The organism is Bdellovibrio sp. MYbb2 (genome assembly GCF_056175685.1).
In genome coordinates, this window is sequence record NZ_JBJKJI010000001.1 from 1,222,881 (window position 1) to 1,280,551 (window position 57,671).

A 57,671-nucleotide genomic window follows, 5' to 3' on the forward strand; every position below is an offset into this window, starting at 1 on the left:
GGAAGTGCATCTGGCGGATATTTCCAAGACCGCTTTGGCGTTCGCGAAAAAGAATGCCGAACGTGAAGGGGCGGAAGTCGTCGTTCATGAAATGGATGTGTCTGAAGGCCTGGCGGCATTGCCAAGCACACACTATGACATCGTGATTGCGGATCCACCGGCGTTTATCAAATCCAAAAAAGACATCCCTATCGGGAAGCATGCTTACCTTAAGATGAACACGCACGCATTCCGTCTGGTGAAAAAGAACGGCTTTGTGGCGTCCTGCTCTTGTTCTGGTTTGCTGGAAGAAGAAGAATTCCGCGATGCCATTCGTAAGGCGTCACTCAGAAACTACGCCGAACTTCGCAGCGTTCTGCGCGGGGGGCATGCGGCGGACCACCCAACGCTGATGCAGTTCCCGGAAGGGTTTTACCTAAAGATGTACGTCCACTACGTGCATTAATAAAAAAGGCCCGTTTCCGGGCCTTTTTTGTTTTTCCTAAACAGTCTCTTTCTTATCGAGATATTTACGTTCGAACCAGAAGGTGCCGGCTGGTAGCACGGCCGCTGCGAAGGAAAGTAATCTTTGTTTCATGGACCAGTTCAGTTCGCTGGCAATGAAGTTTGCCATCAGGATGTAACCGATGAATAGGAAACCGTGGATAGGACCCATGGCTTTTACCATCGCAGGATTACCTGCCATGTATTTCACAGGCATAGCGATCAAAAGAAGAATCAGGAAGGAAGCCCCTTCGAGCCAACCCAAAATACGGAATGCTTGAATCATAAGTTCACCTCTTAGCCATTGAGATAATCAACTTTAGCATAATGTGCAGCAAAAATGTGCCCCCGGGAGCGCAGCAAAACATTGCAGTCGGGCTCAGATGCGTTTTACAAGCCACTGGTGCAGGTCCTGAAGCATCTGCGGCGTGATGTGATGGTCTGCTTCATAACTTTCAAATTGAAAGTCAAATGAGGCGGCCTTCAATACGGCCTCGGTATTCAGGCCGTGAGTATAGGGAAGCTTACTGTCGTGACGTCCGTGCATCAGCAGCACTTTCGGTGAACGGGAATAGGTGCGCTCTTTGGTTTGTGCGGAAATTTCCTGCAGTGTGCGCCCGGAAATGGCAACAAGGCCCTTGAACAGCTCAGGCTCTGTCAAAGCCAAAGAAAGTCCCATGATTGTGCCCTGGCTGAATCCCAGAACAAAAACATTTTCAGCGTCAATCTCCGGATTTTCTTTTGGCAAAGCACGAATGAAATCAATCAGGATCTTTCGTGACTGTTCGGCCTCTTGCTGATTGTGCAAAGGACCCTGGGCGGTGAAGTTCACGTGAAACCACGCAAAGCTTGCTGCACCCAAAACCAAAGGCGCCCGCAAACTGTAAACTGCAAAGCGGGGATCCAATCCTTCCGTCAGTGAAAGCAATGACTGCTCATTTGCGCCAACCCCGTGAAGCAATAACAGCACGGGGGACTTGCCTTGGGATTTAACTTTTGCCGGACGATAGATGTATTGAAGGCTCATGACTTAGACCTTTCTGCCAAAGCTGAGGGCTCGCATGGAAAGACTTCCCATATCCATGCCTTCCAGTTCCCATTTTACCTCTTCTTTGTCGCCAGCAGCGCCCAGTACATACATCAGCGGCAGATAGTGATCCGGAGTTGGCACACTCAGTTGTCCAGCCAGGGTTTTGCCAAAGTCCTCGGTGACGGATTTAAAATCACGTGCTTCCAGACGGGCCTTTACCCATTCGTCAAATTCCACAGCCCAGTCCGAACCCTTGTTTGGAGAGTTCCAGTCGATGCGTCGCAGGTTGTGAACGATGTTACCGCTTCCCAGAATCAGAACGCCTTGTTTGCGCAAATGATGCAGGGTTTGACCCAGTTCAAAATGGAAAGATGCAGGTTCCGACATGTCGATGGAAAGCTGAATCACCGGAATGTTGGCTTCCGGATACATTTTTGCCAGCACCGACCACGTGCCGTGATCCAAGCCCCAGGACTTTTCATCGGCCTGGATTTTTGGATTCTTGGAAAGACGGCGAAGCTCTGCCGCCAGTTCCGGATTTCCCGGAGCCGGATACTGCATATCGTGCAGTGCTTGGGGAAAGCCGCGGAAATCATGAATGGTGCGAGGCTGTTCCATTTGTGTGACCCAAGTCCCGGCGCTCAGCCAGTGAGCCGACACACACAGAATCGCTTTGGGTCTGCCGATTTCTTTTCCAAGCTCAAACCAGCGCTGACCGTATTGATTGTCTTCGATGGCGTTCATGGGACTGCCGTGCCCGATGAACAGGGCTGGCATTTCTGCTGAATCGCTTTTACGGGAGGGATCGAAGATCATAAGAAGCTCCTTGGCCGAAGTCAGTTGACTGATCCCGGCGACGGCAGCAAGGCTGCCAGCTCCCAATAGCAATGATCTGCGACTGATGTTCCGGGATGGTTTCTTCATGATCTAATTATCGGATGGTTTTGACTGTTTCGCCAGACCACAGAAATGCAAAGAACTGTTGCGCAGATGAAACAATGGGCCTGTATCACATTGCATTGTGACAGCCTAAGGAAGCGAAGCTAGGCTTCTTTCTATGAGAAGCTTTTTTGCCGCATTACTATTGTGTCTGGTGTTTTGTATCAATGGGGGACGTGCTCAGGCCCAAACCATCGATGGCGCCTGGTTGGCGGAAAATTATATTTCTGGCGGCCAGGGATATCCCGATCTTTTTCGCTCTTGGTATGTCTTCGCCGCGGACCATGTGGATCGTGTGATCTCGCTGGGTGGGCACTACTATAAAGTTAAATATCAAATCCAAAACAGCGATGGCCGTCAGTGGCAACTGGTGAATCTTGAAACCGGCCTTGCCGAAACTCTTACCATCACTGAGCAAAATCCGGATTTGCATATCTGTCTGGGGAATGGGGACTGCGCTCTGCACACCCGTGTCGCAGCGTTGCCGGATTTCTATTTCCCACAAACGCGGTTGCCGACAGTGAGTCTGTCGGCAGAATGGTGTGTGAATGGCGATTGTGCGATGATTGAATACAGCGACTATCAGGCCGAGCAGTTGTTCAATCGCAGATCTGATTTTTATGGAATTTCTTACCGCTACGATGCTCCTGACGAATTGGAAGAACGTCACGGAATTCGCATGTTCGTGGGTTCCACCTCTTACCGCCTTGAAAACCGTCCTGATCGCCTGGATTCTTTTTCGACCATGCTAAACTTTACCGCAAACCCTGTGGGAAGCGGTCAGGTCGCCGAAGGTCAAACACCTGTGCTGCGCCTGCAAGAGGGGTCTTTCGCCAGCCTGAAGGTGTCTGGTTTTGCCAAGGATATGTCGGTCCGTTTTATTCTTAAACAAAAGAAGCAAGGGCAGGATTAGCTTCTGCCTAAAGAATCTGCGTCCCTTGTGCCACAAAGCCCGCGGCCTCTGTCAGGCCCGAAAGCACCGAGTGGAAGTGGGACTGCGTTTGCAGACGCTGCAAACCGAAACGCTTTTCAAATTCCTTCTGAATGAAGGGCACTTTCGCAGTTCCGCCGGTCAGGCACACCAGATCGACTTGGTCAGCCGTGACGTTTCCGTCCTTCAGGCATTGATCCAGCGATGCAAAGATGTTTTCGCGGGTGTCTTTGGCCCATTCGACAAATTGCGGGCTGGTGAAGTGCTCGCTGATTTCCAGCCCCGGATAATCAAAGTCGAAATCCGTTTCATTGCTGTTGGAAAGGGCGCGTTTGGTTTTTTCAATGTTTTCAAAGAACGGGAAGATCTGCTGGTCTTCAATCAACACGAACAATCTTTCCACGGCTTCGGCATCCTTGGCAGTCAAAGAGCACTTCTTCACTTCACGAATAAATTCGTAAGTGTCTTTTTCTTTCAAGTGCACGATGTGTGCGGGATGATTCAGGCGCAGGGTCACACCTTTGGGCATGGTCATCACGTTGCTTCCCATCGGCAGGCGATAGCGGGACTTGGCGCCAAAGTATTCGTTCAGCTTGTGACTCATGAACACGCTATCCAGGGCATCGCCTGCCAGCGGGCAGCCATCAATGGCCAGCACGTCGTCTTTCGAAAACCCGGAAGGGCGCAGTTTGATCAGCGTGAAATCCGAGGTCCCTCCGCCGAAGTCACCGATCAGAACGATCTTTTCAGAAGTCAGCTGGCGGCGATAGTCAAAGGCGGCTGCCAAAGGTTCCGGAACAAACTGCACTTCTTTAAAGCCGGCGAAGGCCGCGGCTTTTTGCATTCGGTGCAGGGCAAAGCCGTCCGCCACCGAGTCCATGGAATATCTGGCCGGTCTTCCGATCACGGCCTTGGTGACCTCAGTGTCTAAAGTTTTTTCAGCTCGTTTTTTCAACTCCAGCAGAAAGACCCCGATCAGGGTTTCCAAAGTCAGGATGCGGTTGTCGAGAACCGTTCCCAGATAGTTCTGATTGGGCAGGTGAGACTTGAAAGAACGGAATAAGCGACCTTCCATATCCTGCTGAATATACTGCTCAATCGCTTCAGAACCGTAATAACAAAGATCCGGGTTGGGGAAATAGAGCAGGGTCCGCATCATGGTCGGATCCGAGGCTTTTTCATCCAAAGGCAGGGCCTCATAACGCTTGCCTTGATGGTAAGCTCCTACCAGAGAATTACTTGTGCCGAAGTCGATGGATAGAAAAGTGTCTGTGCTCATTACAGCAGGATAACATGGCACCAGTTTTTATCGGTACCTATTTTCGTCACCTCGATTTTCATCTTTTCAAGGGGAACACAAAAATCCCGGGTTTATTGGGGACCTTGGTATTCTGCGCCAGTCTCAAGGTCAGGAGTTTGAATATGAGTAAGAAACATATTGCAATACCTAGTCTATTAGCTGCTTTGCTGGCGTTGTCGGCCTGTGGGCAGATGAAGGCTGGCGTTCATACATTCCACGCCAATCAAGGTACCAATCAGTTGCCGTCCGAAGTGAATAAGGACAGCTACGGCTATTATGGCTATGAAGAAGCCATGGGCACTGATGAAGAGGAAGTGATCGAAGTGATCGCTCCGAAGAAATCTCAAGCGCAAAAAAATGCGAATACCACCAAGACTGAAACGGTAAAGGAAGAAGCGACGCCTGCGGAAACGCCGAAGACGCCAGCTCCAAAACCGCAGCAACCAAAAGAGGAAACTCCAAAGGTTGTAACTCCGAAGCCGGAGACCAAACCCGAAACCAAGCCGGAACCAAAACCAGTAGCCAAGCCTGTGGTGCCGGAAAAAATTGCTGAAGAAGCACCAGATAACAGTGAAGAAGAACCCGAAGTTCCGTCCATTCCAAAAAGTGAAATGGTAGGCCCTGGTGTTTTGAAGCCGACTGTTTACTACTTTGTGATTATTGATGAAGACAAAAAGACTCTGTGCCCGGCCAACACCAAAAGACCGCTTTATGGTGAAGGCGGCAAAACATTGTTGAAGGTCTGCCCAAAAACTGCGGAAGCCTGCTCACTGCAGGGCACTTGCGGTGTTGTGCAAAAGGGTGTGACTCACACGTTTAATATTATCGGTAACTTCCAGGGTCAGGATCGTTTCTTTGAAATTCCTCATGACGGCTGCCGATTCGGTTACGGTGTGCGCAGTTCATGCCTTGATCCGTTCTATACATTGGCAGCGGATCTGACGATCTATAAGCCGGGTGAGGTTATTTACATTCCTGCGGTGGTGGGTTTGGAACTGCCTGATGGATCCAAGCACAGTGGTTACTTTGTGATCCGTGACCGTGGTCATGGCATCAAGGGTCTGGGCCGCTTTGACTTCTTCACGGGACACTACAGCTGGAACAACTCCAAAAACCCGTTCAAGAAACTGGGTCTGGGAGATGTTAAAACCAATATTCCTTATTTCCGAATTAAAGGTGAGGCTGCGAAGCAGGTTCAGGAATACAGATCGTATCCGGATCTTCCTCGCCATGCGGTCACTAAATAGTCACGCGGTGACTATTTAGTGTCCCGCGTGATCGAGGTCTGAAAAGAAAGAACTAAGTTGATACCTGTTGTTGCTGCTGTTGAGGAACCGGAGCTCCCTGAACCTGAGCGGCGGCAACCTGAGCCATCTGCGCGTGTTGCGCCTGCTGATGGTAGTAGTTCAGCTTCTGGACGTACTCTTTAAGCGCGCCGTTTTCCTGTTTCAGCACACCCAGTTGAGTCAATGCCTGCTGCAGGTGACTGTAGTAGTCCTGAGCTTCCAGGGACTTTTTGTCCAAAGCCAGCTTCATTTCCACAATCTTGGTTTCAGCCACGGACATCAGGTTTTTCAGAACGTCATTTTGCTGAGCCGCTGAAGACTCGACTTCGCTGAAGGAAGCAGAGATCTTTTCGATCTCTTCATTCAGGGAAGTGATTGTTTCATCACGCTGGGTGATGGTGTTTTGCAGCTCTTCCACGTTGTTCTGAAGGTTTTGGCGTTCGCCTTTCAGAGTGTGGATTTCATTTTCAAAGTGTTCACGCTGTTCTTCCCACAAGGATTCTTCTTTGGCGAAAGCACTTTTGGCTTTCATCAGCTCCATGGAGGTTTCGTCTTTCAGCGCCTGATTCAGATCCAGGTCTCTTTGCAGTTGTTTGTTCTTTTCAAACAGTGCCTGGCTGTATTTCTTTTCTTCGCTTTGCATTTGCAAGGCGCGCGCTTTCAGACCTTGGATCTCAAGCTGCAGTTGCAGGCTGAGCTCCAAAGACTTCGCCAGATCGCCACTCAACTTGGTGTTGTTCGAGCGCTCAGCAATCAGTTGATTGGCAAGGCCCTGCAGTTGTGCGTCCAACGTTTCAGCACCGTAAGACACGTTCTCCAGGGACTTGATCTTCTCGCGAAGTTCTTCCTGGCTGCCTACCAGCTCTGAGTGGAATTTTTTCATCTGAACTTGCATCTGCTCATACTTTGGTGGGGCTGGCACTGGACCGTCTTCCGGTTGGGTGCTTAGCTCATTGAGTTTGCCGCAGATCTCATCAAAAAGTTTTTCGTGATCAGGAACAGAGTTCGTCATAGACTTCATTGTGAAGCACAGACGGAAGTCAAGTCATCGAAATTTATTGACAAGAGTCGAGGCTCTCGATTTAGGTCCAGTGTTGAATATGCATGAGTGTAGAAGGAGAGAGTAATGAATATCCAAAAGTCCCTGCGCCTGTTTGTGGCTTTCATCTTTGGGTTGGCTTGCACCCCGGCTGTTCATGCCCAAGAGTTGGGTTTGTTAAGCGACATCAAGCCGCCGGCACAAGCCTCTGAATACATCTTCCGTTCTTCCCCTAAAGAATCCCTGATCAGTGTTCAATTGCTGGGGGCGGTTTATAAACCGGGCATCTATTACGTTCCTGCAAATACCGAACTTTTGAAGCTTCTGACTTTGGCGGGTGGAACCACGAATGGTGGGGACCTGTCTGAGGTTCTGGTTCGTAAAACGGAACCGAAATCATGGTCCGATCTGAATATGAAAGCGCTGAGTGAATATCAAGGCGCCTATGAAGTGGATGCCGAAAAGATCATCAAATACGGCGGCGGCAAGAACCTGAAGCTGGGCCAGGATGACTTTGTCTATGTTCCACCGCGCACTCCTTGGATCAGCAGTGAAGCTTCCCGCGGCATCACGATTGTGTCCATCGTTTTGGGGATCGTGCTGACGGCAGTTCTGATCGATAAAAATACTGGGGATAAATAATGATCCGGGCCCGCGATGGTCGAATTCTATTTCTGATCAAAGCCCTGGTGGCCCTGTTGTTCCTTTCCAAGATCTCTTTGGGAAGCTTTTTGCTTCCCGTACCTTACAGTTTTTCATTTTTGATTTTTCAGCAGGGCATGCATCCCTTCGTGAATGTGTTCCTGTGCTTCCTGTTGGGCCTGCCACTGGGCCTGATGTGGTTGAAGGTGCGCGATCGGCATCATTTAAGTGGTTTCTATAAGCTCTTTGTCTTTGCCCTGATCCTGACCATGACGGTGCAGACCCTTTTACAAATCAGCTTTGTGAACACCGAGGAATCTCCGGTCATGCAAGTCGGAGCTTTGGCCGTGTCGCTGTTTATGGTGGTGATATACGGCATGATCATTCCCAGTCTGTGGGACGTAAAAGATTTCATGTACTTTGTGCAGCGCTGGTCGGGCGTGCTGGTGCTGATTTCACTGGTGCTGTGGTTAGTTGCCGGTGGAGCCGTCTTTAAGGGCGGTCGCTTTGTCGGCGTCTTTAAACACATTCCGCATATGGTGACCTGTGCGACTGTGGCCTTTGTGTTTTCATTGGGAACTTTGCTTGAAGACCGGAAAATGAAACATAAGGTTTTCAGCGCGCTGGTGTTGGCGGGAAGCTTCTTTGCCATCATTTTAACGGGAACCCGTTCGTCCGCCGGGGCGGCCGTGCTGGCTTTCATTGTCACGATGGTTTTGCATAAAACTGAAACCAATGAAGGGCGTATTTTCAAGTTCGCATCTTTGTCGATTCTGCTGACATTTGCGCTGTTCTTCGGAACCCAGGTGTATGATTTCGCCCGCGGGGTCGCCACGGGGCAAAGCTCTTTGGGCACGCGCGAGGCGCAGGACGGGATCGCGTCTCGCTGGGAAGAGGTCGAACGGGGCAGTCAGATCTTCCTGCAACAGCCTTGGTTGGGGCACGGACTTCTTTCGAAGTTTGCTTCCGGAAATGAAGTCGATGTTTCCAACTACAACGCCATGAAAGACCCGCACAATATCTTTGTCTCGGCCGGGGTGATCGGTGGCTGGCCGCTGATTGTGCTTGCTGGCATCTCGCTAATCCTGATGCTTGTCGGGTCTTTTAAAGCCCTTGTGAGCTTTGACATTTCCAAACGACAGGTCGCGATCTATTTACTGTCCCATATTCCTATTCTGGTTATTTATCACATACACTTGTCTCTAGGAGGCATGGCAGATCGTCTTTACTGGATGGTCTTTGGCTTTATTGCTGCGTCGGTCTCTCGAACAGGAAAATAATGAAAGGCTTCGGCTACGGCTTTGCAGAGTTGGGAATCAACTGTGTTGAGATTTTCCTGCGTCTGCATTTGCTCGTCTTTTATACTCAGGAAGTGGGTTTAAATTCATCCTTGGCCGGGTTGGCGCTGGGACTGGCCATCTTTTGGGATGCGCTGATTGATCCGATGATCGGTTACTATTCTGATCGTGTGCGCTTCAAGCGGGGCGAGCGCTATTCTTTCCTGCCCTGGGGGCTGGTATTTTTGTGTGTGAGCATCATGGGATTGTTGAATCCTCCGCCCATGGAATCCATGACGACAAAATTTTTGTATCTGCTGGGGTTCTCACTGCTGGTGAATACGGCCTACACCTGCTTGAGTGTGCCGTATTCGGCGCTGGTGGGGGATCTGGCTGAAGATTCCCGTGAGCGTTCCAAGTTGATTGGCTGGCGGCTGGCTTTCGGCAATCTGGGTGCGATCTTTGGAATTGCGGTACCGGGATATTTTCTGATCGCGCGTGAATCAAAGCCCTATGCGCAGACGGCGTGGATGATTGTGTTGCTATTGTGTGTGGGCACGCTGGTGTCGTGGTACACGGCTCTTCGCTATAACCGTCCGGCTAGGCAGGGACAAGGGCAGGCCAAGTTTTCGATGTTTCAGCCGCTGAAGAACCGCAACTTCATGCCGCTGCTGTCGGCATATTTTGTGGCAAATATCGGTCTGACTTTCAACTCGTCGGTGGCTTTGTATTTTTATCGCGAGGCCCTGGAATTTTCCGAAAAAGAAATCACCGCCGTTTTGCTGCTGTTTCTGCTGTCGTTCACCATTGCCATCCCGGGCTGGTTGCTGTTGGTCAAGTACGTGCCCAAGCGCCGGGCCCTGATGTGGGGGGTGTTTGTTTTAGGCATGGTGAGCTCCTTCATCTATCCCATGCTGCCTCCAGAGCAAGTGGGCTGGGCTCTGTTGTGGGCCTCTGGCGTCGGGGGAATGCTGGTAGGCTCTGCCGTGCTTTTGGAGTCGCTCTTGACCGATATAGTGAAGGCCGAAGAAGATCGCACGGGACGTGACGAATTAGGGCTCTATTTTGGGGTGTGGAAAATGATCGGGAAGATCTCTCGGGGGGTGGCTTTGGCTGTTACCGGACAGATCCTGACCTGGGCCCTGACTGAGCAGTCCGAAGTAACCCATTTCCGACTGGGACTTGCCTTCGGTCCGCTGGTTGGGAGCCTATTCATTCTGGCGGTCCTTCTGCTGTGGAAGTTGTCAAATGGGCGCTCTGCCGTGAAGTAATTTCAAACTCTTAATCCTCATTGCTTATATAACACAGGCCAAAGCCATTTTTCGGTGGCACAACCAATGCTTACAGGTTCGTGACACTAGAAGGTGGGGAAATATGAGTGATCAACATATTGAACCGGAATTAACAGTAGGCGAAATTATCAAACTGTATCTGTCGCACTGGCGGATGTTTGCCCTGTTTACCGCAGTTCTTTTTGCAATCAGCGCTTTAGTTTATGCCGTTAAGGTTCCATTTGTGGCCAACTCCACGATCGTGATCCACGATTCCCAGAACTCCTCCTTGCAGGCGTTCTCGAACCAGTTCTTTGGCATGTCCAAGTCGGTTCAGGAATCCAAAAAGGGCAGCAGCGTTCTTTCCAAGCACATTGAATATCTTAAAACCCGTGAATTCTATGAGGATCTGCTGAACCGCGTGCAAGCCCGTGGCAACAGCAAGGAAATCACTCTGGAAGAGCGCAAAGGTTTTGAGATCTTCAAAGAAAAGTACCTGAACGGTCTGGCTGCAAATCCAGAAAGCAAAGTTCAGTTGCTGCAGATTTTGAATGCCTGGACAAAAATCAATCTGGATTCTGATTTCGAGATCCGCGTTTCTGCGGTGACTCCAATTAAGTCCATGTCGTTGTTCCTGTCCAACACGGTTTCTGAACTGGCAGCGGAAAAGCTGAAGACCCGCGAGCTGAGTGAAATCAACCGTGTGGAAGACTTCATGACAAAACAAAAAGCCGATGCTGATGAAAAGCTTGTTTCCCTGGGCAAGCAGCTGGCTGAAATGCAGAACAAAGATGAAAATCTGCTGCCTTTGGCTTCCAAAGACAAGATGGGTGATTACGTTTCTGACCTTTTGGTTCGTTCCAACGAGATCAAACTGAAAATGGCGGAAAACAGAAAGATGATCGATTATCTGCAGGCCGGCCGTGGCAAGCAGAAAGAATCTGCACTGTACGGTGTGGGTGGTCGTATTGAGGCTTTGAAAATCGAAAACAACATCCTGGCTGGCAAGCTGGGTCAGGTGCAGGCTTCCATCGCTCAACTGAAAAAGGAAGTGAAAGACCTTCCGTTCGCAGCCCAAATGGTCGAAGACCTGAAAAAGAAATCCGAGCTTGAGTTCAACCGTTATAAGGAACTAAGCACAGCGTTGACCAAATTGGATGCGATGAAGATTTCCATCGACACGCGTTTTGAGGTTCTGGAAAGAGCCCGTTGGGAAACAACCCTGCCGCAGATCGGCCTGTTGAGCCTGGGTCTTTTGTCTTTGTTGTTCAGTCAGTTTATCGGTTCTTTGGTGATCTATTTCAGATACCTGTGGAACCCGCATGTGGTGACGGCGCAGGCCTCCCGCAACTTGGTTATCTTCGACAATCACTCCGTGGATCCACGTGTGATTATTGAAAATTCCAAGATCAAATTCAGTTTAAAGAAACCGGAAGCCAAGAAGGACGACGAAACCCAGGACGAACAGCAGAAGATTGCTTGGAACGTTCTTAATGTAGGTCAGGGTACTGACGTTTCTCAGTAGGTGAATATGAAGAATCTTGTTTTCGGGGGAATGTTAATCATGTCTGCGGCTTCCTTGGTGGGATGTGGAAGCCAGATCGGTAGCAGTGTTCGTCAGGCGGTGTCTGACAACCAATCAGCGCAAACGCTGGTTGAGTGGGAGAACTCTGAAGCCAACCCGGAAGCATTGTTTGCTAACTGGCGCCATGAATTCATGGTTGATTCCAGCAAGCGTGAATCCATGAAGACCGAACTGTGCAAGGAGCTTCAAACGCTTCCGGCCCAGGATCTGACTTTGTTTGAAAATGAAATCCGCGATGAAAACAACCGCGCTTTGGTGAGTGGTTGTAAAGAAGAGCTTCTGGCTCAGGTGGATGCGCACTTTGATGAACAGCGCGAAACCATGGCCGTTCAGGGGCATGCTCTGAAAGCTGTGCAGTCACAGAATTCTTTCCGTTTCCCTGACAACACCCAAAAGCGTGATATGTCCAATGGATATATGGCGGTAAGAGGTGACGTGGCTCGCAAGGAAATCGTTCTGACCTTTGACGATGGTCCTCACGGCCTTTACACTGACGCGATCTTGCGTGCTTTGAAGGAAGTGAATGCGAAAGCAATGTTCTTCGCCACCGGTAAATCTGTACGAACCAATCCGGATGCTTTGAAACGTGTTGCCGCTGATGGACATGTTATCGGCAGTCACTCGATCACGCACGCGTGCTTGGGAACCAGCATTGCCTGCTACAAACAAATGGGCAATCGCAACCTGACTTTCGATGAAGCCGCAGCGGAAATCCGCGGTGGTCACCAGGCGGTCTTTGATGTTCTTGGTTGGGTGGACCCCGTGTTCCGCTTCCCTTATGGTGAGACTTCCAAGGATTTGAAAGCTTTCCTGAAAACCAAGTCCACCGGTGAGTTTGCTTGGAATATTGAAAGTGACGACTGGAGAACTCAAAGCAATGAACAGTTGTTGGCCCGCGTTCTGGCGAACGTAGAAAGTCAGGGGCGTGGCATCGTCCTTTTCCATGACATCCAAAGAAGAACTGCTGAAATCATGCCTCAGTTTTTGCGCGAGCTTTACAACCGTGGCTACAGTGTTGTATTGCTGACTGCCGCAGATCCGTCTGCGAAGTACAACAGCAAACTGGTAAAAAGAAAGCAGCAGCTTCCATAGTTATAGTTCATGAAAAAGCCTGATATCGACCGTCCTTCGACGTGGAAACCCTATAAATCTGGAATGTGCAATGGCTGCCATGGCGGCTGTTGCACGATGCCGGTCGAGATCAAAATCTCGGATCTGATCCGCTTGGGTGTCGCCACCGAAGACGAGGCCCAGGGCTCCATCAAGAAATTAGCCAAGCGTCTGATGAAAGAGGGCATTATCGTGTCCTACCGCTCAGGCACCGAGTTCTTCATGCTGTCTCAAAAAGCGAACCGGGACTGTCTGTTCCTGGATACCAAAACCCGCCTGTGCACGGTCTATGAAAAGCGCCCGGACACCTGCCGCGAGTTCCCCTCTATCGGCCCGCGCCCTGGCTTCTGCCCCGGCTCCAGCCACGTCTGATTCCATTGTCCCATTCTGAGAAATGATCAAAAACCTGACAGGGGGTTGCGCAAGTACGGCTCTGTCTCAGAGTGGATTGCGCTAAATGCTCTATATTGGCCAATAGGTGGCACAGGCACTGCTCTTACATACAGATAGGAACAGGAGGCCCCAATGAGCTTCACAGATAAAAAACTCGAAATCGCAATCGTCGGCTTTGCCATCGTGATGGTGGGCGGGATGAGCTATCTGTTGAAATCCCCTGTTCAAAACGTGATGAAGGAGCTTGAGGTCGTTTACGAAATGCCTCGCCCGAAATCCATTCTGGCGGCTTTGTTTGACCTGGGTGACCGTGAAATCTCCCGTGATTACAAGAACCCGTTTGAAAAGAAAAAAGCTGATACGAAGAAAGCAGAAGCTCAAGCGGCAGGTCAAAAGCCAGCGGCTGCAAAAACTGCGGCTAAAAAGAAAGAAAACTCCAAAGCTCCAACTGAAATCAAGAAACCATCCGTTGATATCAACGTGGTGGGTGCTGATGAAAACCGCGCCAATCTGGGTGAAGATATCACGGTGGGCGATGGCAACGGCAACAATCAGATCGCGGAAGACACTTCTGGTAACAACAAACAGGCAGAACCGAACAAATCCGCTTTGTCCGGTGATCAGTGGCGCGCTCTTTTGCAGGCTCAGCCTACAAAAGAAAACGTGGCTAAGCTGATTGCGGCTTATGAATCCAAAGAAGTGGACGATCAGACATTCTATACAATCGTGACGGATCTTCTTCGTGGCAATAAAACTGAAACTCAGCTTCTGGGTCTGATGGCCTTGAAGGGTGCTTACAGCGCGAAAAGCTTCGCGGTGGCAGCTCAGTATCATGATTCCCTGGCTCCGGAAGTTCAGACTCAGGTACAAAGCTATATGATAACTTACGCGGCTTCCGGTCGCTTGCCTTACCTGATGTCTGCTTTGCAAACCAACAACGCTGAGGTGGTGAGTGCAGCGACACAAGTTGTGATGCAGGGTTATGCTGCGGCAAAAACAGGTACGAACCTGTCTGACCCACGCGGCTCCCGCGGTGACGTGGTTGCAAACTCTGTTGAAAGCTACAGCAAATTTGTTCCCATCTTCCAGCAACTGGCACAGAGCCAGGACAGCGAAATCGCAGGAATGGCTTCTGCAGCTTTGAGTCAAATTCAAACTGCGGCGGTTGCGTCTCTTTAAAACTGGACAGCTCCCGTCTTTTTCGATGAGAATAAGCCCATATTTATGGGCTTTTCTAATTTCTGGCGCAGCTTCATTTTGATGATCGCATTGGTGGGAACTTCTTATTCCCATGCCGCCACTGATTTGCCCCGCAACCTGACTGTTGGTGATCAGATCCGCACTTTGCAGATTCTGGGATTTGGATCGGCCTCCAAAATTCTTGATAATCCGTATCCACTGGGTGGTTACACGGGGATTGAGGTTGGCCTTTCCACGGAATTCATTCCCGCCGAAGACCTTTCCACTTTGGGCAGCAAGACCGCCGACAAAGGCGAGTTCAATTACTACACCCTGACTATCGGTAAAGGCCTTTACTACAACATCGACGCACACGTGTATTTCACACCGACCGTGCAGGATGAAAAGATGCAGAACTTCGGTGCGCAACTGCGCTGGGGTTTTTATGAAGCCAGCTTCTTCCCGCTGACGTTGACGGCGATGGTTTATGGCGGGGGCGCGAACTTTTCAAATCTGATCAATGTGTCCAGCATGGGTTATGATCTGATTGCGACGGTCACCATGGATCGTCTGGCGATCTATGTGGGGGGCGGACGTTTGCGCGCGACAGGCACCTTTATCGGTGGTCCCGACGGGATCACTGCTGATCAAAACACCGTGACCCAGGATATCGTTGAAGACCACGCGGTTTTCGGTATCAACGTGGATATCGCTAAAATGTTCATCGCCATGCAAATCGACCGCTACGCCGATTCAGTGTATAGCGGAAAAATTGGTTTCCGCTTCTAAATTTAAAATTTGAAAATTACTGCTGGGCTTTTTCGATCAGTTTGGTCGTGGATTTGCCATCGACAAACTGCAAGGACATGACCTGACCGCCGTAAGACATCACAAACGGAGCGCCGACGATGGAATCAATCTTCCAGTCGCCGCCTTTGACCAGAATGTCAGGACGTACCTTGTGAATCAGATTTTCCGGAGTGTCTTCAGTGAAGATGACGGTGAAGTCCACAGCACCCAGCGCTGCCAGAATCTCGGCGCGGTCGGCTTCGATCTGCACGGGGCGGGTAGGGCCTTTCAGGCGCTTCACGCTGGCGTCCGAGTTCACGCCCACCACCAGCAGATCACCCAGCTTCTGAGCTTCTTGCAGATAGCGCACGTGACCCACATGAAGAAGGTCAAAGCAGCCATTGGTGAACACGATTTTTTTGCCGGCAGCGCGAAGAGGGGCCAGAGTCGTTTCAATGTTATCGAGATTACGGACCTGACCCATAGAACTTATGCCTTTTTGAACAGTTGAGCGCCAGTGATGGAGCCCGTGATATCTTGATTGAACAGAACGGACAGAACCGGAAGGATCGCAAAACCAGTTGCGATCACCACCAAAGAACGTGCAACCACTTTCAAAGAGTAAGCGGCTTTGTTCAGCTCTTCAGGTTTTCCGATACGTTGATCAAACGCCCATTCACCCGGAGTGCAACCGACAAAGATGCGGTTCACAGTCAGATAGATGAAGGATACGCCAGCGAACAGACTGAAGGTCGCCAGATAGATCATGCCCTGAGAATCCGGATTGGTCAGATTGCCAATCAGGTCCACTTTCGTCACAACCAGCAGGATGATCATGCAAAGAAGACTTGCCGCAACCACCAGCATTCCGTCCAACAAAGCGGCCGAGAAGCTGAATGTGGTTTTTTTGAATTCTTCTTTGGTAGCAGTGCCCGTGATCTTTTGTTTCGTCGTGGACTTGTCGAAGTCCAGACGACGGTTTTTCTGCAGAGTCTTAAGGATCTCATCCACCGCCGCAGAAGACGTGCCGTCGCCGCCAACTTCAGTCAAACCACCTGGAGTCGGTGGCAGGGAAGCTGTTGTCGCTTTTTTGCGTGGCAATGGTGGACGAAGAGGATCGGTGGAAGCTTCTTCAATCAGCTCCAGACCTTGGTCCTTCTTGATGCGTGGGGTGGCTACGAAGTTTTCTTCCGGAGCTGGATTTGCCTGTTTTTTCTTGTGAAAACCCAAACCATCCGTGAGGGGCTTAAACTCAAATTCCTCAAAAGGATCCATGCCTTCTCCTTAAATCAACACATCAGATCAAAGTCATACTTTAGGACGGAGACCAAGGTCATGCAAGCCGTTTCAACTCGCAGAACTTGGGGCCCCAGAGTGACTGGATGAAGGCCTAGTTTTTGGAATTCTTCGACCTCACGGTGAGAGAACCCACCTTCGCTGCCTACGATAATCCAGACATCTTTGATCCCAGCGGGGTGGTCGGCTTTAGCCTTGGTGACGTATTCCTTGATGCTTAGAGTCGACGGACCCTCATAAGCAAATAGACCCACGCCAGACCCATTTCGGTTAATCAAATCCGAGATCTTTTCAAATGGGATGGCAGGGTGGACCTTCATTAGGTCGCCGCGGCCACTTTGCTGGGTGGCGGATTTAACGATCTTGTCCCAGCGGTCGGTTTTGTTGTCAGAAAGCTTTTCGCCTTTTCTTAAGAAGCTGAACTCAGAAAAGAACGGATGAATGCTGGTCACGCCCATTTCCACAGCTTTTTCCATGATGGCGTCCATCACCGGAAAGCGCGATAGCGACAGCACCAGGTGCAGGTGCGGTTCTTTCAAAGCGGGTATGATTCGCTCTTCCAGAACGCGGGCCGTGGCGTTCTTTTTGGTCACGTGAGTGACTTCAACAAAGTACGCCTTGCTGTCTTCAGTCAGCACTTCGAATTTGGAACCAATATCCTGGCGGCAGACATCGAAGATGTGATGAAAGACGTCGCCGGTGAAGTTCACCTGATCCTGGAACAGGTCCTTTTTTTCGATCCAGTAGCGTCTCATGACTGAACCCAGTATCCAACCCATTCGTCTTTTTCAATTCGACGAACCACGGTCAGGCCGGAGTTTTCCATGAACTTTTCAAAGAAGTGATTGTCACGCTCTTCCAGAATCCCGGTCAGCAGCATGTGGCCGCCTGGTTTCAGTACACGCAGCAGATCTTTTTTGATGTTGATCAGAACGCCATCGATGATGTTGGCAACAACCACGTCATATTGATCACGGATGTCTTCGATTTGCGTTTCTGGAATATCAATTTGCGGAAGCTTGTTCAGCTTCACGTTTTCACGCGCCACACGGCGGGCTTCCGGATCAATCTCGATACCCGCAACCAAGCCCATGCCGGACATCTGTGCCAGCATCGCAAGGATCGCCGTACCCGTGCCCACATCGAGCATCGCCCAGTTCGCAAGATCGCCTTTATATTTTTCAGAAAGCTTGTGGATGAAGAACGCCATCATCTGAGTGGTGGCGTGAGTGCCGGTGCCGAAGGCCATGCCCGGATCAATGTAAATCGGGTGCTTGCATTCTTCAGGAGGCGTCAGCCAGGATGGAACAACCCAGAAGTCGCCCACCAGTTTGAAAGGCTTGAAGCCTTTTTTCCATTCTTCCAGCCAGTCTTTGGTTTCTTCTTCAAAGATATTCCAGCGGATGCCGTCGTTGATTTCGGACAGTCCATCAAAGAATGTGTTGTCCGGTTTTTCAGTGAAGAACACGTCCATTTCGTGGGCGCGCACATGAAGAATTTTGGGATCGTAAGTCAGATCAGGCTGCGAAAACGACAAAGCCTCGGTGACGCCGGAAGCGCCACATTCAAAGCAGTGGGTGGTGATGATATCTTCAAGTTCAGCAGGAACCTGGCTTAGGCGGATTCGGAAGTAGGAATTTGTGTCACTCATTCCGAGTGGTGTTATCAGAAACCACCGAATTATCAAGTCTTTCCGCTGTTTGGGGAGGGGTCAAAGCCAGGGCCGCCGGAGCTGTATTTACCGCAGGAACCACCTGGGTGGGGTTTGCAGAAACTACAGGGTTTTGGGCGGTCAAAGCGGGGGTGGTGACCGTGGTCACGGCCGTTACCACAACCTCGGTGGCAGGGGGCATTTCGGCCTCTGCGACCTTCTTTTTGGCTTTGGGTTTGGAGTTGTCAATAAAGGACCCGCCCAGGTCGATGCGGTCACCGGTCATGATGCCGATTTGTTCCAGCATTGGCAGTTCATCGCGGGAAAGCAGGGTGAATTCGCGGGCCACGGCCACGCGGTCATAAATGGCGATAATTTTCAGCTGGCCCACGGGAACCAGGATTTCCCCAACAGCGTTGGCGCCACTGGCATCGCGGATGTTGATCTTGCGAACGGCGGTGACCACCAGATTCTTTTTTAACCCGGAACCGGGTCCGGCATTGATGTAGAAGTCTTTATAGATGGTGTCGGTTTCAGACAGCGTGATATTGCGGCGGACATCCACCACGGACATATCAGCCGCGTGGGATGGAGTCGTGAATCCGAAAAGTATCGCCAATAAGAACATCATAAGAAAACCCTTCCATGGTTTGTCTGATTCCTTTATCGGCTGTCTTATTTTGAAACTTAAATCCACTGGACCAAAGAAGTGCCTGGTTAGTTGGAAACGATGGCGCCCTGAACCGAACTGTACACCTTGTAGGTGTCATCCGCGGTCTTCTGTTCGATACCGGACATGTAGTTACCCACAGTGCTTTGCACGTGATAAGTCACACCGCCACCAGTGGCCGTGCCTGTTTGCGTGGAGCCGGACACCAAACCTGTGGTCTTTGCCGGATCCTGGAATTTGATTGGTGGAGGAGCAACTTCAGCAAGCTGCTCCAGAGATGCTTCCATAGAACATCCCGTGGCGAGTATTAGTAGTGAAGCTATAACGATCCTTTTCACGCAATACCTCAGTGTTACTGTCTTATCGGCTTGAAGCCGGCAGACGTTGAGTGTTCTCATTCTGAGACTTGATATATTTCATTAGATCTTCATTCTGCTTGAGCAGAAGCTCATTTTGCTTTTGTAAGGCGGTCATCTGCGTTTCCAGATTGGAAATCCGCTCGTCATGATTCGTGAGGACCGCTTTGAACTTGTGGTAAAGCTCCTGCACCGCACTTGTGATCGGTGCGATCATGTTGATGTAAGAAACGGCTTTGATGCCTTTTTTGTTTTCGTCCACCACGTGTGGGTAAACTTTTTCAAGCTCTTGTGCGATGAAGCCCATCTGCAGGCGAGGGTCCGCATTCGGGTCTTTCCAGTGATAGGACGACGGTTTCAGCTGCAGGATTTTATCCAGACTGCCATCCAGAACGTGGATGTCTTTTTTCAGACGAATATCAGAAGCGCCGTTCACAGTTCCTGCCGTGGTCAGGTTTCCTACCGCCGACAAAGTCATCTTGGCGCTGACGCTGCCACCATTTTTGGTGAGGAAATCAATCTGTCCACCTTCCATCTCATTGGCAACGTTCATGTTGGTGCTGCCAGCAGCGGGTGTACCGAAGTAACCCGTGCGAGTGGTAGGGGAAGCTGTGCGCGCATAGAACTGAATGTAAGTGTGATCGATTCCACCAGGCTTAAGCGATAGTACACCACCACCCGTGGAAGCCGTTTCACCGACAACAAAATATCCGGTGTCACTTAAGGACATCAAAAGGCCGCCGGAACCCAGGTTGCCTTTGTAGAAGTTCAGACGACGGTTGGTGGCGTACTCATTCACGATATGGAAGTTGTTGCTTGATGTCGCGTCGTTACCCATCTGGAAGGAAGAATAAGCCGCGTTGCCAGCGCCACTGCTTCCGATGTGTACGTTGGCCAGTGGCGTGGTGGCGGTGTTAAATCCAGTAGCGCCGGCGAAATAGTTTCTGGCTCCGGTATTCTGTTGATAGATGCCGTAGCGATTGGTGACAGTGCCACCGGTGCTTGGGTTTTGCAGAAAGAGGTCGTACATATTTGTGACCGTTCCGGACTGCAAGTGAGGAACGATGCGAATACCAAAGGCGTCCGTGGTCGCAGGGGCATTGCCCACGACATAATTTTCATGACCATAGACGAATTGCCCGGAAGTCAGGTTTGAAACTGTTCCCGCATCCACGTTCCCCGCATAGCGGTTGCGTGTGGCATTGGCGTGGAAGGCTTCATTCTGACTTGTTACAGTCACACCCGACGGCACGTTAGGAACAACGATACTGACCAGAGCATGTGTCGACATGGTTGAATTGGCAGCAGGACTGAAGCGCTGGTAAGCACCCGAAGCCACATAGTTGCCGGTTGTTTCAGTATGATTGCGCAAGGTAGCATTTAAAGCTTCGGTTGTGATAACGCTGAAGTTGGCCGGGAACGGAGTCAGATCACCGACCACCACGCCCCCTTTGACCTGGAAGTTCGTTGCCGGTGCATTGGTGTTAATACCCACTTTACCGTCGGCTTTGATGGTCATCCACTTGTTCACACCCATCATATCGGTGAAGTGCAAGTCAGCGGATGTCGTATTTGTAAAGTCAGTACCTGATTCGATATAGTTGGCACCACTCTGGGAAAGAATGCGCAGTGTGGCCGGAGTTCCTGATTTATCCTGAATGCGCAGATCCACGGCACCGGTGTTGGACAGATGCAGATTCCCTGTCGGAGCGGTTTCATTCACGCCGACTTTGCCAGTGGCAAGAATAGTCATGCGGGGATTGGCATCTGTTTCAAATGTCAAAGACTGCGCATCGTTTGTGCCCAGAACCGCGGCGGCGCCGAAGCTGTTGCCGCCATTGGCAAAAATGCCTGAAGAAGAATAAGTCGTACAACCCATCACGCCAGACGCATTGAAGGTCAGCATCTGACCAGTGCCACAAGTAAACGGAATCACCGCAGAGCCTGTGCCATTGGAAACCAGCAGGCGGTCTCCAGTCAGGGACGTCGCGCCCGTACCACCACTCGCCACCGGGACGGTGCTAAGTGAAATCACCGGAGTTGTTGTTCCGGTGGCAACCTGGATCGGAGCCGTTCCGGAAACACTTGTGACGGTTCCGGCGTTTGGTGTGGCCCATTTTACACCTGCAGCAACAGCACTGTCGGCAGTCAGCACCTGACCGTTCGTACCCACTGGCAGACGGATGTTGTTCGAGCCATCACGAACCAGCACGTCACCTTTGGTTGTCAAAGGAGACAGTGCATTGAATGCACCTAAAGCTGTTGTTGCTCCGGTACCGCCATTTGCAATGGGCAAAGTGCCGGTGATATCTGAAGTCAGACTGATAGCCGCGCCACTGGAAGCCGCCGTCAGTCGGCCCTGAGCATCCACCGTGATCGATGCTCGAGTGTAAGAACCCGCTGCTACGGACGTATTGGCCAGAGCAATGGTGCCGGTCGCAGTGATCGGACCGCCGGTTAAACCCGTGCCGGTTGCAATGTTGGTGACAGTGCCGCCGGAAGAGGTATCAGTATCATTCGCACATTCCCAGCGGGAATTGGCATTGATCCATTTCAATACCTGGCCATCAGTACAAGCAGTGTTGTTCGGACGATAAACAAAGTACTTGCCCGCACCGTTACCCACGTCTCCCACATCCAAAGTCACAGCACCCGTGCGACCCGCGACGGTTGTAACTGGGAAGGCGATAGCAGCGTTGCTCGCTGCGGTTAAGCGACCTTGAGCATCGACCGTAAATGTAGCAACTTGTGTGGTTGAGCCATAGACAGCCGGAGTGACTGCTGTGTTGGCCAAAGAAATTGTACCGGTGGATGTGATCGGACCGCCCGAAAGGCCCGTGCCCGTTGCAATGTTTGTAACGGTACCGCCAGAGTTGGCGTCATTGTCAGCTGCAGGCGCGAATTTGGTGCCGTCATATTTCAGCACCTGGCCAGTAACCAGACCCGTGGTGTCCACCGCGATGCCTTTGATTTTATTCACGGCCACGGCGCCGATGGTGCCACTGACATCACCCGCAACAGAGACGTTGATGGATTGACAGTTAAAGCCCGACACCGCATTCCAGTACATGGTTTGGTGAGCCGCGCAGTTGGCGTTGGCGACAGCTGTATTGAAATCAGCTTGGGTCATATAGTTGTTCAAAGTGGCCGTCAGGCCATTCACATCTCCGGTGCCGATTTGTGCCGACAGCCATTGAGTGCCGTTGAATTTCAGAAAGTGACCGTTCGTCGGAGCAGTGGCAGAAATCGCCACGCCCTGAATTTTTGCAACTGATGGATTTGGATAAGTGCCACCCAGATCACCGGCAGCGGCGCCTGTTGGAACGCGGGCATCACTAAAGCGTGCATCATTCCCGGCAGCAACCTGATTGGCGTTTTGTCCGACATTCAAAGTCAGCTGCGGAGTGGTCGTGCCATTGGTGATAGTGATGTAGGAGTTGGCAGATGTGACATCAGAAACAGTTCCACCATTGGCGCCGGAAACACCAGCGCAGCTTAGTGTCGTGCCATTCCAGCTTAGGAAGGTGCCAGCCGCGCAAGTTGGCAAACCGGCTTTTTGAAGGAAGTCCTCTTCGGTTTTGGTGCCAAGTTTTTCTGACGACAAAGCATAAGCCGCGTAAGGAACCGTGCGGATTTCATTGGAAGGCGAGATGATCTTCCAGCCCGAACCATCGTGGAATTGCACTTTAAGCAGGCGTGTGTCGCCAGCTTGTGCGGGATAAGTAGAACCGCCAAAGCAGTTGTGAACTTTCGAGTTGTTGAAAGATTCAAGCAAAGTAAACAGGGGGTCGGCAGGGAAAAGTTTTGTGCCGGAGCCAATCGGCACATCAAACACACCGGCCGAGTTCACCATGTTCACGCCGTCTTTTTGTTCGCGATAGATCACGCAACTGCCGTTGGGATTGGTGATTTCAAAAAGGAAACTGACGTTGTTGTATTCCAAGGCATGGCCATCGGATTTCAGAATGCGACCCTGATAGGTCAAAGAGTTGGGCGAAGCCAACACAGAGATGCTCGTAAGCAATGAGAGAATTGCAATCAGATACGTTCCGTTTCTCATGCACTTCTTATCGGCTTTTTAACAGGAATACCTGAGGTAAATCCCTGAATCTCTTCAAGGATTTAATGAATATTACTTCTTTTTCTGACAGACCTTGGCTTTAGGATTGACCTCGCAAATCGCTTCACGAAGCTCCTGGTTCTCTTGTTTCAAAGAGGCGATTTCACGCTTCTGGGCCTGAACTTCGGCCTTAACGCCGGATACAGACTTATACAGCTCTTTAAAGGCTTCAATCATCGGACCGATCAGTTTAGTATAGGCGACTGCACGGAAGCCTTTCTCATCTTTGTCGACGGCTTCGGGGAATACACGTTCGACGTCCTGGGCGATCACACCCATGTCTTTTTTCTCAATAAGATCCAGATCCGGTCTGACATCGTGGCGCCAGTTGAAGGTCACACCACGCAAGGAAAGGATCTTCTGTAAAGAATCCGGCACAACCTGGATATCGGTCTTCAAACGCGCATCGGACAAGTTTTCCCAGGCCGCAGTACCGCCGGAAGTTCCGTTCACAAAGAATTTGCGCGAACCCGAGTTGCCGCCAATATAGACGTTGCCGGCAGCGGTGACCGTGATGGCGTCACTGGAGGAAGTGGTTGGTCCCGGACGAATCCAGAAGTTACCACCATCAAGTCCCATGAAGAACTTTCCAGAGCTGTCCACTTCGTCAAAGCCAATATAAGGAGCGGTGGCATTTTTCAGAAGAAGTGGAGCCCCGCCGGTCGAGCCGGAGCTGACACCCATCGTGATCCACCCATTGCTGTAAATACGCATGCGCTCGGTCGGAGTATTGATGTTGCCAGTACCCGTATGGGTCAGGAACGCCAAGTCGGCGGGAACTGCAGTGGATGTCCAAGTCGCTGAAGCGATACTTTGAATCTGCGAGCCAAGGCCAGTTGTTGTGGCATCGCCGTAACCGTTAAACAGAATGTTCCCTAAAGCATCGCCCGACTGAACAGCTGTTTTCGCTGAAGCCGTCCCACGGGATTTCATTAGTTGAACTCCGGGACCAGCTTGAACATCTTCATTGCGTTCGAATGCGCCCGAGGAATTGGTGTAGCTGTTACCTTGAACATGCAGTCTTACCGTCGGTGCCGTGGATCCGATACCCACAGAACCTGCGCTGGTGATGCGCATTCTTTCACCGGAAGATCCGTTGTTCAAAGTCGCAAATGACATGTAAGCGGATTTCGTTGTGGCAAAGTCAGCTTCAGCCACCCCGGCGATGGAAGCACCGCTTTGATAAGCAGCCCCATCATAACCACGCATGGACAGGAAGCCCAAAGAATCACCAGCCAGAACCGCAGCTTCGACGCCCGTGTTACTGCGCGCCTTGGTCAGAATGTAGGCGGGTTCGCCGGTGTTGCCGATGCTTTGTACATAAACGTCATCATTGCCGCCGCCCGTGCCTTTGACGTGAATGATTCTTTCCGGAGCCAAAGCATCACCCAGACCCAAGCCGCCCGGAACATAGAGCTTCAAATCCTGAGTCGAACGCCAGTCACCCTGAGCATTGGCATTTCCGATACCCACGGTGCTGTTTGCCGGATTGGCTACCGGCCCGATACCCCAGTAACCAGCGCTATTCCAGTTACCGACGAACTGCGCTTGTCCCAAAGTGTTGTGATAAGAACCCACGAACACGGCATTGTAGTTATTAGTGCCGTTCCATTCACCCACCTGGAAGCGGGCGCCTGGGCTTTCTGCGTCGATACCGACTTTGCCATCGTTGGTGATGCGCATGACTTCGGTGTTGTTGGTATCAAAGATAATGTGCGCGTTGGCGCCGTTAGTGACATATAAATCAGAAGTCGCCGTGTTGGCGTAGCCGAATGTGCCCAGCCAGGTTCCGTTGCGCAGGAAATCCAGCTCTACTTTACCCGCCGCCGGAGAATTCAGAATGAGCGCAGACTTGGTTGTCGCCGGAGCCATCACCGCCAGACCCGCATTTGTATCCGGGGATTGGCCAATACCGACATAACCCGCATTGGAAATTGTCATGCGTGTGACGTTGTTGGTTTCAAGCGCCAAAGAATAAGCGTCATTAGTGCCCAAGGTCGCATTCCCCGCCAAAGTGTTACCACCGTTGGCAAAGAAAGACGTCGAGGCAAAGTTCGTACAACCCATAACCCCGGAAGCATTAAAGGTCAGCATCTGCGCCGTGCCGCAAGTAAATGGAATCACCGCAGAGCCCGTGCCGTTGGAAACCAGCAGACGATCTGCCGTCAACGATGTTGCGCCCGTACCACCACTCGCGACCGGGACGGTGCTAAGTGAAATCACCGGAGTCGTTGTTCCCGTGGCAACCTGAATCGGAGCCGTGCCAGTCACATTGGTTACAGTACCCACAGTCGGGGTGGCCCATTTCAATCCGGAAGCTTGAGCCGAGTCCGCCGTCAGCACCTGACCGTTCGTGCCTGCGGGCAGGCGAACGTCGTTCGTGCCGTCGTTACCAAGAACATCCCCTTTGGTTGTCAGAGGGGAAAGACCATTGAAGGCCGCAATTGCTGTTGTTGCGCCCGTGCCGCCATTTGCAATCGGCAAGGTGCCCGTCACATCAGAAGTCAGGTTGATAGCCGCGCCACTGGAAGCAGCCGTCAATCGACCTTGAGCATCCACCGTGATCGAAGCGCGAGTGTAAGAACCGGCAGTCACGGCCGTGTTGGCCAATGCAATCGTGCCAGTGGAAGTGATCGGACCACCAGTCAGACCTGTGCCAGTTGCGATATTGGTCACGGTACCACCGGAAGAAGTGTCAGTATCAGTACCGCACTCCCAACGATTGTTCGCGGCAACCCATTTTAAAACCTGGCCATCAGTACAAGCTGTGTTGTTCGGACGATAGATAAAGTATTTGCCAGCCCCGTTTCCGACATCCCCAACATCGATAGTGACGGCGCCCGTTCTGCCCGCAACGGTCGTCACCGGGAAGGCGATCGCCGCATTCGATGCCGCTGTCAGGCGCCCTTGAGCATCGACAGTGAATGTGCCCACCTGAGTGGTGGAACCATACGAAGCCGCGGTGACCGCGGTATTAGCCAAAGAGATCGTGCCTGTCGAAGTGATGGGACCACCGGAAAGACCCGTGCCGGTAGCGATGTTGGTGATGGTACCGCCGGAAGATGTATCTGTATCGTTCGCACACTCCCAACGAGAATTCGCATTGATCCATTTCAAAACCTGGCCATCGGTACAAGCCGTGTTGTTCGGGCGATAGGTCAGATATTTTCCGGCACCGCTTGTAATATCAGCGGCATCTAAAACGACAGCCCCAGTTCTGCCCGCAACAGTCGTCACCGGGAAGGCAATCGCCGCATTCGAAGCCGCCGTCAGACGACCTTGAGCATCAACGGTGAAGGTGCCCACTTGAGTAGTGGAACCATATGAAGCCGCGGTGACCGCGGTATTAGCCAAAGAAATCGTACCCGTCGAAGTGATTGGACCGCCGGAAAGACCCGTGCCCGTTGCGATGTTTGTAACCGTACCGCCAGAGTTGGAATCATTATCCGCCGCCGGTGTCCATTTAGTTCCGTCATACTTCAAAACCTGACCTGTGGTCAGGCCGGTAGTATCAACAGTCACGCCTTTGATTTTATTGACGGAAGACGCGCCGATTGTGCCGCCGACGTCACCCGCCAAAGACACATTGATTGCCTGACAAGAAAAGCCCGCTACGGCATTCCAGTACATGGTTTCATAAGCCGCACAGCCCGCATTGGCGACGGCTGCGCTGAACTCGGCGTCGGTCATATAAGAACTTAAAGTCGCAGAAAGGCCTGTGACATCACTTTGCGCAATCGCTGAAGGTGTCCAGGCAGTGCCATTGTATTTAAGAAAGTTCCCGCTGCCCGGAGCTGCATTGGAAACGGCTGTGCCCTGAAGTTTTGCCACAGTTGGATTTGGATAAGTGCCATCCAGGTCTCCGGCAGCAGTTCCTGTCGGGGTGCGAGCATCAGAGAAGCGGGCATCATTACCAGCTGCCACCGTGCCCGCCGTTGTGCCCACATTCAGGGTCAGCGCCGGGGTGGAAGTGCCGTTGGCAATCGTAATATATGAATTGGAAGAAGTAACATCGGTAACCGTACCACCGTTGGCGCCACTGATCCCGGCACAGGTCATCGTTGTACCGTTCCAGGTCAGATAAGTTCCAGCCCCGCACGTCGGCAGACCGGCTTTAGCCAGGAAGTCAGTTTCAGTTTTGGTACCCAGGCGTTCTGCAGAATAAGAATAAGCAGAATAAGGCACCGAACGAATTTCATTGGCCGGAGAAATCACCTTCCATCCGGAACCGTCATGGAATTGCACTTTCAACAAACGCGCATCACCGGCCACCGCGCTGTAAGAGGCGCCGCCAGAACAGTCGTGCGAGCGAGCATTGTTAAAAGAATCAATCAAAGTGTAAAGAGGATCGGTCGGGAACATCTTCGTGCCAGAACCAATAGGCACGTCAAATACACCGCCGGAGTTCTGAAGATTCACACCGTTTTTTTGTTCGCGATAAAGCACGCAAGTGCCTGAAGGATTTGTGATTTCAAAAAGGAAGCTGACGTTGTTGTATTCCAAACCTTTGCCGTCAGAATTAACGATACGTCCTTGATATGTCAGAGAATTTGGAGCAGCCAAGGCCACTCCAGTCCAAAGGAATACGAGAATTAAGACAGTATACGTTCCGTTTCTCATGTATTTCTTATCGGCTTCTTAACAGTTTGCGAGAGTCCAAGTCCAGTTTGTTGCGGCCAACTAATGGAATTGTGATCTATCCAAGGATAAGCGTCTCAGCCTGAGACAGCGGGGTGGTTTATTCAGAGACCGGACGGGAATATAGGGTGTTCGTCACCAAGGCAGCGCCAATGATTAAAGCGCCGACTATTTGAACTGGTGTCAGTCTTTCATGGAAAATCAAAGCCCCCATCAGGGCCGCAGTGATCGGCTCGATCATCATTAGCAAGGCCACTTCGGTGCTTTTCAGCTTTTGCAAGGCGGCCAGCTCCATGGTCAGGGGGATGATCGTGCAAACAAGGGCCAGGCCCAGAATGCTGGTGGCTTGAATATTCGAAAGGTTGCTGATCGCCGAATAGTGAGGATGATGGAAAACGGAAAGCGCCAGCGCACCGAACGTGATTACATACAGTGCGGAGGTGATAGGGCGAACATTTTTTTGCAGGCGCCCGGACAGTAAAACGTAGATCGCATAGCTGATGGCTGCGGCAAGACCTGCTGCCACGGCCCAGATATTTTTAACTTCTATATGGCCCCACAAAAGCATCACCAGGCCCGAGGAAGCCGCGACCAAACACAGAGCTTCCTTTCCGGATATCTTATCTTGAGTGAAGAAATGGGAAAAAATGTTCACCCAGAACGGATAGGTATAAAGCAGTAAAGCGGCGAGGGTGATGCTCAGCCCGTCGATGGCCATGAAATACATGGTCGAGAAAAACGCGTAGCCGAAAATCCCCAGCAGTGCCGCAATCACGGTCTGGCGCAAATTCAGTTTGACCCAGGAAGGTTTGAACAGCAGCAGGAAGATCCACAAAAGGACGGCCGCCAAAGCAAAGCGATAGGACAGAAGCTCTCCGACATTCATGCCGGATTCAAATGCCCAGGTGCCGAAGATCCCTAAAAAACCAAAACCCACGCTCGCTACAGAAATTTCCAAAGATCCGCGAAGACGTGGGTTCATGTTTTTCATAATGAAATGGCTTTAAATTTTTTTACCGTTTTTGTACTTGCTTGGTTTCTTGGTGGTTTTCACTCTGGAAGCCGGTTTCGCGGTTTTCTTTTCAGAAGTCGCGCGGCCTTTGTAAGTGCGTTTTGTTTTTACCTCTTCCGGATCATCCGCAAGGAAGATGCGTTGAACCGCAGCTTCGTTAAGGTAAACCAGCTGGCCGGTTTTTACCGCACCCATGCGCAGACGACCGATCGCCACACGCTGAAGTCTCATCACATCGAAACCGATTTTTGCGAACATCTGACGGATCTGACGGTTTTTGCCCTCAGTGATCACGATTTTGTACCATTCGTACTTTTCAGATTTGTTCTCGCCGGTTTTTTTGATCTTTTCAATGTGACGGGCAGATACTTTGCCACCAACGATGGAAACGCCTTTTTTAAGCTTTTCCAGCTGGAATGGTTCTGGTTTGCCGTTCAATTTCACAAGGTAAGTTTTGGTTACTTCGGCTTTTGGGTGCATGACCTTGTTGGCGAAATCACCATCGTTGGTCAAAAGCAGCATGCCTTCAGAATCCCAGTCCAGACGACCTACCGGGAACACGCGCACCGGAAGCTCCGTCAGATATTCTGCAACCGTTGGACGGTCGTGTGGATCATCCATGGTGGTCAGAACGCCGGTTGGTTTGTTCAGGATAGCATAGATCTTCTGGGACAGTGGCTTGCGCAGAGGTTTGCCATCAACAAGAATACGATCGCTTTGCGGATCAACTTTGATACCCAGCTCGTAAACGCGCTTACCGTTTACGGTCACAAGGCCCTCTTCGATCATGCGGTCTGCATGACGACGGGATGCCAGTCCACTGTCAGCAATTAGTTTATTAAGTCGAACTCTTTCAGAGGAGTTATTTTCAGACATTCTTCATCGGCCTCGGGTAATTGTTGAGTGATCAATATATCACCACTCAGGCCGGAAGAGGAGATATTCTTACGGTTGTACTCGGCGATGGCATGGCGGAGGTCGCGAGCCAGCAGAGTCATGAGCTTATCTCCCAAAAAGACGTTATCCACGGCGGTTTCAGCCTTGGAAAGCACGATAGAGGACCATTTCAAGGCCTCAGAATCACCCTGTTGGATTAAAGCGCAGGTTCTTTCAAGCTGGCTGACCAGGTCTTGATAGTAAGGATCGGTACGGCGGTCGACAAAGAACTGCTCCAGACGCTTGATCGGGAAAAGCAGGCGGGTTTGTTCCTGCAGCGGCTCGTTTTTCATTTCAAGCAGCTTTTGGAAAACATAACCACGCAACAGGGAGCCGGTGACCTTGTCGCCCACCACGCGGAACTGGGCCGTAATATACGGAGCCACCTCGATTTTGTGGGTGTGCTGCGAACTCAGTTCCAGGTCGGAGTTGTAGTAAAGAACCAGATCTTTGCGAAGAGGCTCCAAAAGACCGTCACGGATAGTGAATTTGCGGTCGAAAGTGCGCACTTCCAGGGATTTGTCTTCACGCAGAATGATGGCGACGGCTCTTTTGTTCTGATCCGGCAGGATACGGAACTTCTCACCTTCGGCGCACTGAGTCTTAAGATAAGAGCCCACCGCGTCAACAAGATCAGAGAAGTGCTCAATCTCAATCAGTTGAACTGATTGGGGGAAGCGGATCGGATTTAGGTCAAACTTCTGCTGGTAGAACCCGTTGAAATTCTCCAGCAAAAACTGAACTTCATGGCCCAATTGCTGCTTATTGGACGCCCAGTGCGGGTAATCCATGCAGTAATTGAAGAACATTTCGATCAATTCAGGGGTCAAAACGTCATCGGGATGAGGGAAACCGCGCAGGAAATTGAAGAAAGACAAACGCGTCGGTGTATTCTGAGGATTCAGATCAGAAACAAACTTCAAAAGTTGTCCGACTTTAAGCATTTTTTTCTGTCTCCTTCCCTCGGGCCCTAAAGTATGAACATTTGAATTTTTAGTCCAGAGAAAATATAATGGAAAAGAAGAATTTTTTAAGTCCTATGGAGGGGCCCGATATGCATAAAGAATTGAATCCGGAATTGTTTGGGGAAAAGAAAGTGGCCAAGAACACCGCTATGGACAGCGTTTCTGCCGTGGGGACATCCCCGAACAGCTACCTGAATACAGACCGCCAGATTTTCGAAGTCAAAGCCCAGAACCAGGCCCTGGCCGACCAGCTGAACAAGGTCGTCGCCACTGTAAACGAACTGATAAAGACCTCCAACATCAAGTTTGAAAAGCAACACCACCTTTTGAACCGCCTGGAGCAAAGCCACAATGGGCTTGCGACTGAGGCCGGTCAGAAGATCACCCAGCTTTCCCAGCGTGTGAACGAACGCAAAAGCTTCGACCTGAAAGTTCAGGAGATGGTCGACCGCCATAACAACGTGATCAAAAGCTTTGAAGTGCGCATGAACCACCTGCAAAAACTTCTGGCTGAAAAAGAAGCGCAGATGATTTCCAGCCAGGCGGCTTTGAATGAAGCCAAAATGGAGATCGCGCGCCTGAAACGTCTGTAATCTGAGCTGACCGAAGTTTAGTCAGTGTCAGGTTCCACCGCTTTGGCGCTTTTGGCGTCTGGAAGTGGCTGAAACGACCGTCGAAATTCAGAATGAGACATTGTAAAACCCGGTGAACTTTAGACAGGTCACCGGGTTTCTTTTTGATTGAGTTGGATCTGGCGGTTGGAACAACCCTTGCCTTAGAAGTCTTCACGCAGTTGTTGTAACGGGGTGGGGATTATGAAAAAGCAATATCTTGTTCTGACCATGATCTTTTTAGCTTCCACATTTCTTTTCCAGAATTGTTCTCCGTCCGGAGTTCAATTTGAACAGACCCGTGAGCTGGCTTCTGTGACTGAACCTGAAGTGATCTCTTCCGAAGTTGTTGTCGACAACGAGGCCGAAGCTGAAGAGGCTGCACCTGAAATCAAAACCAAAACTTTCACAGCGGCCTCCAAAGAAAAAGTCGTTGATATGGTGTGGGTGATCGACAACTCAGCTTCCATGAAAGGTCAGGCGGATATCATTCGCAAGAACTTTGAAAAGTTCGCCCATCTGGTGGAAAACCAGGTGGATCTGCGTGTGGCGCTGATTTCCAAAAAAGACTCTTTTAATCTGAAGACCCATGTGTCTTTGCCTGAGACCATGAAAAACGGTCAGCAGGTGGATTTCCTGGTGCACAGTTATAATGCTTTGCTGGTGGCGGCGGTGGCCAGCTGTCCTGAAACTGCTGCGGATGCGTTCTGCAAAAAGGTTCTGGCAAACAGCAAGTACGATAAAGTGTATTCCTCCTTGAATGGATTCTTCCGTCCACAATCCCAGAAGGTGTTTGTGTTCGTGACCGATGATGATTCTTCGGCGGCCAAGAACACAACGGTTCAATATGAAGCTGCCAATCTGAGTGGTTATACCGGAACAATCAAAACACTGGTGGTGGATGAAGACTATATCACTGCCGCGACTTTCCAGGGTCGCATGGTGCGCGCTTTCGGCAAAAACGGTTCTTATAAGGTCTTTGGTTTTGTGGCGGGTGCGGACAGCAAGTGCAAGGCTCGCGTAAGTACTGTGTATAACTCTTTGATCTCCTCCAGCGGTGGTGTGGGCTTTAATGTTTGTGATGAAGACTGGACAGCAAGCTTCAGTCAGCTTTCAGAAAAAGTCGTCGACTATGCCAGCACCGAATATTCCCTGCAAAGTGAGAACGTTAAAAAGGTTCTTTCCGTTAAGCTGAATGGGAAAGCTCTGATTCCGGGCTTGGACTACACGGTGGCTGACGGGAAGGTTGCTTTGAACCCGACCTTGGTCAAGTCACTGGGGAATTATATCATCGACGTCACCTATACAGAATAGCCAGTACTTCGTAGGGAAATATGAATGCGAGTTGTTTATAGATACTTAGGTTGTCTAACCTAGGTGGAATGGCAAAAAACAAAATTCTATTTCATGTGCTCGCATTTGTATTAACGACATCTGTTTCTGCGGTCTCGGCTGCTGCTGACTGGTCACAAACCAACATTCAATTCCTGCATGGGAACGAATACAAAAAAGGCAACGACGACAGCTATTCCGCCACCGTCGTGACTTTTGAGCATTTAAGCTCCTGGGCCTATGGCTCTAATTTCTTCTTCTTCGATATCACCAGCCCCGATACCGAAAACAGCACCTCTTATTACGGAGAGTTTTCTCCAGCCCTAAGTCTGGGTAAGACCGGTGTCTTTACGCCGCCTGAAGGGGTGTTGAAGGACGTTCTGTTGCAATTGAATTTTGAGATCCCGCAAGGACCTGCGCGCCGGGTGAATCTGGGTGGGGTGACCTTTGAATGGAAAGATCTGTGGTTCGATTATCTGGGAACTCAGTTCCTGTATCGCGATGCCTTGGGCGTCGATGGGCACACCGGTCAGCTGACTGTGGTGTGGTTGAAGCGGTTTGGTGGCGAGGTCTTCCCGCTGGAGTTTTCCGGTTTCGTGGACTGGGCTGGCCAGGAAGGTCCATTGAAGGACAACATCCATACTCAGGCCAACTTCCTGTACGACTTCAATCGCCGCACGCAGAACAAAGTGCCGCTGAAGATCGGGATTGAATACAAATACTGGAACAACAAATACGGCATCGATGGTGTGGTTGAAAATGTGCCACAGGCCAAGCTTCTTTGGATCTTTTAATAAGGAACGTCTATGAATTTGAAAGCACAGTTTAAAGGTCTTCGTGGAAAACTTCTGGGTGTGGCGGTGTTGCCGCTGATTGCGCTGTCGGTGACGGCCTGGATCAGTTTTCAGGGTTTCAGTCAGATCGGGACCATGCTGAACGAATCTTATGCAGTGTATGTGCCGAATATCCGTCTGTTGGGGCAGCTGAATCTGAATCGCGCCAACATCGGCTATTTTACTTTTGCGGCTTTGGCGAATAAAGACGACATGAAGGGCCGCGAAAACTTTGTGGGGCTGCTGGACCGTTCGGTCGAGTCTTATACGGCCGCGATGGCTGAATATGAAAAGCAGAACTTCATCGAAGGCGAGGCCGAGGCTTTCCGTGCGATGAAGGACAACTATCCAAAGTATCTTGAATACACCAAACAGGTGCGCGAAGCCCTGCTGCGCGGAACGCCAGCGGACTTTGAATTTGTGGTAAGCCTTGTGGATAAAGGCGGACCTTGGCAGGTGTTGCAGATCCAGATCGATCACACCATCACGAAGATCTATGAAATGTACACGGCCATCAGTAAATCCAACAATGAACTGCAAAAGAAAGAGCGTTCTCAAAAAGCCTCTTTGATTGTGGGCGTGGCGCTGGGTTCTTCGCTGGTGTTGTTCCTGATCATGTTGTGGATTGCAAACCGTGTTTCCGGATCTGTGGGCCGGGTTGTTGGGGCGCTGACGGAAATCAGTCAGAATGTTTCAGGCGCCATTTCCCAGCTGTCGGTGGCAGGCCAGGCCTTGTCGACATCTTCCACGGAAGCCGCTGCCTCGCTGGAAGAAACCGTGGCTTCGTTGGAGGAAATGACTTCCATGGTTTCGCGCAACTCTGACAGTGCCAAACAAGCATCGTCGCTGGCGGATGGATCTTCCTCTGTAGCCAAAGAAGGGGAGCTTGAAATTAACAGCCTTATTGAATCCATGTCTCAGATTTCCCGCGATTCCAAAAAAATTGAAGAGATCATCCACGTTATTGACGACATCGCCTTTCAGACGAATCTGCTGGCACTGAATGCCGCAGTGGAAGCGGCCCGTGCCGGAGAGCAGGGGAAAGGGTTTGCGGTCGTGGCAGAAGCCGTGCGAGCTTTGGCGCAACGTTCAGCCACAGCAGCCAAAGAAATCAATGGTCTGATCAAGGAAAGTGTCGAGCGAACTGAAAAAGGCAGCGTGGTGGCGGACAATTCCGGCCAGGTGCTGACCCGAATTGTTTCTTCCGTTGAGCAGGTTGTGGTTTTGAATCGCGAGATCGCTCAAGCCAGCAGCGAGCAGTCACAAGGCATTTCCCAGATCAGCAAGGCCATGAATCAGCTGGATCAGGCATCACAAAGTAATGCGGCGTCGTCAGAAGAGATCGCTGCAACAGCCGGAGAGATCGAGCGTCGTGCCCACGAGCTGCAGCAGCAGGTTCAGATCCTGAGTTCAGAAGTTCTTGGGGCCAGCTAATTACTGGCGGCCCTTTTCCATTCTTTTTACGAATTCCGGAGCTTTTTCAAACTGAGTCAAAGTCAAAGCATCAATCCACACGCCGTGTGGGTTGATGAATACCACCGTCGGCAAGCCCTGGATGTGGTATTTCTTTTTCAGCTCGCGCAGTTCGGGTGAATCTTTCGTGGCATCATATTTTAGCAGAACATAGTTTTCAGCCATAGCGCGCACGCGAGGATCCGTGAACGTGTGTTCTTCCAGTTCGTGGCAGGCTGCGCACCAGTCCGCCCAGAAATCGATGATCACCGGTTTCTGATCTTTGGTGGCTTGGGCCAGGGCCGCTTCAGAATACGGCTGCCAGTTCAGTTTTTGAATTTGATTGATGCTTGCGCCACCAATCATTTGCCCGCGGATGTAAGGGCGCAGATCCAGTACCGCAATCACGGCATAACCAATACCCACCACCAGCAAGGCCTGCATCAGACCTTTTTGAATATGGCGAAGGGCGCTTTGGCCTTTCACTGGCAGGAAGGCTCCATAGATGCTGGCTAGAACAATCAGGCCTATAGCAAGGGCTCCGTCAAACCAACGCGTTGGCAACAGCAATTCCAGATAGTAATAGAACGCAGAAAGCATCAATGTTCCCAGGATGAATTTAAATGCATTCATCCACGGACCGGAACGAGGCAGGGAATTGGCCAGTTGATTGAACAGACCCAGCACGATGAAAATCAATCCCAAGCCCAGCGCGTAAACAAACAGGTACAGGAAGCCCAGCATCTTGTTCTGCGTGGAGGCAACATAAGTCAAAATTGCCACCAGCACGGGACCGACACAAGGACTTGCCACGATACCTGCAAACAGACCCGTCAGATAAACACCGATGACACCTTGTTTTTTGGTTCCGCGTCCCAGCTTGTTGCGCAAGAAGGCTGGTACTTGCAGATCATAAAGGCCATACATGGACAGCGCCATCGCCAGGAAGATCACGCACACCACGGTCAGAACATAAGGATTCCCCAGACTTGCTCCGAACAGCCCTCCGCTGGAAGCCGCGGCCAGTCCCAGCAGCGAATACGTTGTGGCAATGCCCAGAACATAGATGCAGCTGGTGAAGAAGTTTTGCAGTCTTGTTCTTTCGTTGGAATGATTGCCCAGAACTGCCAGTGTGATTGGAATCATCGGGAAGATGCACGGAGTGAAGCTGGTGAAGATCCCGGCAAAGAATACAAAAATCAAACCCGCGATCATGCTGCTTCCCAGATATTTCTGGAAGTTCGCGGTGTCAAAGAAGTCCGTCGGTGCAACCATTGGTTGCACGTCAGCCTCTTGAATCTGAGCTTCACCTTCCACCATGGTCACGACAATCGGAACTTCAATCAGTTTTGTCGTCGGGAACAGGCAGAACTGATCTGAACATGCCTGATAGGTGAGCTCCATTTTCATTTTGGTGTGCTTTTTTAAGAAACGGTGAGGCGCTTCAATATGTGCGGTGAGTGTCGCGGCTTTTTCCACTCCGCTGCGCATTTTTTTCGAGAACTTATCGTGCCATTGAATCAGCGGCTCAATCTTGAACGGCGCCACTTTGAAGCCATCTGGTTCCAGAATCACCACGCTGAATTTGTCTTCATACGCGTGATATCCTTCGGGGAGCGTCATTTTAATTTCGATATTGCCGCCCTGACCCGGGCTCCATTCGTAAGGCACGACTTTGGTGTCAGCAAGCAAGGGGTCCGTGTCATTGGGATCAGCAGCCCAAGACCTTGGACTTGCGATCAGGGAAAGCAGGATGGCTACAACGTAAAACAGGCTGATTCTCATGAGTTTCCTCTTAGTATCTCTCCGGACCATGGGCAAGTTTATTTGCGACTGACTCAATATTAACACAGTTCGGTCCGATAGAGAAACTGAGAGGTCATATCTTATGGGTTTTGTAGGTATATTAGTTGTATTCGTGATGGTGTTCGGCGGCTTCCTTATAGCCGGCGGTAACATGTCCGTGATCATCAAGGCGGCCCCTCTGGAGCTGATGATCATCGGGGGCGCGGCCCTCGGAGCGTACATTATCGCCAACCCGATGAAGGTTATCAAAGCCGGATTCAAAATGGCTATCAAAGCAATGACAGCAAAGGGTCCGCAAAAGCAGGATTATGTCGAGTTGTTGCAGATGATGTTCCAGTTGTTCCAGGCTTTCCGTAAAGAAGGTCCTCAAGGTATCGAGAAACACATCGAGGAACCTGATAAGAGTGACATCTTTAAAGCCTATCCAAGTTTCATGCACAACCATCACGCGGTTCACTTCCTGTGCGACACGATGAAAATCACCCTGTCCGCTGAAATGTCCCCGTATGATGTGGATGATCTGCTTGATGCCGACATCAAAGCCATTCACCACGAAGAACACATGGCGGTTCACGCCGTGCAGACAGTGGCCGACGGTTTCCCGGGTCTGGGGATCGTTGCCGCGGTTTTGGGTATCGTAAAAACGATGGCCCATTTGACCGACGGGGTTGAAAAGATCGGTGCCCTGGTTGCCTCCGCTCTGGTGGGTACGATGTTGGGGGTTTTCGGAGCTTACGGTCTGATTGGACCAACTGCGACGAAAATGGGTGCGGATATCGATGCTGAAGGACGTTACCTTGGTTGCATCAAAGCCGCGATGGTGGCTTTGCAAAGAGGCGCGCCTCCGATTGTATGTGTGGAGTACGCTCGTCGCTCTATCATGCCTGAAGAGCGTCCATCTTTTGACGAAGTCGACAAGGCTACCAAAGAGATTAAGAAAGCAGCTTAATCGGCTTGGCCGAGGATGTGAAGGGGGCATAGCCCCCGTAACTGGACTGGAAATAAACTATGGCAGAAAAAAAGCAAACGATCGTTATCAAAAAGATCATAGTTTCGGGCGGAGGTCACCACGGGGGTTCCTGGAAGGTGGCCTTGGCCGACTTTATGACGGCCTTGATGGCGTTCTTCCTGGTTATGTGGCTGGTGGGGCAATCTGAAGAAACCAAAAAAGCGGTTTCTGATTATTTCTCCACACCTTCTGTTATTGAATACAACTTCCAGAACTTCGGTGCTGAAATCACTCTGGAAAAACTTTTCCTGGATATTCTGAATGAGCCGCTGAAGGCCTTCCAGAGTTTCATGGAGCCGGCGGATAAAACTCCAAACCTGCTGGACATGGGTTCCACGAAAGTGGTGGCGGCTTATCTGGCGGATCAGATGACCGACGTGGCTAAGAATGTCACGGTCACTCCGGACGGATATGATTTTGATATTCCTGACTACATGCTGTTTGAACGTGGCACGTCCACGCCGAATGCAAACTTTGTGAAGGTCATGGACAAGATCAAGGGTATCACCACCGGTTTGAAAGATGCGGATATCAAGCTGACTTCAGGTTTGTTCATTCAGGCCGTTCCGGATGGCAGTGTGATGTCTGCGAACAAAGTCGCTTCCGAGCGCTTTGATATGGTTCGTGCCAAGATCATGGCCACACTTGAAAACAACACCGTGAATGTCACAGGTGGCATCAGTGTGAAGGAAAAACGCGGTGAAATCGATCCAGCCAAGCTGGTTGGTTTTATCCGGGTGAAGATCGCTCAGAAGGAAATCACTTCCGATGGTCACAAGCCGCGCAAGCTGGAAACCCTGTTTGGCCCGTCCCGTGTGGATATGTCTGTGTATGACAGCTTTGTGAATCAGATCAGCAACCGTAAAGAGGCCGAAAAGAAGGACCTGAAACAGCAAGTGGATCAGGACCTGAAAGAAGAGACGGGAATTACAGATCCGTCGATGCAGACAGAATAAAGAAATAGTCGCCAGCCCCGTCAAATTGGGAGCTTTCACTGGTCGCGGTGAGAGCTCCTTCAAAGAAGATCACACCCCATTTTGTTCCCAGCCCGGTTCGTGCATCAAAGTACGGATTGATAGTTTCAACGTCCGGCGTGTTGTAACCGATTTCGTTGTTCCATTTCCAGCCGCCGAAAACATCCATGATATTGCCAAAACCAAAACGCTCTGACTTTTCATGGGTCGCTTCCCAGTTGGAATTTGTATCGTACATGATGCGCGACCTCCACAGATTCAGGTGCAGGCTGAGCAGATCCCCGTTATGGTCGCCCCCATTATAATACTGACTTTTGGTGTAACCGATTTCCATGGACGCGTTTTGTGAGAAATCCACTTTCACTTCCGCATTCATGCGCAGGTTGAAATGGTCATCGCCATGTTCATAGTTCGTGTTCGAACCCCAGACTCCCAGGCGGAATTGAGATCCGAAGTTGAACCAGAACGATCCCTGCAAAGCCGGGGAATTGTCGGATTGGGAAAGCCCGTGTTCCACATAGTGTGAAAGCAGGCTCACATCACCGGACAACGCAAAGGTTGGAGACGTGCTGGCTTTGGCGGCGGTGGCCCCCAAAGTGCTGATCAGAATAATGGTAAAAGCAATGTATCTTCGCATAGATAGTTCGCCTAATTGTGACCCAGTCTGCCGCGAAAAACAAAGTTTTCGCGCGGGCCTTGCACGGGGAACTGGACCAACAGCCCCAAGAAAGGTAGATTGGCCCGCTATGAATCTTGATTTACCACTGAATGAATACACTTATGTCGCCTTTGATACTGAAACCAGCGGAGCTTATCCGGTCGGGCATGACGTGGTCGAGTTTGGTGCCGTGAAGTGGTACAAGGGTGAAGAAGTCGGCCGTTTGCAGTTTTTGTTCAAGCCCCGCGAGCTGATGACTGATTTTATTATCGGCATTCACGGTATCACCAATGAAATGGTGGCGGATGCTCCGCTGATCACCGAAAAGATCCGCGAGATTCATGAGTTCTTCAAAGGGGCCATCGTAATGGCTCATCACGCACCATTCGATCTGGGGTTCATGGCTATTGATTTCGAGAAAAACCATCTGCCTTTGCTGCCGGAACCGGCTTTGTGCACAAGTCTTCTTTCCCGCAAATGGATTCACGGCGTGGAAAATCACAAACTGCAAACTTTGGTCAGACATCTGAACATTGACGGTGGTCAGGCGCACCGTGCTTATGACGATGCGAAAGCCTGCTTGCATGTGGGCCTGGCGTGTTTTGCCAAGATGCCGCCGGAAATGACCTTGGCCGGAGCCATTAAAAGCCAGGGGAAGAATCTGTGGTGGAAGGAATACTCTTTGGCGTCATTGAGTGCGCCACAGTTTAAATCCATCATCGAAGCGATTCAGACCAAAAAAGATATCGATATGGTTTATGAAGGTGGATCAGATCGTGGTTCCACCCGTCGTGTGACCCCGATTGGAATTGTCAGAAATCCAGACGGGGACTATCTGCAGGCGTTCTGCCATAAAGATCAGGCAGCAAAACGATACTATCTAAACAGAGTCAGCGACGCCCAAATCATCTGGATCTAAGGCGCACGCTGGATAATGAATTTGCAGCTGCGTTGCTCGTCGTCGGCGTACAGGGAGTACGCCTTCCTCCTTGCGCCTTGTGCAAATTCATTCTTCAGCGTGCTTGAGTTTGGTTATTCTTCGTCGATGTTCCAGCTTAGCTTTTTCTTTTTGCCTTTGCCTGGGGCCAGACCGAAGCGTTCTTTGATTTGCTCCAGGTCTTCTTTGCGAGCGCGAACTTTCAGCATCACGCCGTTGGCTTCATAGTTTTCTGAAAGCACGCGCATTTTTGCGCGGATATCACCGATGGCACCCTGAGTGGTGTACGGGATCAGAACGTCTTCTTCGACCATGGCATTTTCAAAGTGCTTCACAAGTTTCGTGTGCAAAGCTGCGATGTCGTCCGGATTCTTGGCCGACATGAAGTGCGCTTCCGGGAATTCCTTCGCCAGTTCCGCTTCTTCTTCCTGTGACAGGCGATCGCGCTTGTTGAAGATCAGCATGCTCGGGATGTCCTGAGCGCCCACTTCGGCCAATACCGTGCGGGTGACTTCCAGTTGTGAGCGGAAGGTCGGGTCAGAGCAGTCCACCGTATACAAAAGCAAAGAGGCATTTGCCGCTTCATCCAAAGTGGATTTGAAAGACGCCACCAGATCATGGGGAAGTTTTTTGATGAATCCAACAGTGTCGGACACAAGCATCTTGGGACGTGTTTCGGGATAAAGCACACGAACCGTGGTGTCCAGGGTTGCAAACAGTTTGTCGGCGATCAGTACGTCACTGCCGGTCAATGCACGCATCAAGGAAGACTTGCCCGCATTGGTGTAACCCACCAGTGCCACAGTCAGCTCTTGTTCGCGGCGGGAACGGCGCGTGTCCAGTTCCTGGGAAATGGAAGCCAGTTCCTGTTTCAGTTCTTTGATGCGGTCGCGGATCTTACGGCGATCCAGCTCGATGCTGGTTTCACCAGCCCCTTTACCGCCACCACCCTGACGGTCATCGCCAGCTGTGGATTCACGCATGCGCGGAGCTACATACGTCAAACGTGCAATTTCAACCTGCAGGCGGGCCGCGCGAGTGCGTGCGTGACGGCTGAAGATTTCAATGATCACGCCCGTGCGATCCAGAACCTGTGCGCCAGTGGCGCTTTCAAGATTGCGCAACTGGGATGGGGAAAGGTCACAGTCAATAACAACGACCTGAGCTTTTTCCTGGGGAGTCGTGTCACCGGTGGAGTCCATGTCCTCGGCACCCTCTTCGACCTCGAAAACTTCTTCGACGTCATCGCCGAAGAGATCGTCTTCTTCTTCATCTTTTTTAAAGCGCAAAGCCGCTTTGTGTTTTTTCTTGGTGAAGTTCGGACTGATTTTGCCCGTACCGCCGGTCCACTCGGCCAGCTCTTTCAGTTTACCATCACCCAGCACGGTGGCGGTTTTGGTAGAGCTGCGACGCTGGGACATTTGACCGACAACTTCATACCCAAGAGTGGTGACCAGACGGGAAAGTTCCGTCAAAGAACCCTTAAGTTCCTGATCTGAAGTGCGTTGAAGTTGGATACCGACAAGGACGGCTTTAAGAGGCGTGGTTTCGTTCATGGCGAACGGTATAACACAGGCCTTGGCAAAAGCCAGCGGGACCTGAAAAAAGTCTTTAAAATCGGGGGGATCGGTTCCCCGGAATGTAGCAAATACCCGCTCCGGTGGCGGCAGTTGCGGGGACTCTTCACTTTCGCCGCAAAGGGTAATTCCAAGGCGTTTTTCTTTAGCTTTTCATTACCGTCAATTAGGGCGCTTTTCTTGCCCGGGCAGGGGTCCTGGGATAGGTTGCACGGGTTTTAATAACACTGTCCTCGAAGAGAAAGGATCCATCATGTCTTCCAAAATGATGTTGTATGCCGGCTTGCTATTGGCCACTGTTTTTCAATCCGTTCCTGCTGTGGCCGCTGATAAGGTCACCAAAGAAGAAATCGTTGTTTACTCTGCCCGCAAAGAGGAATTGATCAAACCTATCTTTGATCAGTTCACCAAAGAAACCGGCATCGCCGTGAAATTCCTTTCTGACGATGCTCCGAAGCTGATTGCGCGTCTTGAATCTGAAGGTGCTTCCAGCCCGGCGGATATTCTGATCACAGTGGATGTTGCCAATCTGACTATCGCCAAAGACAAGGGCCTGTTCGCACCTGTGAAATCCACAGTGCTTGAAAAGAACGTTCCGGCGATCTATCGCGACAAGGACAACCAGTGGTTCGCCCTGAGCAAACGCGTGCGTGCGATTTTCTACAATAAAGAAAAAGTAAAACCAGAAGAGCTTTCCACATATGAAGATCTGGCAAGCCCGCGCTGGAAAGGTGAGATCCTGACTCGTTCGTCTTCTCACCCCTACAACCAGTCTCTGCTGGCGAACATCGTGTCTGTACACGGTGTGAAAGACGCCCAGAAATGGGCGGATGGTTTCGTGGCGAATCTGGCACGTCCTCCTCAAGGCGGGGACTCGGATCAGTTGAAAGCCGTTGCGGCAGGCGAAGCGAAACTTGCGGTGGCGAACAGCTACTATTTCGGTCGTATGATGGTGTCTGAACTTCCGGAAGACAAACTGGTTGCGCAAAAAGTGGGGATCTTCTTCCCGAATCAAAAAGCCGGTAAAGGGGATTTGACTGGCGCGCACGTGAACATCAGTGGTGGTGGTTTGCTTAAAAGCAGCAAGAACACTAAAAATGCCCAGAAGCTGCTTGAGTTCCTGACAGCGGATCACGCACAGAACATCTATGCAGCCGCCAACAAAGAATTCCCGGTGAATCCGGCGGTCAAAGCGGACGCTGTATTGGCAGCGTGGGGACCGTATAAAAATGAAGGCACTAATTTGTCTGTGTGGGCGAATCACAGCAAAGATGCGACTCGCATCGCTGACAAGGCCGGCTGGAAGTAATTGCCGGTGCTGAGGTTTCTGGCTGTCTTAGTTGCATCTTTGTGTATAGCACCTCTGTTGCTGGTGTTGTCCGCGTGGTGGTTGCCGTTCACACCTGAAACGGCCGACAGCTGGTTGCATGTCTCAGAGAATCTTTTGAATTCATACATTCTGCAAACGTTGTGGCTGTGCCTGGGCGTGGCCACGATTTGCGGATTTTTCGGTGTTACAGCCGCCTGGCTGACCTCGCAGTTTTCTTTCACGGGCCGCCGCTGGCTTGAATGGGGCATGATTCTGCCCCTGGCGGTTCCGGCTTATATCTCGGCATATTCTTATGGCTGGTTGTTTGAATACGCCGGTCCCGTGCAGACCCTCTTGCGTGACTGGATGGGCTGGTCGTCCCGTGGGGATTACTGGTTCCCGCAGTTTCGCAGCTTGGGTGGGGCGATGTGGGTGCTGGGAATTTCCACCACTCCTTACGTTTACCTTCTGGCGCGCACAGCTTTCTTGTCTCAACCCCGTGAATGGTGGGAAGCCGCTGCGACTCTGGGGACTTATCCCGCACGTTTCTTCCGCAAGATTGCACTGCCTGCGGCACGGCCTTTTATCGCCACGGGGATTGCACTTTCTTTGATGGAAACCATCGCGGATATCGGTACGGTCACGGTGCTGGGTGTGCAAACTGTCAGTGCTGGCATTTATCGCAGCTGGTTTTTCATGAGCGAGCCTTTGGTGGCCGCTCGTCTGGCGGGATTGCTTTTGATTTTTGTCTTTGTCCTGATGGGTGTTGAAGCTTTGGGTCGCCGGGGGATGCGCTACAGTTCTTTGCGCCAACACCAGCAAAAAGATCTGGTGCGGCTGCACGGCGGGCGAAACGTGCTGGCTGTGATGGCGTGTGCGCTGCCGGTGATTGCAGGTTTTTTGCTGCCAGTGGGGATTTTGCTTCGTCTGGTCAGTTATTCGACGTCATGGGGTTTTATGGAATCCCTGAGTGAATACCTGTGGCAGTCGGTGCGCCTGGGTGGCTTCACCGGAGTGCTTGCCGTGACGGCGGCTTTTGTGATGGTGTGTGCGGAACGTTTTCACGCCCAGTGGCTGCGTCTGGTGACGTTGCTGGCAAATCTTGGATACGCGATTCCGGGGGCGGTGGTGGCCGTGGGGCTGATGATGCTCTTTGGTTGGTTGCGTGAATCTACGGGTTCGACTTTTATTATTACCGGCAGTATCGCGGGTCTGCTGATTGCTTACACGGTTCGTTTTATGGCGACGGCTTACAGTCCATTGCACAGCGGGATGTTGCGCATTCCGGAAGAAATGGATATGGCTGCGGCTTCGCTGGGTAAGGGAAAAGCCAAAACAATTTTTCTGGTGCATGTACCTTTGTTGATGCTGTCGTTGTGTACGGCTTTCATTGTCGTGTTTTTGGATACGGTCAAAGAACTTCCGGCGACCTTGATCCTTCGTCCCTTTGATGTAAAGACCCTGGCCGTGGCGGCTTTTGAATTTTCCAGTGATGATCGCTATATTGAAGCAGCCCCTTATTCTTTGGTTTTGATTGCGATGTCTACAGTGGCCGTGATTCTTTTGCACTGGGTGCAAAAACGCAGTTTGGAGTGGCGTGATGTCGAGCATTGAGCTTAAAAATACTTCTTATCGTTATAAAGTCGGGGGCGTCACCGATGTTTCTTTCGTGGTACCTGAAGGAAAAATCGCCTGTCTGCTGGGGCCTTCCGGCAGTGGCAAAACCACGCTGTTAAAACTGATCGCGGGCTTTCTGAAGCCGCAGGCGGGAAGCATTGTCATCGGTGGTGAGGTGATTGCGGGCGAGGCCGGACGTTTTGTGCCACCTCAGGAAAGAAAGATCGGTCTGGTGTTTCAGCAGCACGCTTTATTCCCGCATTTGACGGTGGCGAAGAACATTCTTTTCGGTTGCACCCGAGACAGCAAGGAAGAACGCCAGGATCTTTTGAAGAAGCTTTTGCAGGACTTCCGGATCGAGCAGCATGAACATCGTTATCCCCATCAGATTTCAGGCGGGGAGCAGCAGCGGGTGGCTATTGCGCGTGCCATTGCATCCGATCCGAAACTGCTTTTGATGGACGAGCCGTTTTCAAGTCTGGATAAAGTTTTGCGGGATCAGGTTCAGCAGCAGTGTCTTGAGGTGATTCGGGCTCGTGGACTGACCACGGTGATGGTCACCCACGATGAGGAAAGTGCGAAGGCCATGAGGGATTTGATCATCCGCCTGAAAGCCCCGCAGTCGTAATCACTTGCGCGGTCGCAGATAGTGGCGCACCAGTTCGCCGGTGCTTACAAATGATCCGTCCTTAAAGACACAGCGATCCAGAGCGAACCATTCTTTGGACGCTTCAAATTCCAACAATTCCGGCTTGCCACCCAGTTTGCGGCACAGATTGAAACCTGGATTGCTTTTTTGGTCCAGAATATCCGCCGTCTTCACCTCGATATCGACCGTGAAAGCCGTGCATTTGCGGCTTTGGCAGTCCTTGGAGTAAAGCTCGGTGCGGTCTTCATTGAAACAATAGGTCTGTGCTTCAACGACTTTGGTTTCTGCGTTGTACGGCATGCGGAAGCTGCCTTTTTGGCAGGTCAGATCCGCAGCCAAAAGGGGCGTTGTCAGGAATAGAATCAGACTACTTAACATATGTTGCACCCTTGCCTCGTTTTACGATGTCCGCTTTCGGAATCCAGATATTACCCTCTTTGCACTGATAAGAAGGATCATAGAAACCACAGCTTCGTCCCCAGGAATTTCTTAGAAGATATTCGCACTGTCCGGACTTTTCATTGAACCTGCGGCCCACCAGCACGCTGGCGTGCATGCCCAGCTCGGAATAGTCCCGGCGGTCGCCAAGGCCCTGAGCATCGTAGCTTAGTACTACTGGATTTTTCGCCGTCAATTGCTCATCAATTTCATCACCCAAGGACTTTTCACGGAAGGTCCATGGGGAAGAGACTTTCAAATCGGTCTTGATGCGCTGTTTGCACGTGCGGTTGGCCATTTGATCGATGAAATCCGCGCGCGAAGAAGTTTTCAGGATGTGTTCCAGATCCTTGGTGCTCACATTCGGGAACAAACGGCGAGAGGTCTGATAAACCTTTTCACAGTTCGGGGCCGACCACGAAGTGATTTCATCCCGGCCCAGTTTGTCGATCTCAGTGATCAGCTCCTGGTATTCACCGTTGATGTTGTCTTCGCTGGGGAAATCTTTTTCAAGGCACAGACCTTTTTCGATAGCCCCTTCCAATGCGCCGGATGGGAAGCCGCCCTCAAGGCTGCCGGCTTTGACCCCGACGTACTTGGCACCTGTGTTGAACAGGCTGTCATTGTAGTTGACGGCAATATCGGCTGCAGAGATCTTCTTTTTTAGTTTGAAGGACAGCACATCCGCGGCAGCAAAGGCATAACACCAGCCGATGGAGTCCTGATTTCGTACCGGGCCCATCTCTTTGCTGACGTCCATGGGTTTGCAGGATTGTTTTTCACGGGCATAGGATTTTTCGGCCTTCGCTTTAAGACCGTTAGTGAAGGACTTCAGAATGTTCGGAGGAAACCCCAGCTCTTTGCCATAGGCGGTATAGGCTTCCACGAATTCGTTGATTCTGCCGGTGTTCGCATATTGTTCCATGTCGACCTGAATGCGATTGAATTCAGCTCGAAGAGTTTGAGTGCGCAGGGTTGAATAGAAAGTGTCAGGTACACCCAGTTTGCGACTTGGAATCTTGCATTTCTGCATGCGACTAGTCAGTGAATCGATTTCCATCGACATGTCGTATTTTTGATAGCCTTGAGCGATTTGTTTGGCCTGCATTCGGATGCTGGACATGCTGCAGTTGTCGGCAAGAGCCTCTGCAAAAGGGAAAATGGCCAAAAATAGGAATGCAATCAATGTACTGCGCATGCTTTGTTTATCGGAATTCAGAGGGAAAACCTGTGGATTTCGAAGGAAATCAGGACCAAAAGAGGGGGCTTAACCCTCTTCTTTGTATTCGATCACATTTACGGTACGTTCTTTTTTAATCTGGTGCAGCCGTTTATTGATTTCATCGGCCAGTTCTTCCAGATGTTTGAACTCATCGCCGGTACGAAGTTTCAGATGAGCATCCGCCTTTCCTTCCAGGGCCTGGTTCAGGAAGCGCTCAAAGGCATAAAGAGGTCCGGCGATGCGGTGGGAAATCAGACGACCTACCGCAAACAAAATCGCGCAGAAAGCGACCGAGATGATCATAAACGTGATCACAAATGGCACCAGGAATTTATTCAGCAAAAAGGCGTTATTACCCACCAGTTCCTGAATTGTCACACGCATGTACGTATAGGAAAACACCGAGCAGATCAGGGTCAGACTTAAACCCACACCCATCAGAATGAAGCAGTACTTCAGCTGGAACGGCATGTTCACCCAATATTGTTTGCGCACGTTGTTTTCGGGCCACAGCAGTTCGCCTTCACGGATGATGGCATAGACGATCAGCCCATAACCCACCCATTGCAGGGCATCGGCGACATTGAACGCCGGGCTGGACAAGGACGGCGTGCCGACCACGATAAAGTCCACCACGTAACCCCAGATGATGCGGTCGGTGACGTTTCCGATGATTCCACCAATCAGAATGGAAAGGCCGGAACGCAAAGTAAGGGATTTGATCGGAAGCAGGTATTGAATCAAAGCATAAGTCGCCAGCAAAAACGCGCCGCCCGTGGAAAGGGACACGATACGCAGCACAGACGGCAGATCCGAGAACAGTCCCAGCATAGCCCCATGGTTATGATGAAGAACGAAGTGCACCGGACCATGGGATTTTAACTGCGTGATTCCTGTCGCCCAGATCTTGGTGATGCGGTCCAAGGACCACGTCGCCAGAAGTGGCAGAATCACAATTAGCCATTCACGTTTTTTCATGAACTTCAGTCTAACAAGTGACTCCAAGACTTGCGAAAGAAAACTAAGAACATTACCATCGTCCAGACACGTTTTGTCTGCGGGATTTGGGTCTTTTTGGGAAGGGAATTTTTGATGAAAATTATTCTGAATGTTTTGCTGATCGTTTTGGTGGCGATGTCTGCTTCCGCCGATGATAAGTTTAAGGATATTTCCAAAGAGTTTGAGGCGCTGGCCAAGAAATATGGTGTTAGTTCCAAGGATGTTGGGATTTATGCGACCATCGGGGAAGGCGAAGAGCTGAAGACCCTTCTGGATGTGAACGGGAACAAGATGATGGTCCCGGCATCCATTTCGAAAATTGCGACAGCGTCGGCGGTTTTGGCGTCGTTTCCTCCGGGGACCAAGTTTAAGACTCAGCTTTTGACCAGCGGCGACCTGAAAAACGGAACTTTAAAGGGGACTTTGTACCTTAAAGGCGGCGGGGATCCTTCATTTGTATCTGAAAACATGTGGTATCTGGTGAACGCTTTCACCCGCACCAAAATCAAAAAAATTGAAGGGGATATCGTCGTTGATGATTCTCTGTTCGACAGTGTTCGTTACGACATGAGTCGGCAGAAAGAGCGCGTGGATCGTGCCTATGATGCCCCGGTCGGAGCGATGAGCTTTAACTGGAACTCTGTGAATATCTTCGTTCGTGCAAACGGCGCTGGTAACGGAGCAGACGTCACGATTGATCCGGAAAATGATTATATCCGTCTGATTAATAAGGCCAAAACTGTGGGTGGTTCTGCGAACAATCTGCTGGCGGATCGTGATGAAGACAAAAAGTTTCCGGGGGATGTGATTCACGTCGGCGGCAGTATTGGTCAGGGTTTGAAGGAAGTGGTGGTCTTTAAGAACATCACGCAGCCGGACCTTTGGGCAGGCTACAATCTGAAAGCTTTCCTGGCCCAAAGAGGAATTCAACTGACCGGAACGATCCGCAACGGTGTCACACCAGAGAAGGCCGAACTGGTCGCTGAATCGGAAAGCAAACCGATTGAGCAGATGGTTGCCGACATGAACAAGTTTTCAAACAACTATGTTGCCGAAATGCTGACCAAGAATCTGGGGGCAGTGAAAAAAACAAAAGGTGCGACGCTGGCTGATGGCGTGCTTGTTATCAATGAGCACATGCAAAGTCTGGGTGTGCCGGCAGAACAATACAATCTGGAGTCTCCTTCAGGTTTGTCGCGCCAGAACAAGCTGTCATCCTTCGCGATGTGGAAGGTCCTGCAGCATTTACGCAACGATTTCCGGGTCCAGCCGGAGTTTTTGACTTCCTTGCCGATCGCGGGAGTTGATGGCACGCTGAAAAAACGCATGAAGAATTCCCCGGCAGAACGCTGGGTGCGTGCGAAAACGGGATTCCTGACGGGCGTGGTCTCATTAGCGGGTTATGCGGGTTTGGAGGACGGGCGAGTTGTGACTTTCTCTTTCGTTTACAACGGTTCCACGGATGAGACGAAGATTCGCGCGTTTTTTGATAATTTACTTATCTATCTTGTAAAATAAGCCGATTGAAATGGTGGAAGGTGGACCTCCCATGATGAAACTCAGTGTCTCAGTTCTATACGTTTTGATGCTTGGAGCTCCTGTTGCGATGGCGCAGGGGAATATCGCTGAGCAAGTGGTGCCGCAGGTGCTGGGAAGAAGCCCGGAAGAAAGCCGTCCTTGGCGTGCTCCGGTGTTCGCAGATCAAACGGCGTCCCTGGGATACAATGAGACCGCTTTCTCCATCCCGAAGGGCATGGACAAGCAAGTTCAGTTCTGGATTGATATCTATACTAAATATTCCACCAATCAGGGTGTGATTCACGATTCTGAAAATGTTGAGAAGGTTTACGAGATCGTTGATCTGACGGGCCTGACGACTGAGCGTGCGAAGCAAAATCGTGTCGATGAAGTTAAAAAAGAAATCGCTTTAAAACTGACGTCGCCGGAAGCCAAAGAGCGTCTGCGTTTCCAGCTGGGTCAAAAAGACCGCATGCAGGATGCAATCTTCTATTCCGGTCGTTATATCGAAGACATGGAAAAGATCTTCCGCGATGCCAAAGTTCCGGTGGAACTGACGCGTCTGGCGTTTGTTGAAAGTTCTTTCAATATCATGGCTCGTTCCAAAGTGGGTGCAAGCGGTCTTTGGCAGATCATGCCTTACACGGCAAAGCCTTATAAAATGATTTCTGCGACCGTGGACAACCGCAACCATCCGATGGAAGCGACAAAGCTGGCGGCGAAACTTCTTCGTCAGAACTATTCCATGCTGAATTCCTGGCCACTGGCGGTGACGGGTTACAATCACGGTCCTACGGGCGTGCGCAAGCTGACTGAAAAGTACGGCACCCGCGAACTGGGTGAACTGGTGACGGATGTGAAATCCAGCAAGACCTTCGGTTTCGCATCCCGTAACTTCTATGCAAGCTTCCTGGCGGCATTGGAAGTTGAAAAGAACGCAGGTAAGTATTTCGGTTCTGTGGTTTGGTCCAAGCCTTTGGATTCCCAGGATTTGAAATTGCCGGTGTCTGTGAAGTACAAAGAAATCGTTGCTTGGTTTGATGGCGATGATCGCAAAGCCCAGGTGTTCAATCCGCACCTGACTTTCAAGGCCCGCAAGGGTCACCCGATCCCGGCTAAAACGGTGATCGCGGTACCAAAGGACAAATACAATGTCGCTTTGATCACCCTGGCCCGCCGTGACCGCATGGTGGCGATGGAAGACAAAAGAAAATAGAGACCGAGACTGAAAATTGGGAATAAAAAAAGGGAGCTTTGAAAGCTCCCTTTTTTATTTTCATTTGTGCAAACAGCTTAGATGAAATCACCTTTGCTGCGGTTCATAGCTGGAGCTGTCGCAGATGCGCCCAGATCCAGGAATTTGTGGAACAGCTGGTAGATCTCTTCAACCACGGCTGCATCGTGGATCGCAGTCGGGTTGTCGATAGCCATGGTGTTGGTCAGGCCGATGAAGGCATTCACCATGATGTAAGAAACCTTTTCCATGTCGCGGCCCGGGATCTGCGGAAGGTTGTAGCGGACAACTTCCTGGAAGAAACGGATTGTCTCGGACATATATGCAGCTTCGGCAACATAGTACTGAATGGTGGTCAGTTTAGAGCGAAGTTCCGAGTTGCGACGAGTGGTTTCAACAGCCAGTTCAATCATGCCCTTCACGCGTTGTTCAGGTGCCAATGGGGAAATGGCGCGCATTTTCTCGCTGAAGATGCGTTTGTCTTCTTCAAGGATGTTTTTCACAACCGCCTGAACCACAGACTCTTTGTTACCAAAGAACTGATACAAAGAACCGATGCTAACGCCGGCTTCTTTGGCAATTTTATCGGTCGTGATTGAATAGAAACCTTCACTGACCAAGAGGCGGGAGCAGGCATCAAGGATTGTTGCTACTGTCTGGCGAGAACGTTCTTGTGTGGGAGCCTTTACAATAATCTTAGTTTTCTTCGTTTTTTCTTCAGATGACATCATGTTCACGGAAAACCCTTTCTGAGGACCTAGTTCCATGAGGACAGAATAGGGTTGACTGGACGCGGGGGCAAGTCTGGTTTTTTGCAATTCTGTAATGTTTGTAAATAAATAATGAAGAAAAATACGAGGTTTTATTCATAGCTGAGGACTCCTGATATTGGAGTCGCCAGCAAGTCTTGTCATACATTCATGTTAGACCGGGTCTCTGATGTTGCCTAGGACTGCCTATAAAACCGGACAATACTACTGCAGCTCCTGCTCGCAATAAACTTGGGCGCGCTCTTCATTGGCTGGATAGCTCATGGATTTAGCCAGCTTCTGGCATTGTTTTTTAGAGATCGTGCGGTTGAACTTACGCAGGCATTCCCAGCGAGCTTCGTCGCCCGAGTCCGGGAACTCCATCAGCTTGGTGATTGCGTGGCATTCTTTCAGATTTGGCTGTTGGCGAAGGTCATACAGACAAACCAGGCGGGCGTCTTCAGCGTTGGTGGAATACTCCATGGTGCCAGCCACAGCCAGACACTGAGTCACGTTGATTTGATTCTTTTTCTGCTTCAGACATTTCAGGCGCAGATCATCGCGCTGATCCATCGCAAGCTTGGTGGACTTCGCCACATGGCAAAGCGGGGCGGCTTCCGCACGGAAAGCACCCAATCCAATAATCACAGCTACAACCAACAAGAGCTTCATCATGTTCGCACTCCAATAAGCACTGGCGTCCTAATCAGCAAGGTTCCGGCCAGTTTTATATGCAAATAAGAGCCGTCTGAAATCAAATGACTGTCTCATAATTTGACAGCCGACACTATTGGGAACTTAGGGCAGCTTTAACGGCGGCTTCGGCATTGACCAGGCCTTTGCCAAAACGGTTGTCTGGGTTCGGGGTGATAGGAGAAGCCGTCTTCATGATCAAAGCCTTCATCTGAGAAGGTTTAATGTCTTTATTGGCAGCTTTCACCAAAGCCACCACGCCCGCCACATGGGGGCTGGCCATAGAGGTGCCGAATGTTTCTTTGTAACTGGTCGGGACGGTGTTCAGAGTGATCTGTGTTTCTGGCTGATCTTTTATAGTGGCACGGATCTTTGCCCCCAGTTTTGCATCGACAAACATGCCCACCGCGAACAGCACATTGTCGCGATCGAACAACCGGGTGTCGATGACGCCCGCGGCATTGTTCACCACGATTACGCTGTTGGCCCCTGCGCGCATGGCATTGCGGATCAGATCCTCTATCGGGGCTGCACCCATGGTGATCAGAACGTGTTTGTCTTTGACGTCCTTGCCCGCAAAATTCGACGGCAGGCCGGATCCACAATCCACCACCGTGCGGGTCAGATCCTCAAAGGGTGTGGCGGTGCCGCGCAGGTGATAGGCGGTGCTGGTTTCCTGCAAACTGGAATTGGAAATTTTCAGCGTGCTGGAGCGACCCGAACCCAGTGGAATAGTTGAAACAATCTGCACGCCCGGAGCCACCACGGCAACTTCCGGTCCGTACTGGGAAAACACCGCATGACTCAAATTCCTGTCCACCGCACCAACACCAATCACAGTCGACGCCGAGGCGGGGAACAGCACTTCATTCACTCCATAATTGCCCGTGGCGGCCACGACACTGATGCCAGCCTGGTCTGCACGAAGCAGGGCTGCTTGTTCCGCGGGGGACCCGCTGCCCGAGCTTCCCAGGGACAGATTCATCACATCCACCCCCTGATCAATACCCCAAGAGATCGCCGCCACGATGGCCACATTTGAACAGCCGCCATCCTGACAGACTTTACCCGCCAATAGAGTCGCCTTTGGCGCCACGCCAGAAAAACCTTCACCGTCATCGGCCGCCGCAATAGTACCCCCCACGTGGGTGCCATGCCCGGTGCGATCCGAGAAATCCGTCACATCGCCATCGCCGGTAAAGTTACGGCCTTTTTCAAAGTTCGGTGCAAGTGAGGGATGGCTGGCGTTCATGCCGCTATCCAAAACCAGCACGCGCACGCCTTCACCCTTGTTGGAAAGCGCCCAGGCTTGCGGAGCCTTCACGGCCTTCAGGCCCCACGGGACGCCGGGTTTGACGACGTCGGTGTTAACAAGCTCCACTCCAGAACTGACAACCGGTGGGGCTGGATGGAAGTATTCTTTTTCGACGTAAGCAACACCGGGGGACAACTTCAGTCGTTCCAGTTCAGCAGGGGTGTTGGTGTCCACGATAAAGGTGTTTAATTGCGGAAGACTTTTTTCAATTTTTCCCGGAATGACCTGGGACCAGGTGCCACGCGTGTTTAGCGTTCGCTCAAATGCCTTGGTGTCGTTCATCATCACGATCGCGCGCTCAGCCAGGGCTTGGGAGCTGGTGAAAAGAACGAGCAGGAAAGAAAAAAAGGTGAACTTCATGGGATCAGAAGTTCACCTTTTCGTGTCTATATGTAAAGGGGCTGTCGGGGCTTAGTGAAAGCTTTTCCCGACTGTCAAAAGACTTTACGGGGAGTTTTCTCTTTCATCGCTTCTTCGACCCAGAATTGCACGCCATGGTGATCCTGGATGTTCTTCATATAGGCTTTGGCCATCTTGTCTTTGATCTGAATTTTGTAAGACAGGAAGCGGAAGACAATCGGGGCAAAGAACGCATCGGCAATGCTGAAGTCACCAAACAGGTAAGGCCCTTCGCTGACTTTCAAAGCGTTGGTCCACATTTCCAGGATGCGGTTGATGTCCGCGATGGTTCCCGGGGTCAGGTGACGGACTTCTTCGGTGTGTTTCAGATCCATGCTCAGTTGCGAGCGCAAAGAGGCAAAACCGGAATGCACTTCCGCCGCATAGGTGCGGGCCAGTGCGCGGGCGCCGATGTCTTCAGGCCACAATTTCGCTTCCGGAGAAAGTTCATTCAGGTATTCGGCAATCGCCAAAGAATCCCACAGGATAATTTTGCCTTGTTTCAAAGCCGGCACTTTACCGGATGGAGAAAACTTTGCGATCTGTTCTGCTGTTTTTGGCTGATCCAAAGTGATGTTGATTTCACGGAATGGCAAACCGGATTGTACAGCCACCAGCCACGCACGCATGGACCAGGATGAAAATGTTTTGTCTCCGATGATCAGGTCGAAATACGGTTTGTCGCTGTGAACGTGATAGGCCACTTCAATACCTCCGGGTATGGGAATGGCCTAGAGTGTAATCTTAGGCGGCCGCCTCGGCAAGGGTCAGCTCAAATGGAGGCGGTGAGGCGGAGTTTTCCACGGCGTTGACCATTTGCTGTTGTTTTTGCAGCTTTTCAGCCTTGTGGTGAGTGTACTTTTCCCACAGCTTGCGCACCCAATGGTGAGTCAGCGGATTTTCAAAGCTTCTCTCAACTTTTTTCTCAAACACGGCAATGGCGCACTTGTAGTTCATTTTTTCGACGTGCCCCTGGATGGTGGCCCCCAGGCGTTCGCACATGGTATCGACTTTCAAATCCACCCGCGGGGTTCCGACGACAAAGTCCGCCGGGGACTGATCCATATAGAACAAACCCAGGCCCGTCAGAATCTCACCCCAGGGGATTTCCTGGGACTGCTTGCGCCACAACGGGGCCAGCGTGAAATATTCCATGGTCATGATTTTGTTGCCCTGTTTGGTGACTGATTTTACGAATTGGGGATCAAGTTCTTTGAAATAGTTGTGATTCTGATGCGCACGCAGATTCAGATCGAAAGTGGTGAACAGATTGAATCCGACAATTTCGTTTTTATACAGCAGTACTCCCGCTGCATGACAACGGAAGAAATCGTCGTGATCCAGTTCAACTCCGGCGCGGTTCAGGACGCGCCCGAAGGTGTCCTCCCACAGTCCGTAAACTTCGTTCAGAAGTTCTTTTTGAGTATCGCACACATGATGAAGCGGAATGATTTGATAGCTGATCTTTGGCATACACCAAGCATGAAGTCGGTCCGGTCTTTTCTGACAGTCCAATTGTTTTTTTTGGACCTTCGCTAAGTAAATTTCAAAAATTCAATGTCGAACGACAATAAAAAAGGCGACTTGCGCCGCCTTTTTCAGAGTTAATTTTGATTCGATAAACTAGGGTTTGAAGATTGGTCCGTTGCCATCAAGCACGCGATAAGGATTGTCAGCGTACTCGATCATGTAAAGCACCGGCTCCAGATTTTTTCTTTGCACTTCCGGGATGATCTGCGCGCCCGGATAGAATCCGCCAGAACCCCAGCCGCTGTTGGCCGGATCAAGTTCGAAGGTGAAAGAAATAATCTTGTGTTCACCGTAGGACCAGTCTGTGGTGTCCCCGCTGGCGATGTAAAGACCGGAAGACTGCTGTGGCTGGTAACCATTCCATTCAGCCATCTTTTTTGCCATCACTTCGTGAACTTGTTTGTCACGAGTGTTGGAAATGCCTTCGTACTGGTGGCCCCAAGGATACAAGATCAACTGCGAGAACGTGTGGAACGAAAGCAGGCTTGTGATGTTTTCGTGAGATTCCACATAGCGTTTGATCGCCTGGGTTTCAGGTTCACTGAATGCCGAGGGTCCGCGGAACGTGTCACTGCTTGGACTTGTGCTGGCGCCACCGCCACCCCAGCCGTAGCCATAGTTGCGGTTCAGATCCACACCATAAGTTCCGTTGCTGTTTTGTCTGCGGTTTTTTCTCCAGGATTTGTAGCTGCCGGTGGAAATATCAAATTCAGCACCGTCCGGGTTGACCATCGGGATGAAGTGCAGATCGCGCGCATTCACCAGACGCTGAATACGCGGATTGCCTTTGGCATATTCGGTCAGCAGGTATTCGACATAATAAAGAGGCAGCTCGATAGACAGATGTTCACGCGCGTGGTGACCACCCATAAAGATCGCCGCGGGAAAAGTGTCAGCATTGGCAAGGTCACCGGAAATACGAATCGCCCAGATGTCACGCCCTTCAAGTGACTTTCCGATGGAGTTCATCTGGGAAATGTCGGTGTGTTGGGAAGTCAGAGTTCTAAGTTTGTCGGTCATTTCCGCATAGTTATGGAAAGCGGCATCTTTCGCCGGGAAGTCCATGGCGTCGGTCATCGGGAAGCTGACTTCAAGCAGTCCCAGTTTTTCGACGGCGTTTTTTTCTTCCAGGCTGCCGACCGCGATCACGTAGTCTTCACGAGTCGCTTCGATGGAAGCTCCGGTATTGGCAACCAAGCTTCGCTGGAATTTGTCTTCAGCGCGAACCTTCATCCAATATTGAGTGGTATCTACGGATTGTGCGTTTTGCAGCGGCAAAAAGCTGATAGCGGAAATGGCAACAGCAGCCATCCACATGGTGGTCTTTTTCATAACCCCTCCTTGGGTGTCTGAGGCAGAACTCAGATACATATTGTGAGAGGTTTTTGTGTTAGGGTACAAGGCTTTGGTAGGGGAGGACCGACTTAGGTCCTGTTTAGCGCAATAAAAAAGGCCCATCGTGAAGAGGGGCCTTTTGGGCAAGCTTGTATATTTAACAGGGCCTAGTTCAGTTTGATTTTTTCCAAACGCTGACCGTCCAGGCTTACTTCCAGAGACAAGTTTCTTTTTTCACGCAACACATTCCAACTGCAATCTGTGATGCTGGAACAACCAAAAGAATCGTTGAAGATGACAGAGTTGCGCACCAGTACGTTCACGCGAAGGCGGCCGTTGGATTCTGCGGCTGCCAGATAGCCCTTATCCAAGCCATCCATGATAAAGTTTCCACCCACGACATTGCCCACTAGGATGGATTTGGAAGAGGACTTTTCTGTAAGAACGATGGAGCCGTCGTCGGCAGCTTGCACTTGATAGTCTTCCATCAGATTCAAATTCACACATCCTGTAACCAGGCTGCGCTCGCTGTCCAGGTTGCCGCAGAAGACCACTTCGCCTGCTTTTTGCGAGCGTG

Annotated in this window: 52 protein-coding genes (2 of these 52 cut by a window edge); 23 read left to right on the forward strand and 29 right to left on the reverse strand. The window is 50.9% G+C overall.

From position 1 onward, the window contains the following. Window positions 1-445, forward strand: the 3' end of a protein-coding gene (locus AC04MQ_RS06045; protein WP_475391514.1) for a class I SAM-dependent rRNA methyltransferase. The gene continues 860 nt to the left of window position 1, outside the view; 445 of the gene's 1,305 nt are visible here — the last part of the coding sequence; its start codon lies off the left edge, out of view; the stop codon is at window positions 443-445. 36 nt (window positions 446-481) lie between these two features. On the opposite strand, the gene AC04MQ_RS06050 is transcribed toward AC04MQ_RS06045, so the two are convergent. From AC04MQ_RS06050 to ygiD, 3 genes are all read right to left on the reverse strand, one after another. Further along, the gene (locus AC04MQ_RS06050) at window positions 482-769 is read right to left on the reverse strand and encodes a DUF3817 domain-containing protein (protein ID WP_015092300.1); all 288 of its coding nucleotides are present in this window, start codon (window positions 767-769) and stop codon (window positions 482-484) included. A gap of 93 nt (window positions 770-862) precedes the next feature. Continuing rightward, window positions 863-1,510, reverse strand: a complete 648-nt coding sequence (locus AC04MQ_RS06055) for an alpha/beta hydrolase (RefSeq protein ID WP_475391516.1) — start codon at window positions 1,508-1,510, stop codon at window positions 863-865. A 3-nt stretch (window positions 1,511-1,513) separates the two neighbouring features. Then, window positions 1,514-2,290, reverse strand: coding sequence for a 4,5-DOPA-extradiol-dioxygenase (gene ygiD, locus AC04MQ_RS06060; RefSeq protein WP_475392013.1), 777 nt, complete (start codon window positions 2,288-2,290; stop codon window positions 1,514-1,516). A gap of 280 nt (window positions 2,291-2,570) precedes the next feature. Here ygiD and AC04MQ_RS06065 point away from each other — a divergent pair, with 280 nt between their 5' ends. After that, a complete protein-coding gene (locus AC04MQ_RS06065; RefSeq protein WP_475391518.1) occupies window positions 2,571-3,365 on the forward strand; it encodes a hypothetical protein in 795 nt (264 codons plus the stop codon). 7 nt (window positions 3,366-3,372) lie between these two features. Here AC04MQ_RS06065 and AC04MQ_RS06070 read toward each other — a convergent pair whose 3' ends face one another. Next, window positions 3,373-4,662, reverse strand: a complete 1,290-nt coding sequence (locus AC04MQ_RS06070) for an Hsp70 family protein (protein ID WP_015092296.1) — start codon at window positions 4,660-4,662, stop codon at window positions 3,373-3,375. 143 nt (window positions 4,663-4,805) lie between these two features. Between AC04MQ_RS06070 and AC04MQ_RS06075 the strand changes: the two genes are divergently transcribed. Next, window positions 4,806-5,930, forward strand: a complete 1,125-nt coding sequence (locus AC04MQ_RS06075; protein ID WP_235046162.1) for a 3D domain-containing protein — start codon at window positions 4,806-4,808, stop codon at window positions 5,928-5,930. A gap of 52 nt (window positions 5,931-5,982) precedes the next feature. On the opposite strand, the gene AC04MQ_RS06080 is transcribed toward AC04MQ_RS06075, so the two are convergent. Then, entirely contained in the window at window positions 5,983-6,981 is a 999-nt protein-coding gene (locus AC04MQ_RS06080) for a hypothetical protein (protein ID WP_475391521.1), read from the reverse strand. 114 nt (window positions 6,982-7,095) lie between these two features. Between AC04MQ_RS06080 and AC04MQ_RS06085 the strand changes: the two genes are divergently transcribed. From AC04MQ_RS06085 to AC04MQ_RS06120, 8 genes are all read left to right on the forward strand, one after another. After that, entirely contained in the window at window positions 7,096-7,650 is a 555-nt protein-coding gene (locus AC04MQ_RS06085; RefSeq protein WP_015092293.1) for an SLBB domain-containing protein, read from the forward strand. Continuing rightward, window positions 7,650-8,930 (forward strand): O-antigen ligase family protein, encoded by a 1,281-nt coding sequence (locus AC04MQ_RS06090; protein WP_015092292.1) that lies wholly within the window; start codon window positions 7,650-7,652, stop codon window positions 8,928-8,930. Before AC04MQ_RS06085 ends, AC04MQ_RS06090 begins: the two co-directional genes overlap by 1 nt. Continuing rightward, on the forward strand, window positions 8,930-10,198 hold the full coding sequence (locus AC04MQ_RS06095) for an MFS transporter (protein WP_015092291.1): 1,269 nt from the start codon (window positions 8,930-8,932) through the stop codon (window positions 10,196-10,198). Before AC04MQ_RS06090 ends, AC04MQ_RS06095 begins: the two co-directional genes overlap by 1 nt. A 103-nt stretch (window positions 10,199-10,301) precedes the next feature. After that, a complete protein-coding gene (locus tag AC04MQ_RS06100) occupies window positions 10,302-11,723 on the forward strand; it encodes a GumC domain-containing protein (protein WP_041577970.1) in 1,422 nt (473 codons plus the stop codon). 6 nt (window positions 11,724-11,729) lie between these two features. Continuing rightward, window positions 11,730-12,875, forward strand: a complete 1,146-nt coding sequence (locus AC04MQ_RS06105; protein WP_015092289.1) for a polysaccharide deacetylase family protein — start codon at window positions 11,730-11,732, stop codon at window positions 12,873-12,875. 9 nt (window positions 12,876-12,884) lie between these two features. Beyond that, window positions 12,885-13,265: a YkgJ family cysteine cluster protein gene (locus AC04MQ_RS06110; protein WP_011165627.1), complete on the forward strand. Its 381-nt coding sequence runs from the start codon at window positions 12,885-12,887 to the stop codon at window positions 13,263-13,265. Between the two features lie 153 nt (window positions 13,266-13,418). Beyond that, entirely contained in the window at window positions 13,419-14,465 is a 1,047-nt protein-coding gene (locus tag AC04MQ_RS06115; RefSeq protein WP_015092288.1) for a hypothetical protein, read from the forward strand. A gap of 45 nt (window positions 14,466-14,510) precedes the next feature. Then, complete coding sequence (locus tag AC04MQ_RS06120) at window positions 14,511-15,254, forward strand: hypothetical protein (protein WP_015092287.1); 744 nt, start codon at window positions 14,511-14,513, stop codon at window positions 15,252-15,254. 16 nt (window positions 15,255-15,270) lie between these two features. Here AC04MQ_RS06120 and rfaE2 read toward each other — a convergent pair whose 3' ends face one another. From rfaE2 to AC04MQ_RS06175, 11 genes are all read right to left on the reverse strand, one after another. Further along, window positions 15,271-15,738: a D-glycero-beta-D-manno-heptose 1-phosphate adenylyltransferase gene (gene rfaE2, locus AC04MQ_RS06125; RefSeq protein WP_015092286.1), complete on the reverse strand. Its 468-nt coding sequence runs from the start codon at window positions 15,736-15,738 to the stop codon at window positions 15,271-15,273. A gap of 5 nt (window positions 15,739-15,743) precedes the next feature. After that, a complete protein-coding gene (locus tag AC04MQ_RS06130; protein WP_015092285.1) occupies window positions 15,744-16,529 on the reverse strand; it encodes an RDD family protein in 786 nt (261 codons plus the stop codon). 14 nt (window positions 16,530-16,543) lie between these two features. Beyond that, window positions 16,544-17,305 carry an RsmE family RNA methyltransferase gene (locus AC04MQ_RS06135; protein ID WP_041577969.1) on the reverse strand — a complete coding sequence of 254 codons (762 nt, stop codon included), beginning with the start codon at window positions 17,303-17,305 and terminating at the stop codon, window positions 16,544-16,546. Further along, window positions 17,302-18,201 carry a 50S ribosomal protein L11 methyltransferase gene (locus AC04MQ_RS06140; RefSeq protein ID WP_015092283.1) on the reverse strand — a complete coding sequence of 300 codons (900 nt, stop codon included), beginning with the start codon at window positions 18,199-18,201 and terminating at the stop codon, window positions 17,302-17,304. Before AC04MQ_RS06140 ends, AC04MQ_RS06135 begins: the two co-directional genes overlap by 4 nt. Next, window positions 18,194-18,832 (reverse strand): hypothetical protein, encoded by a 639-nt coding sequence (locus AC04MQ_RS06145; RefSeq protein ID WP_015092282.1) that lies wholly within the window; start codon window positions 18,830-18,832, stop codon window positions 18,194-18,196. The genes AC04MQ_RS06140 and AC04MQ_RS06145 overlap by 8 nt, the downstream gene beginning before the upstream one ends. Before the next feature lie 86 nt (window positions 18,833-18,918). Then, window positions 18,919-19,158 (reverse strand): hypothetical protein, encoded by a 240-nt coding sequence (locus tag AC04MQ_RS06150; protein ID WP_015092281.1) that lies wholly within the window; start codon window positions 19,156-19,158, stop codon window positions 18,919-18,921. A 73-nt stretch (window positions 19,159-19,231) separates the two neighbouring features. Further along, on the reverse strand, window positions 19,232-23,287 hold the full coding sequence (locus AC04MQ_RS06155; protein ID WP_475391527.1) for a tail fiber domain-containing protein: 4,056 nt from the start codon (window positions 23,285-23,287) through the stop codon (window positions 19,232-19,234). Window positions 23,288-23,359: 72 nt separating this feature from the next. Continuing rightward, the gene (locus tag AC04MQ_RS06160; protein WP_475391529.1) at window positions 23,360-27,967 is read right to left on the reverse strand and encodes a tail fiber domain-containing protein; all 4,608 of its coding nucleotides are present in this window, start codon (window positions 27,965-27,967) and stop codon (window positions 23,360-23,362) included. Between the two features lie 118 nt (window positions 27,968-28,085). Beyond that, the gene (locus tag AC04MQ_RS06165; RefSeq protein ID WP_475391531.1) at window positions 28,086-28,967 is read right to left on the reverse strand and encodes an EamA family transporter; all 882 of its coding nucleotides are present in this window, start codon (window positions 28,965-28,967) and stop codon (window positions 28,086-28,088) included. A gap of 21 nt (window positions 28,968-28,988) precedes the next feature. Beyond that, the gene (locus AC04MQ_RS06170) at window positions 28,989-29,873 is read right to left on the reverse strand and encodes a pseudouridine synthase (protein WP_475391533.1); all 885 of its coding nucleotides are present in this window, start codon (window positions 29,871-29,873) and stop codon (window positions 28,989-28,991) included. Then, window positions 29,828-30,877 (reverse strand): hypothetical protein, encoded by a 1,050-nt coding sequence (locus AC04MQ_RS06175; RefSeq protein WP_015092276.1) that lies wholly within the window; start codon window positions 30,875-30,877, stop codon window positions 29,828-29,830. Before AC04MQ_RS06175 ends, AC04MQ_RS06170 begins: the two co-directional genes overlap by 46 nt. Before the next feature lie 110 nt (window positions 30,878-30,987). Between AC04MQ_RS06175 and AC04MQ_RS06180 the strand changes: the two genes are divergently transcribed. The 4 genes from AC04MQ_RS06180 to AC04MQ_RS06195 all read left to right on the forward strand — a co-directional run bounded on the left by AC04MQ_RS06180 (window position 30,988) and on the right by AC04MQ_RS06195 (window position 35,108). Beyond that, the gene (locus AC04MQ_RS06180; protein WP_235046161.1) at window positions 30,988-31,491 is read left to right on the forward strand and encodes a hypothetical protein; all 504 of its coding nucleotides are present in this window, start codon (window positions 30,988-30,990) and stop codon (window positions 31,489-31,491) included. Window positions 31,492-31,713: 222 nt separating this feature from the next. Next, window positions 31,714-32,823 (forward strand): VWA domain-containing protein, encoded by a 1,110-nt coding sequence (locus tag AC04MQ_RS06185; protein ID WP_475391536.1) that lies wholly within the window; start codon window positions 31,714-31,716, stop codon window positions 32,821-32,823. 68 nt (window positions 32,824-32,891) lie between these two features. Next, window positions 32,892-33,635 (forward strand): DUF5020 family protein, encoded by a 744-nt coding sequence (locus AC04MQ_RS06190; RefSeq protein WP_015092273.1) that lies wholly within the window; start codon window positions 32,892-32,894, stop codon window positions 33,633-33,635. 12 nt (window positions 33,636-33,647) lie between these two features. After that, window positions 33,648-35,108 (forward strand): methyl-accepting chemotaxis protein, encoded by a 1,461-nt coding sequence (locus AC04MQ_RS06195; protein WP_015092272.1) that lies wholly within the window; start codon window positions 33,648-33,650, stop codon window positions 35,106-35,108. On the opposite strand, the gene AC04MQ_RS06200 is transcribed toward AC04MQ_RS06195, so the two are convergent. Next, the gene (locus tag AC04MQ_RS06200) at window positions 35,109-36,911 is read right to left on the reverse strand and encodes a protein-disulfide reductase DsbD family protein (RefSeq protein WP_015092271.1); all 1,803 of its coding nucleotides are present in this window, start codon (window positions 36,909-36,911) and stop codon (window positions 35,109-35,111) included. A gap of 103 nt (window positions 36,912-37,014) precedes the next feature. On the opposite strand from AC04MQ_RS06200, the gene motA reads away from it, so the two are divergent. Both motA and AC04MQ_RS06210 read left to right on the forward strand, forming a co-directional pair. Then, window positions 37,015-37,881 (forward strand): flagellar motor stator protein MotA, encoded by an 867-nt coding sequence (gene motA / locus AC04MQ_RS06205; RefSeq protein ID WP_041578389.1) that lies wholly within the window; start codon window positions 37,015-37,017, stop codon window positions 37,879-37,881. Between the two features lie 59 nt (window positions 37,882-37,940). Further along, window positions 37,941-38,897 carry a flagellar motor protein MotB gene (locus AC04MQ_RS06210; RefSeq protein ID WP_015092269.1) on the forward strand — a complete coding sequence of 319 codons (957 nt, stop codon included), beginning with the start codon at window positions 37,941-37,943 and terminating at the stop codon, window positions 38,895-38,897. Here the strand turns inward: AC04MQ_RS06210 and AC04MQ_RS06215 are convergent. Then, a complete protein-coding gene (locus AC04MQ_RS06215; protein ID WP_051026328.1) occupies window positions 38,869-39,552 on the reverse strand; it encodes a TorF family putative porin in 684 nt (227 codons plus the stop codon). The two genes, AC04MQ_RS06210 and AC04MQ_RS06215, sit on opposite strands and share 29 nt — an antisense overlap. A 109-nt stretch (window positions 39,553-39,661) precedes the next feature. On the opposite strand from AC04MQ_RS06215, the gene AC04MQ_RS06220 reads away from it, so the two are divergent. Then, window positions 39,662-40,492, forward strand: coding sequence for an exonuclease domain-containing protein (locus AC04MQ_RS06220; protein ID WP_015092267.1), 831 nt, complete (start codon window positions 39,662-39,664; stop codon window positions 40,490-40,492). Window positions 40,493-40,605: 113 nt separating this feature from the next. On the opposite strand, the gene hflX is transcribed toward AC04MQ_RS06220, so the two are convergent. Beyond that, window positions 40,606-42,066, reverse strand: a complete 1,461-nt coding sequence (gene hflX / locus AC04MQ_RS06225) for a GTPase HflX (RefSeq protein WP_015092266.1) — start codon at window positions 42,064-42,066, stop codon at window positions 40,606-40,608. A gap of 274 nt (window positions 42,067-42,340) precedes the next feature. Between hflX and AC04MQ_RS06230 the strand changes: the two genes are divergently transcribed. From AC04MQ_RS06230 to AC04MQ_RS06240, 3 genes are read left to right on the forward strand one after another with little or no spacing between them, the layout of a single operon-like run. Then, entirely contained in the window at window positions 42,341-43,396 is a 1,056-nt protein-coding gene (locus AC04MQ_RS06230) for an extracellular solute-binding protein (protein ID WP_015092265.1), read from the forward strand. 39 nt (window positions 43,397-43,435) lie between these two features. Beyond that, a complete protein-coding gene (locus tag AC04MQ_RS06235; protein ID WP_475391539.1) occupies window positions 43,436-45,010 on the forward strand; it encodes an ABC transporter permease in 1,575 nt (524 codons plus the stop codon). Next, window positions 44,997-45,641 carry an ABC transporter ATP-binding protein gene (locus tag AC04MQ_RS06240; RefSeq protein WP_475391541.1) on the forward strand — a complete coding sequence of 215 codons (645 nt, stop codon included), beginning with the start codon at window positions 44,997-44,999 and terminating at the stop codon, window positions 45,639-45,641. Before AC04MQ_RS06235 ends, AC04MQ_RS06240 begins: the two co-directional genes overlap by 14 nt. Here AC04MQ_RS06240 and AC04MQ_RS06245 read toward each other — a convergent pair whose 3' ends face one another. The 3 genes from AC04MQ_RS06245 to AC04MQ_RS06255 form a co-directional block, all read right to left on the reverse strand. Further along, the gene (locus AC04MQ_RS06245) at window positions 45,642-46,040 is read right to left on the reverse strand and encodes a hypothetical protein (protein WP_015092262.1); all 399 of its coding nucleotides are present in this window, start codon (window positions 46,038-46,040) and stop codon (window positions 45,642-45,644) included. Continuing rightward, complete coding sequence (locus AC04MQ_RS06250) at window positions 46,030-47,223, reverse strand: C1 family peptidase (RefSeq protein ID WP_475391543.1); 1,194 nt, start codon at window positions 47,221-47,223, stop codon at window positions 46,030-46,032. The genes AC04MQ_RS06245 and AC04MQ_RS06250 overlap by 11 nt, the downstream gene beginning before the upstream one ends. A gap of 144 nt (window positions 47,224-47,367) precedes the next feature. After that, the gene (locus AC04MQ_RS06255; protein WP_015092260.1) at window positions 47,368-48,300 is read right to left on the reverse strand and encodes a signal peptidase II; all 933 of its coding nucleotides are present in this window, start codon (window positions 48,298-48,300) and stop codon (window positions 47,368-47,370) included. Window positions 48,301-48,414: 114 nt separating this feature from the next. Here AC04MQ_RS06255 and dacB point away from each other — a divergent pair, with 114 nt between their 5' ends. Next, window positions 48,415-49,839: a D-alanyl-D-alanine carboxypeptidase/D-alanyl-D-alanine endopeptidase gene (dacB, locus tag AC04MQ_RS06260; protein WP_015092259.1), complete on the forward strand. Its 1,425-nt coding sequence runs from the start codon at window positions 48,415-48,417 to the stop codon at window positions 49,837-49,839. 31 nt (window positions 49,840-49,870) lie between these two features. Next, complete coding sequence (locus AC04MQ_RS06265; protein ID WP_235046160.1) at window positions 49,871-51,055, forward strand: lytic transglycosylase domain-containing protein; 1,185 nt, start codon at window positions 49,871-49,873, stop codon at window positions 51,053-51,055. A 77-nt stretch (window positions 51,056-51,132) separates the two neighbouring features. Here AC04MQ_RS06265 and AC04MQ_RS06270 read toward each other — a convergent pair whose 3' ends face one another. The 7 genes from AC04MQ_RS06270 to AC04MQ_RS06300 form a co-directional block, all read right to left on the reverse strand. After that, the gene (locus AC04MQ_RS06270; protein ID WP_475391546.1) at window positions 51,133-51,840 is read right to left on the reverse strand and encodes a TetR/AcrR family transcriptional regulator; all 708 of its coding nucleotides are present in this window, start codon (window positions 51,838-51,840) and stop codon (window positions 51,133-51,135) included. Window positions 51,841-52,047: 207 nt separating this feature from the next. After that, entirely contained in the window at window positions 52,048-52,497 is a 450-nt protein-coding gene (locus AC04MQ_RS06275; protein WP_475391548.1) for a hypothetical protein, read from the reverse strand. Window positions 52,498-52,609: 112 nt separating this feature from the next. After that, the gene (locus tag AC04MQ_RS06280) at window positions 52,610-54,190 is read right to left on the reverse strand and encodes a S8 family serine peptidase (RefSeq protein WP_475391550.1); all 1,581 of its coding nucleotides are present in this window, start codon (window positions 54,188-54,190) and stop codon (window positions 52,610-52,612) included. A gap of 74 nt (window positions 54,191-54,264) precedes the next feature. Further along, the gene (locus AC04MQ_RS06285) at window positions 54,265-54,933 is read right to left on the reverse strand and encodes a glutathione S-transferase family protein (RefSeq protein ID WP_015092254.1); all 669 of its coding nucleotides are present in this window, start codon (window positions 54,931-54,933) and stop codon (window positions 54,265-54,267) included. A 40-nt stretch (window positions 54,934-54,973) separates the two neighbouring features. Continuing rightward, window positions 54,974-55,702, reverse strand: a complete 729-nt coding sequence (locus AC04MQ_RS06290) for a hypothetical protein (RefSeq protein ID WP_475391552.1) — start codon at window positions 55,700-55,702, stop codon at window positions 54,974-54,976. A 150-nt stretch (window positions 55,703-55,852) separates the two neighbouring features. Beyond that, complete coding sequence (locus AC04MQ_RS06295; protein WP_475391554.1) at window positions 55,853-57,091, reverse strand: M14 family metallopeptidase; 1,239 nt, start codon at window positions 57,089-57,091, stop codon at window positions 55,853-55,855. A gap of 170 nt (window positions 57,092-57,261) precedes the next feature. Continuing rightward, window positions 57,262-57,671, reverse strand: partial view of a hypothetical protein gene (locus AC04MQ_RS06300; RefSeq protein ID WP_475391556.1) — the 3' portion only. The gene runs 94 nt beyond the window's last position; 410 of the gene's 504 nt are visible here — the last part of the coding sequence; its start codon lies beyond the right edge, outside the window; it ends in the stop codon at window positions 57,262-57,264.

Coding starts and splice junctions, on each gene's coding strand:
- AC04MQ_RS06050 (WP_015092300.1), bottom strand. CDS start 769: ATGATTCAAGCATTCCGTATTTTGGGTTGGCTCGAAGGGGCTTCCTTC.
- AC04MQ_RS06055 (WP_475391516.1), bottom strand. CDS start 1,510: ATGAGCCTTCAATACATCTATCGTCCGGCAAAAGTTAAATCCCAAGGC.
- ygiD (WP_475392013.1), bottom strand. CDS start 2,290: ATGCCAGCCCTGTTCATCGGGCACGGCAGTCCCATGAACGCCATCGAA.
- AC04MQ_RS06065 (WP_475391518.1), top strand. CDS start 2,571: ATGAGAAGCTTTTTTGCCGCATTACTATTGTGTCTGGTGTTTTGTATC.
- AC04MQ_RS06070 (WP_015092296.1), bottom strand. CDS start 4,662: ATGAGCACAGACACTTTTCTATCCATCGACTTCGGCACAAGTAATTCT.
- AC04MQ_RS06075 (WP_235046162.1), top strand. CDS start 4,806: ATGAGTAAGAAACATATTGCAATACCTAGTCTATTAGCTGCTTTGCTG.
- AC04MQ_RS06080 (WP_475391521.1), bottom strand. CDS start 6,981: ATGACGAACTCTGTTCCTGATCACGAAAAACTTTTTGATGAGATCTGC.
- AC04MQ_RS06085 (WP_015092293.1), top strand. CDS start 7,096: ATGAATATCCAAAAGTCCCTGCGCCTGTTTGTGGCTTTCATCTTTGGG.
- AC04MQ_RS06090 (WP_015092292.1), top strand. CDS start 7,650: ATGATCCGGGCCCGCGATGGTCGAATTCTATTTCTGATCAAAGCCCTG.
- AC04MQ_RS06095 (WP_015092291.1), top strand. CDS start 8,930: ATGAAAGGCTTCGGCTACGGCTTTGCAGAGTTGGGAATCAACTGTGTT.
- AC04MQ_RS06100 (WP_041577970.1), top strand. CDS start 10,302: ATGAGTGATCAACATATTGAACCGGAATTAACAGTAGGCGAAATTATC.
- AC04MQ_RS06105 (WP_015092289.1), top strand. CDS start 11,730: ATGAAGAATCTTGTTTTCGGGGGAATGTTAATCATGTCTGCGGCTTCC.
- AC04MQ_RS06110 (WP_011165627.1), top strand. CDS start 12,885: ATGAAAAAGCCTGATATCGACCGTCCTTCGACGTGGAAACCCTATAAA.
- AC04MQ_RS06115 (WP_015092288.1), top strand. CDS start 13,419: ATGAGCTTCACAGATAAAAAACTCGAAATCGCAATCGTCGGCTTTGCC.
- AC04MQ_RS06120 (WP_015092287.1), top strand. CDS start 14,511: ATGGGCTTTTCTAATTTCTGGCGCAGCTTCATTTTGATGATCGCATTG.
- rfaE2 (WP_015092286.1), bottom strand. CDS start 15,738: ATGGGTCAGGTCCGTAATCTCGATAACATTGAAACGACTCTGGCCCCT.
- AC04MQ_RS06130 (WP_015092285.1), bottom strand. CDS start 16,529: ATGGATCCTTTTGAGGAATTTGAGTTTAAGCCCCTCACGGATGGTTTG.
- AC04MQ_RS06135 (WP_041577969.1), bottom strand. CDS start 17,305: ATGAGACGCTACTGGATCGAAAAAAAGGACCTGTTCCAGGATCAGGTG.
- AC04MQ_RS06140 (WP_015092283.1), bottom strand. CDS start 18,201: ATGAGTGACACAAATTCCTACTTCCGAATCCGCCTAAGCCAGGTTCCT.
- AC04MQ_RS06145 (WP_015092282.1), bottom strand. CDS start 18,832: ATGATGTTCTTATTGGCGATACTTTTCGGATTCACGACTCCATCCCAC.
- AC04MQ_RS06150 (WP_015092281.1), bottom strand. CDS start 19,158: ATGGAAGCATCTCTGGAGCAGCTTGCTGAAGTTGCTCCTCCACCAATC.
- AC04MQ_RS06155 (WP_475391527.1), bottom strand. CDS start 23,287: ATGAGAAACGGAACGTATCTGATTGCAATTCTCTCATTGCTTACGAGC.
- AC04MQ_RS06160 (WP_475391529.1), bottom strand. CDS start 27,967: ATGAGAAACGGAACGTATACTGTCTTAATTCTCGTATTCCTTTGGACT.
- AC04MQ_RS06165 (WP_475391531.1), bottom strand. CDS start 28,967: ATGAACCCACGTCTTCGCGGATCTTTGGAAATTTCTGTAGCGAGCGTG.
- AC04MQ_RS06170 (WP_475391533.1), bottom strand. CDS start 29,873: ATGTCTGAAAATAACTCCTCTGAAAGAGTTCGACTTAATAAACTAATT.
- AC04MQ_RS06175 (WP_015092276.1), bottom strand. CDS start 30,877: ATGCTTAAAGTCGGACAACTTTTGAAGTTTGTTTCTGATCTGAATCCT.
- AC04MQ_RS06180 (WP_235046161.1), top strand. CDS start 30,988: ATGCATAAAGAATTGAATCCGGAATTGTTTGGGGAAAAGAAAGTGGCC.
- AC04MQ_RS06185 (WP_475391536.1), top strand. CDS start 31,714: ATGAAAAAGCAATATCTTGTTCTGACCATGATCTTTTTAGCTTCCACA.
- AC04MQ_RS06190 (WP_015092273.1), top strand. CDS start 32,892: ATGGCAAAAAACAAAATTCTATTTCATGTGCTCGCATTTGTATTAACG.
- AC04MQ_RS06195 (WP_015092272.1), top strand. CDS start 33,648: ATGAATTTGAAAGCACAGTTTAAAGGTCTTCGTGGAAAACTTCTGGGT.
- AC04MQ_RS06200 (WP_015092271.1), bottom strand. CDS start 36,911: ATGAGAATCAGCCTGTTTTACGTTGTAGCCATCCTGCTTTCCCTGATC.
- motA (WP_041578389.1), top strand. CDS start 37,015: ATGGGTTTTGTAGGTATATTAGTTGTATTCGTGATGGTGTTCGGCGGC.
- AC04MQ_RS06210 (WP_015092269.1), top strand. CDS start 37,941: ATGGCAGAAAAAAAGCAAACGATCGTTATCAAAAAGATCATAGTTTCG.
- AC04MQ_RS06215 (WP_051026328.1), bottom strand. CDS start 39,552: ATGCGAAGATACATTGCTTTTACCATTATTCTGATCAGCACTTTGGGG.
- AC04MQ_RS06220 (WP_015092267.1), top strand. CDS start 39,662: ATGAATCTTGATTTACCACTGAATGAATACACTTATGTCGCCTTTGAT.
- hflX (WP_015092266.1), bottom strand. CDS start 42,066: ATGAACGAAACCACGCCTCTTAAAGCCGTCCTTGTCGGTATCCAACTT.
- AC04MQ_RS06230 (WP_015092265.1), top strand. CDS start 42,341: ATGTCTTCCAAAATGATGTTGTATGCCGGCTTGCTATTGGCCACTGTT.
- AC04MQ_RS06240 (WP_475391541.1), top strand. CDS start 44,997: ATGTCGAGCATTGAGCTTAAAAATACTTCTTATCGTTATAAAGTCGGG.
- AC04MQ_RS06245 (WP_015092262.1), bottom strand. CDS start 46,040: ATGTTAAGTAGTCTGATTCTATTCCTGACAACGCCCCTTTTGGCTGCG.
- AC04MQ_RS06250 (WP_475391543.1), bottom strand. CDS start 47,223: ATGTCCAGCATCCGAATGCAGGCCAAACAAATCGCTCAAGGCTATCAA.
- AC04MQ_RS06255 (WP_015092260.1), bottom strand. CDS start 48,300: ATGAAAAAACGTGAATGGCTAATTGTGATTCTGCCACTTCTGGCGACG.
- dacB (WP_015092259.1), top strand. CDS start 48,415: ATGAAAATTATTCTGAATGTTTTGCTGATCGTTTTGGTGGCGATGTCT.
- AC04MQ_RS06265 (WP_235046160.1), top strand. CDS start 49,871: ATGATGAAACTCAGTGTCTCAGTTCTATACGTTTTGATGCTTGGAGCT.
- AC04MQ_RS06270 (WP_475391546.1), bottom strand. CDS start 51,840: ATGGAACTAGGTCCTCAGAAAGGGTTTTCCGTGAACATGATGTCATCT.
- AC04MQ_RS06275 (WP_475391548.1), bottom strand. CDS start 52,497: ATGATGAAGCTCTTGTTGGTTGTAGCTGTGATTATTGGATTGGGTGCT.
- AC04MQ_RS06280 (WP_475391550.1), bottom strand. CDS start 54,190: ATGAAGTTCACCTTTTTTTCTTTCCTGCTCGTTCTTTTCACCAGCTCC.
- AC04MQ_RS06290 (WP_475391552.1), bottom strand. CDS start 55,702: ATGCCAAAGATCAGCTATCAAATCATTCCGCTTCATCATGTGTGCGAT.
- AC04MQ_RS06295 (WP_475391554.1), bottom strand. CDS start 57,091: ATGAAAAAGACCACCATGTGGATGGCTGCTGTTGCCATTTCCGCTATC.